The following is a 54,678-nucleotide window of genomic DNA, read 5'->3' as shown; positions in this document are numbered from 1 at the left end:
GGCGACAAGATAATTTATGGATGCCGAAATCTTCAGCATGTCGGCGAAGTCGTCAACGCAACATCCCGTCCCTGGAAACATATGACCAGCAAGCCCAAGAAGCCCAAGCTAGAGCATTCCGAACTTTCAGGTGAATTCACCGATGACGGTGTAACCGTCTTGGTGGATATCTTTCGTCCGGCCGGCACCAATGCCGATTGGCGGATGGAAGTCATTACGCCGGAAGAGGATCTGATCGAATGGGAAGAGCCCTTTGCGACCGATCGCGAGGCGTTCGACGAATTCCTGGCGACGATCGCGCGCGACGGCATCAGATCGTTCTTCGACGACGCGGATCCCGTGATTCACTGAGCCTGTCGACACGTCTTGGCGAGTTGCATCAAATAGCCCTTCAGTTCTGCATGCATGCATTTGCCTGCATGCCCGGAATCGTAGGCGCATTTACAATGTCCAAAATAGGCATAGACTTCATCCGTCAATGGCGGGGAGGATACGTTCATGCGCGAGATATCGCGGCATGTCGCCTTGGGATTGCCGCTTGTCGTGATCACGGCGATCATAGGCGCACCAGCATTAGCCGGTGAAAACTGCTACTGTAAAAATACGGATGGAAAGCAGCATGCGGTCGGCGAGGTCGCTTGCATGACCGTCGGTGACCGGAGCTATCTCGCGCAATGCGAGATGAACCTCAATGTCACCTCCTGGGCGAAGCTGCAGGACGGATGCCCGGTCACCGAGAGAGTGCTTTGGCGCCAATCGGCCTGGCACCCGGCGCCGATGATCGTGCGATGAGCATTGGGGACTTGATTTTGCGCTGGTGGTGAGCGTGCTTCGATATGCTTCAGCCGCCTTATTTGCGGACCAGCAGGAGCGGTTCGCCTTCCTCTTCTTCGGACTTCTGGAAACTGCCATCGGGCTTCATGTCGAAGGAGAGCGAGGAGCCATCGCTGCCCAGCATCACCAGCCCGAAACCTTCGGCCGCCCAGAGTGAAAGCTTGAGCTCGCCGATCTCGGCGATGCAGTTTCCGCTTGGTGACATTTTGGCGGTGCCGTCCTGATCCTTGTCGGTGGTCAGCGTGATATCGCAGACCGGCTTTCCATCCAGCTGCTGGATGCGCCATGCGCCGGCAAGACTTGCGACCGTCGGCACGTGATCGACATCGCCCAGCGCCGGCAACAGCCATTTAGGATCGCCTCCTTCGCTTTCCCACGGGGAGCCTTCCTCCTGCTGGAAGCGCATCAACGGCTTGCCCTCGGCATCGGCAATGGCGAGAGCACCGTCGTCCGTGAAGTTCCAGGCGCGGGCTTTGGCGAGAGCGGGCAGGGGTGTCGCGCAGCCATCGGCACCGGTGATTTCGTGACCGCCAGGGACTGCGTTCGTCCCGAAGGTGAGACGGCAGCCCTTGGCGCCGCTTTCAGGCGCGACCAGCCAGGTACCGGTTTGTGCCTGAACGACTTCGTCGTCGGCGGCTGGAGCGGGCTGGGCCACTGTCAAAGCAAGGGTGGCGGAAACCGCCGCTAGACCGAAAGCACGGATCAAGGCAAATTCTCCCAACATGCCGCGGCTGCCAGGGGCGCCGCTAGAGCCGGATGATTTTAGGTCGATTCGACCTAAAATCTGAATCCGCTCTAGGATCAAAGAAGTAGAGTATGATGTCGTCCGAAAACCGCTCACACTTTTCGGCATCATGCTCTATGATTTGAGATAGGATCGCGTCGCATATAGCGCGATCGCGGCTGCGTTCGAGACATTGAGCGATTTGATGGCGCCCGGCATGTCGAGCCGAGCCAGTGCAGTCACCGTTTCCCGGGTCTTCTGGCGTAGCCCCTTGCCCTCTGAACCGAGAACGAGCGCGATCTTGTCGCCGGTGAATGTGCCTTCCAGCGGCGTCGGCCCTTCCGAATCAAGGCCGATCGTCGTGAAGCCGAGCCGATGCAGTTCCTCGAGCGCGTCCGCGAGATTGGTGATCTGTATATAAGGTATGAGCTCGAGCGCGCCGGAGGCCGATTTGGCGAGCACGCCTGATTCGGTCGGGCTGTGGCGCTGCGTCGTGATCACGGCGCCAGCATCGAAGGCCACGGCCGAGCGCATGATGGCGCCGACATTGTGCGGATCCGTCACCTGATCGAGAACGAGCAGCAGCGGGCTGTTCTTCAGCGCCTCGAGGCGACGCACGGGCAGGGGCCGCGTTTCCAGCATGACCCCCTGATGGATGGCCTCTGGCCCCAGCACCTTGTCGATATCCTGTGGCGAGACGATCTCGACGGGAATGCCAAGTGCGTCAGCCGGGCCGATTTCCAGCCGCACAAGCGCATTCTGCGTCGTCGACAGCTTGATGTTCTTGCGCTCGGGATTGCCGAGAGCGGCGCGAACCGTGTGCAGTCCATAGAGAAAGACCTGATCGGGCGCGATCGCCGGCGGTTTCCAGTCGTCCGCACCGGCCCGCTTTCGCTTCTGCGGCGCCGGCGTCGGGATTTCGCCACGCTCACGCTTGGCGTCGCGATGCGCGCGCCGCAGGGTGGCGTAATGCGTGTCCTTGGCCGATTTGTCGTCGGCGGTGTTTTCAGGGCCGGAATGGCCGGATGTTTTGTCTTTGCTCATGCGGCTTTATAACCAGCGCCTTCCGGGGCGCATAGCCCTCTTTCGGCCGCGAGCTTTTCCCACAGGCTGAATTTTTCGTCATTTTTGCCAATTCCTTGTGTTGACAGACGGAAATCGTCCGGTCATATACGCGGCGCAGATGACGGCGGCGACGCCAACATCGAGCAACTTGGTCGCAAGATCCAGTCGGAATACTGGAGGGATGCCCGAGTGGTTAAAGGGGACGGACTGTAAATCCGTTGGCTCAGCCTACGTTGGTTCAAATCCAACTCCCTCCACCATTCCGGACCGGATCTTGACCACCCGCGCGGGTATAGCTCAATGGTAGAGCAGCAGCCTTCCAAGCTGAATACGCGGGTTCGATTCCCGCTACCCGCTCCATGTTTCCCGAGTTTTAAGTAATCTGAACAGGCGCTTCTCAGTCGGTGCTTCGCTGAAATCTGCAGAGGCTCTTTATAGATGACGAGGAGCTTGCTGCGCGTGAAGCGCGCCTCCTCCTTCGCATTCGAAGAAAAGCGGAAACGCTCTGGGTAGGCGGTGCCATCCCGCCGAGCTTAGCGGATTTCGCCGGCAAGCTGTCGCAGCAGGCCGGCGAGCTGTACCTCGTCCACCGGCTCGAAAAATTCCGCGTCGGCGGTCTCGATGACGACGATGGCGCGCTGTGCCGCCGCCGCCCCGGCTGCGGTAACGCGTATCACCTTGGCTCGGGAATCGTGCGGGTCGGTCTCCCGTGCGATCAATCCTTTTGCCTCGAGCCGGGTAACGACGTCAGACGTCATCTTTACCTCGGTGCCCGCCTGAGCGGCGAGTTGCACCTGGTTGGGTGGCTGACCATCGCGGCCGAGCCACATGGCCGAGGCCAATAGCACGAACTGGACATGTGTCAGGTCCAGCGGAGCCAGCGCCGCCGTCATGACACGCTGCCAGCGCATGGTGGTTCGCCACAGCAACAATCCCGGACTCTCCGAAGGGCCGCCCTTGAAGCGGGTGTTGAGTTTCTGCTCTTCAGCCAAGGTTCGCAAACTCCTGCGCCTGCTCGAATAACTTGGCCATCGATGTATCGAAATCCCCGCTGATCTGCGGCCCAAGTTCCGGTCCGACCTCGGCGGCGGAGGGGCCGGAAATCTCAAGCCGATGTGTCACTTGTGTGCCATCCGCGATTGGCACCAACGTATGCCGGAACAACAGTTTCGTATCGCCGAACGAGGTCTCGTCGGCATAGGTCACATTGTCGATAACGTCGACGATGGTTGCTTCAAATGTGTCCTGCCCGACGGGTGTGACAGAGACCCGAGAGCCTTTGGCGAATGGCCCATGCAGCACGAATGTATCGGCGCCCTCGTAAGTAAGGCGACCTTCGTGCAGCGCCTTGAGCGCGGCCCAGATTGCCTGCGCCGAAAGGGGGGAAACGGCGGTATACTCGTTGATCCACATGGCTTTCGCTCCATCCATCTCTTTCGATCAATCATTTGATCCGTGAACAGATTATCTGTGCGCAGATAATATTGCAAGAGGAATTTTTCGCCAAGCCCGTTTCAAGCCGCTTGACGGCATGCGGACAATGCTTTCGCAAGGCTTCGACCGGAACGTTCAGAACTTCACTGATCTCACGAAGCTGGCCGTTGGGTGCGGTTGCACTTGAATTGCCGCCTGTCGCTGGGCAAAGGTGGATACTCATCCGCCTTTGCATATTTGACATGAAGGGTTGCTTATATTCTCGCGAGCGATAGATATTGCTCTGGCAACCGAAACGGGAGAGCGGAAATGGGTATCTTCGATAAGATCAAGGGTGCAATCTGGGGGCAGGCAAAGGCTGCGGAGGCCGCTCCGGCCCCGACGCAGAGCACGGCGGCGACCGCCAATCCTGCGCCTGCGCCTGCGCCGACACCGGCTCCTTCAGCGACCACGGCAGCAACTTCGCCCGCGACCAGTGCGCCGTCCGCTCCTGTGGATATCGCCTCGATCCTCGACGCTGCCGTCAAGAAGAGCGGCCAGAAGCTGGATTGGAAACATTCGATCGTCGATCTCATGAAGGCGCTCGGCATGGATGCGAGCCTTTCGGAGCGCAAGGAATTGGCGCAGGAACTCGGTTATACCGGCGATGCCGGCGATTCCGCCAAGATGAACATGTTCCTGCACAAGGCGCTTCTGAAGAAACTCGCCGACAATGGCGGCAAGGTGCCAGCTGATCTTCTTGACTGACCACGCCAAGTCCCGGTCCGCTCGTATCTGCCGACGTGCCGGATCATGCATGGTGGCGGAGCGAATGTCGCCGCCTGATAGTCATGCGCCCTTTCCCGTCGGGAGAGGGCGCTTTCCGTTGATGGCCCTTCTCATGCGGATGGGCGGATCGCTCCCGCATCCGGCACTGGAATTCTCGTCTGTACTTCCCTATCTAAGCGTCTGAACCGGCAAATGCTTTTTTGTCTTTCCGGATCGGCCGTCGAACCTTGCGCGGCGAAGGAATGTTGGGGGCCGCAGATCATCCGTGGCCAACCAGGCTTCGCCCGGAATAGGCCCTGCAATTAAGTCTTGCGCAAATGCGATGAAAGCCTTAAACGGCGGCACTAAACCGGTTCGCCGGGGTCACTCATTACGTTCACAGGAAGCATTCAAATGGCAAAGAGTAAGTTTGAGCGCAATAAGCCGCACGTTAACATCGGGACGATCGGGCACGTTGACCACGGCAAGACGTCCTTGACGGCAGCGATCACGAAGTACTTCGGCGAGTTCAAGGCGTACGACCAGATCGACGCCGCACCGGAAGAAAAGGCACGCGGCATCACGATCTCGACGGCACACGTCGAGTACGAGACGCCTGCTCGCCACTATGCGCACGTCGACTGCCCCGGCCACGCCGACTATGTGAAGAACATGATCACCGGTGCCGCACAGATGGACGGCGCGATCCTGGTTTGCTCGGCTGCCGACGGCCCGATGCCGCAGACGCGCGAGCACATCCTGCTTGCCCGCCAGGTTGGCGTTCCGGCGATCGTGGTGTTCCTGAACAAGGTCGACCAGGTTGACGACGCTGAGCTTCTCGAGCTGGTCGAGCTTGAAGTTCGCGAGCTTCTGTCGTCCTACGACTTCCCGGGCGACGACATTCCGGTCGTCAAGGGTTCGGCGCTTGCCGCTCTTGAAGATTCGGACAAGAAGATCGGCGAAGACGCGATCCGCGAGCTGATGGCTCAGGTTGACGCCTACATCCCGACGCCAGAGCGTCCGATCGACCAGCCGTTCCTGATGCCGATCGAAGACGTGTTCTCGATCTCTGGCCGTGGTACGGTTGTGACGGGCCGCGTCGAGCGCGGTATCGTCAAGGTTGGCGAAGAAGTCGAGATCGTCGGCATCCGCCCGACGTCGAAGACGACGGTGACCGGCGTTGAAATGTTCCGCAAGCTGCTCGATCAGGGCCAGGCAGGCGACAACATCGGCGCGCTGGTTCGTGGTGTGAACCGTGACGGCGTCGAGCGTGGCCAGATCCTGTGCAAGCCTGGCTCTGTCAAGCCGCACAAGAAGTTCATGGCCGAAGCCTACATCCTGACGAAGGAAGAAGGTGGCCGTCATACGCCGTTCTTCACGAACTACCGTCCGCAGTTCTACTTCCGCACGACGGATGTGACCGGCATCGTGACGCTTCCGGAAGGCACGGAAATGGTTATGCCTGGCGACAACGTCACCGTTGCCGTTGAGCTGATCGTTCCGATCGCGATGGAAGAAAAGCTTCGCTTCGCCATCCGCGAAGGCGGCCGTACCGTCGGCGCAGGCATCGTCGCCTCCATCGTCGAGTAATCTTCGGATTATTCCTTTATAAAGAGGCCCTGCTGGAAACAGCGGGGCCTTTTCTTATTGGGAGGTGTTGCATGAGCCTGATCATTCTGACCGGTGCTTCGGGCTCGGGAAAGACCGCGATCGCGCAGGCGATCGCCAGGGACCATGCGTCTACCTTAGCCGTCTATCATTTCGACAGTATCGGCGTGCCGTCGCTTGCCGCCATGATCCGCGATCATGGTTCGCCCGAGGGCTGGCAGCGGGACAAGACCGTGGAATGGCTGGCACAGCTTGCGCCACAGGTGCGGAAGGCCAGGGCCGTTCTCTTCGAAGGGCAGATGCGGCCATCCTTCATCAAGGAGGCAGCGGCCGCCGCCGACATCGACGACTATCGCCTGTTGCTGATCGATTGCGACGACGCAACGCGCACCCATCGCCTAGCAGTCGAGCGAGACCAGCCGGAGCTTGCCGACGCGAATATGATGAACTGGGCGGCCTATCTGCGTCGCGAAGCCCAGGCAAATGGCTGCGAGATCCTCGACACGAGCCGTCTCTCGATCGAGCAGAGCGTGGATGCGGTGCTGAAACATCTGTTCCGGTAGTCTTAAAACATATTATCGCCGGATGGTGATATGGCTCGCCGGCGTGAGTTCTGCTTTTGCACGACGCACGACATCCGCAACGAAATCGCTCTTGCCGGCGGTATAGTGACCCCAGTCGCCGTTAGCTTCCTTGGCAAGCCGGCCGCATCGATCCGATTATTTCGCCGGAAGAGCCTTCGCTCACCAAGGCTTGTCTTGCGAAATGAGCTCAAGGGCCTATTTATCGCTCGATTTTCCAAGGAGGAGATTTTCATGAAGAAACGTATTTTGTTCACGGGCGGAAGCGGCAAGGCCGGACGTCACGCGGTTCCGTGGCTGGTGAATGCCGGCTACGAAGTCCACAATGTCGATCTCGTGCCGCTGAACAGCCCCGGCGTCACCAATCTGCAGGCTGATGTCACCGATGCGGGACAGGTATATGATGTCCTGACCATGCATCGCGATTTCCCGGATCTCGATCAGGGCAAGGGCGTGCAACCTTTCGATGCCGTCGTGCATTTCGCCGCCATACCGCGCATCCTGATTAAGCCCGACAACGAGACGTTCCGCATCAACACGATGAGCACCTACAATGTCATCGAGGCGGCCGCGAAGCTCGGCGTGAAGAAGATCATCATCGCCTCCAGCGAGACAACCTATGGCATCTGCTTTGCCGAAGGTCATCGCGATTTTCACCAGTTGCCGCTGGAGGAAGATTATGATGTCAATCCGATGGATTCCTATGGCCTGTCCAAGGTCGTGAACGAGAAGACGGCTCGGGCTTTCGCCGAGCGTTTCGGCATCGACATCTATGCGCTGCGCATCGGCAATGTCATCGAGCCTCATGAATATGAGCGGTTCCCCGAGTTTTTCGCCAACAGCGAAATCCGCAAGCGTATCGCCTGGAGCTATATCGACGCCCGCGACCTCGGCCAGATCGTCCATCTCTGCATCGGGAAGGATGGCCTCGGTTTCCAGGTGTTCAATGCCGCGAACGACACGATCTCGGCCAACACGCCATCGCGTGAGCTTGCCGCGAAGCACTTTCCGAACGTGCCTTTTACCCGCGACATCGGCGAGTATGAGGGCCTGTTGTCCAACCGCAAAATCCGCGAAGTGCTTGGCTTCAAGGAAGAGCATAACTGGCGTCGCTATGTGAACGTTTGAGGTGCTGCCTTTAAAGCGTTCCCGGCGCTCTCTCGCGGCGCTGGGCAGGGTGAGGGGCTGCTGCCGGCACTGCCTCTCCATTTGTTACGCAGCAAAACCAAAAATGCTTCCGCAAACACTCGACAAATATCCCCGTTTATTTAAGTAGGGTTGCGTTCGCGGCGCATCTCCTGGAGATTGTAGCCGAGGTGCGGTACGTCCGGCCCCTGTTTCGAACGAGCATCCTCGGCAAGAGCGCGCTAAGGGATGGGGTGGGCGCGGCCAGTGTCGCGACGAAAAATGGTTTGCCGGCTGACCTGCAAGCGTTCAGCCGCTTCGGAGGTATCATGAAGGATAATGTTGCACGTATTTTTGTCGGTTTCGATTCCAAGGAAGTCGTGGCCTATCACGTCCTGACCCAGAGCATCATCGAGCGCTCGTCGATCCCGGTGGTCTTCTCGCCGATCGTGCTCAACAATCTCGATGGCATCTTCACGCGTGAGCGCAATCCGCTGCAGTCGACCGAGTTTTCCTTCTCGCGCTTCCTCGTTCCCTATCTCAGCGACTATCAAGGCTGGAGCATCTTCATGGATTGCGACATGCTCGCCCGTGCCGATATCGCCGAACTCTGGGCATTGCGTGACGACCGCTATGCCGCCATGTGCGTGAAGCACGACTACCAGCCGAAGGTCGAAACCAAGTTCCTCGGCCAGACACAGACCAAATACGAGAAGAAGAACTGGTCGAGCATGATCCTGTTCAACAATGCCAAGTGCACGGCATTGACGAAGGACTTCGTCAACACGGCGACCGGCCTGCAGCTCCACCAGTTCAAGTGGCTGGATAGCGACGATCAGATCGGCGAAGTGCCGGTGACCTGGAACTATCTCGTCAACGAATACGACCGCCGCGAAGATGCCAAGCTGGTACACTTCACCGATGGCGGTCCCTATTTCGACGAATATCGCAACGACGACTATGCCGAGGAATGGTTCGCCATGCGCGACCGCATGCTGCACGTCCAGCAGAAGTGAACGATTTGGATCACAAGACGACGGGAAACATCGATGTCGGCATACCGGCTGCGGGTTCCGCGGCCGGCCTGAACAGCGCCGACGAGTGGCGGACCATTCTGGCCGGGTTTTCCCATATCGTCTTGGTCGCCAATAGCGACGCGGTAGATATCGCAAACCTGCAGGCGCAGTTTCCGGAGACTGCGCTCTTCGTCTTCTTCAACAAGGTCTACAAGGTTCTGGACCGCCCGTTTCATAGACATTCACTGCTGATCTCGCGCGGCCAGCCGCGCGGGGCAAACATCGTCTATCGCGGCGAGGTGGGCGAGGTCGTGAAATTCTTTCCGAAGGAATATTTCCTCGGCATCATGAATATCCGTCTGGGCTCGGAGGAGAGGCTCAATCCGGCCGCGGATTTCCAGGGTGCTCCGACCGGTCATCTCGATCTGGTCGGCTTCTGTTCCGATTTCTATACGGAAGGCAAGACGCCGACGAGCGGCTTTGCCCTGGCGCTCTGGCTCAGCGATCTGAAGCTGCCCGGCGCGATCGTGCTCGCCGGTTTCTCGGCCAGGCGCAGTCAGAAGTGGAGGGTGGTTTCCGTTCATGATTGGACCTTCGAGCAGACCTTCCTGCGCCTGTTTGCCCGGCTCGGAAAGATCACCATCCATGGCGGCGTTGCACTGAGCCCCTATATCCGGCTTGCCCAGCGCTTCACCGAACTGCCGCCGGCCGAAATTTCGCTGGCAGCCGCGGACGTGCTGTCGGAACGGCTCGGCAATACGGATGCCGAAGTGGACAAGCTGATCTCTCTGACGAATGTGATTCGCTCCACGGACAATTTCCTGCGCCGGCTCAGGCCGAAATTCCTCAAGCGCAAGCCGAAGGGCTCTTCCGGAGAATAGCGAAACCGGAAGCGCCGTTTCAGCGGCTTCCCCTTCGCGGTACGTCCGGCGGTGCGGACGTGCTCTGCGCGAAGCTGCGGGTTCGATTGGGAAAAAACAAAAAACGCTCTTGCCAATCGTTTCGTCCCGCCTTAAAGGGAGCGCCATGTCTTCGAACTGCTCGGGCGGTCCACCGCTTGAAGCGAATAGTCGAAGGAAGAAGGGGTATAGCTCAGTTGGTAGAGCGGCGGTCTCCAAAACCGCAGGTCGTAGGTTCGAGCCCTGCTGCCCCTGCCATTTTCCTTGATTTGACTGGCGCGTCTTTTCGCTGCTTCTCGGGTTGAGGATTATGCCGAACCGGCGGCAAATTTTAGAAAACACCGTATTGCCTCTTGTTAAATCGGGAATCGGTGTTTATGTAGGGTTCAACAGACACGCGGTGCGTGGGGCTGATATGTTCAGCTTTACGCGCCGTAATTGCGTGGGCAGTCAATGGCATCCAAAACGAATCCACTAGCGTTTCTGCAGCAGGTGCGCTCCGAGACGTCGAAAATTACTTGGCCTTCACGCCGCGAGACCATGATCTCGACGGTGATGGTGCTTGTCATGGTTGTTTTCGCCTCGCTGTTTTTCTTCGCTGCCGACCAGCTCATTGGCTGGATTCTCGGCTACGTGTTGAATACCGGCAATTGATATCGGGTGGAGATGAACATGGCGGCACGTTGGTACATCGTCCACGCTTATTCTAATTTCGAAAAGAAAGTGGCTGAATCCATTGAGGAGAAGGCCAGGCAGAAGGGTCTCGAGCATCTGTTCGAGAAGATTCTTGTGCCGACCGAGAAGGTCGTTGAGGTGCGCCGCGGCCGCAAGGTCGATAGCGAGCGCAAGTTCTTCCCGGGTTACGTGCTGGTGCGCGCCAATCTGACGGACGAAGCCTACCACCTGATCAAGAACACGCCGAAGGTGACTGGCTTCCTCGGCTCCGACAATAAGCCTGTTCCGATTCCGGATTATGAAGCTGAGCGCATTCTCGGTCAGGTTCAGGAAGGCGTCGAGCGGCCGAAGGCTTCCGTATCCTTCGAGATTGGCGAGCAGGTCCGCGTTTCCGATGGTCCGTTCGCTTCGTTCAACGGCACGGTTCAGGATGTGGACGAAGAGCGTTCGCGCCTGAAGGTGGAAGTGTCGATTTTCGGCCGCGCTACGCCGGTCGAGCTGGAATACAGTCAGGTCGAAAAAGTTTGATTGTATCCTTTGCGAGGGGCCGGCTTGGCTGCTGGCCTTTCGTTCGAGTTTGGATATGAGTAATTGCTTACTTATATCTCGCGGCGAAGCCGCAATCCGCGTGGAAGGGTAGGGTCTTAGCCGGGCCTGGTCATCCGCACCACGCAACCGCAGCCGCCGGAGCGATCCGGCATTAGTCGGCCGGGCAACCGGTCAAGTAGAAAGGCAGAGAGAAATGGCTAAGAAAGTTGCAGGCCAGCTCAAGCTGCAGGTTAAGGCCGGCTCGGCGAATCCGTCGCCGCCGATCGGTCCTGCGCTTGGTCAGCGTGGCATTAACATCATGGAATTCTGCAAGGCGTTCAATGCCGCCACGCAGGAAATGGAAAAGGGTATGCCGATCCCGGTCGTCATCACCTACTACCAGGACAAGTCCTTCACCTTCATCATGAAGCAGCCGCCGGTCAGCTACTTCCTGAAGAAGGAAGCGAAGATCCAGTCCGGCTCCAAGACCCCGGGCAAGGGCGCCAAGGCTGGCACCCTGAGCAGGGCTCAGGTCAAGGCAATCGCCGAAGCCAAGATGAAGGATCTGAACGCCGCCGATATCGAAGGCGCAATGGCCATGATCGAGGGCTCCGCCCGCGCCATGGGCCTGGAAGTGGTAGGTTAAGACCATGGTAGCTAAGCGTATTCAGAAGATTCGTGAAGGCGTCGATCCGACCAAGCTCTACGCTCTGGATCTGGCCATCGGCATGGTCAAGGAACGTGCCATCGCCAAGTTCGACGAAACCGTCGAAATCTCGATGAACCTCGGTGTTGACCCGCGTCACGCCGACCAGATGGTTCGCGGCGTCGTCAACCTGCCGAACGGCACCGGCCGTACGGTTCGTGTTGCCGTCTTCGCTCGCGGCGCCAAGGCTGACGAAGCCAAGGCTGCCGGCGCAGACATCGTCGGCGCCGAAGACCTGGTCGAAATCGTTCAGGGCGGCAAGATCGATTTCGATCGCTGCATCGCCACCCCGGACATGATGCCGCTCGTCGGCCGCCTCGGTAAGGTTCTCGGCCCGCGCGGCATGATGCCGAACCCGAAGGTCGGTACCGTTACGATGGACGTCAAGTCTGCCGTTGAGGCATCCAAGGGCGGCGCCGTCGAGTTCCGTGTCGAGAAGGCTGGTATCGTCCATGCCGGTATCGGCAAGGCTTCCTTCGACGCCAAGGCTCTGGAAGAAAACATCCGCGCCTTCGCCGACGCCGTCATCAAGGCGAAGCCGGCTGGCGCCAAGGGCAACTACGTCAAGCGCGTAGCGATCTCCTCGACCATGGGTCCGGGCGTCAAGATCGAGCTGTCCTCCGTCACGGCGCCGGTCGCCTGATTGGTTTTGCCGGGCGGTAAGTCCGGCTTTTAAGAATTCCCGGCCTTTCGGGGCCGGGATTTCCGGAGAAATCCGGAATTCCTGTCCGAGATTGCAGGTGGTTATCCCTTAATCACTTAAGCCTGCATGAGACGGGTAAGACCCGAATTTTGAAGAAGCATCGCTTCGATGAACTCGGTTCGAGCCTTGGATGCCTTGTGCCTTGGAGCCGTTCGGCTCGAGCGCGAGGGGACAGGATCCTCAAGCGTCGCTTGGGATCTACATTGATCCCAGGAGGCAAAAGGCAACCCGGCAGGCCCGTTAACCCGGTCCTGTCAACTGGAGAAAAGCAGTGGAAAGAGCGGAAAAACGCGAATTCGTCACGGAACTGAACGAAGTCTTCAAGGCTTCGGGTTCGGTTGTCGTGGCGCACTATGCTGGTGCTACAGTCGCTCAGATGAACGATTTTCGTTCCAAGATGCGCGCTGCTGGCGGCACCGTCAAAGTCGCGAAGAACCGCCTGGCCAAAATTGCTCTTCAGGGCACGGATGCGGAAGGGATTTCCAATCTCTTCACCGGTCAGACGCTGATCGCATACAGCACTGATCCGATTACCGCTCCGAAGGTCGTCGTGGATTTCGCCAAGGGCAACGATAAGATCGTTGTTCTGGGCGGCGCCATGGGAACAACAACGCTCAACGCCGAAGGTGTAAAGTCGCTCGCGACCCTGCCTTCGCTGGACGAGCTGCGCGCGAAGCTGCTGGGCATGATCCAGACTCCGGCTACCCGCATCGCAGGTGTTGTTGCAGCGCCGGCAAGTCAGCTTGCTCGCGTGTTCTCGGCTTACGCCAAGAAGGACGAAGCCGCGTAAGGCGGTTTTTCGCTGTTCATAACCAACCAGTTCGAACCGAACAAAAGGAACTACAAAAATGGCTGATCTCGCAAAGATCGTAGACGACCTCTCCTCGCTGACCGTTCTCGAAGCCGCAGAACTGTCCAAGCTTCTCGAAGAAAAGTGGGGCGTTTCCGCCGCTGCTCCGGTAGCTGTTGCTGCCGTTGCCGGTGGTGCTGGCGCTGCTGCTGCCGTTGAAGAAGAAAAGACCGAGTTCGACGTCATCCTCACGGATGCCGGCGCGAACAAGATCAACGTCATCAAGGAAGTCCGCGCCATCACCGGCCTGGGCCTCAAGGAAGCCAAGGACCTCGTTGAAGCCGCTCCGAAGGCTGTCAAGGAAGCCGTTTCCAAGGCTGAAGCCGCTGACATCAAGAAGAAGCTCGAAGACGCCGGCGCTAAGGTCGACGTTAAGTAAGCTTGAAACTGCTTTTGGGAGGTGGCTTTTTGCCGCCTCCCATTCGCCGTTTTTCTGAACGAATTACCCAAAAGCCGCGGGCAAAACGGCTTTTGGGTAATGGGTTCTTCAAGAGGATGGTCTCAAACCGAACCGCGACGCAATCCGGCTGAGCGGTTTTCGGTTAAATAGACGAGATTGAATTACTCATTGATTGATGGGGTCGCCTGGCCAGCGATTCCCATCCGTTGCAGGCCCGGGTGCAGGATTTTAAAGGAGCGACGATGGCTCAGACCCTTTCGTTCAACGGTCGCAGGCGCGTACGCAAGTTTTTTGGTAAGATTCCCGAAGTCGCAGAGATGCCGAACCTCATCGAGGTTCAAAAGGCGTCCTACGATCAGTTTCTCATGGTCGAAGAACCGAAGGGCGGCCGCCCGGACGAAGGTCTTCAGGCTGTCTTCAAGTCGGTTTTCCCGATTACCGATTTCTCCGGCGCTTCCATGCTGGAGTTCGTTTCCTATGAGTTCGAGCCGCCGAAGTTCGACGTCGATGAGTGCCGCCAGCGCGACCTGACCTATGCCGCGCCGCTGAAGGTGACCCTCCGTCTGATCGTGTTCGATATCGACGAGGATACGGGCGCGAAGTCCATCAAGGACATCAAGGAACAAAGCGTCTACATGGGCGATATGCCGCTCATGACGAACAACGGTACGTTCGTCGTGAACGGCACCGAACGCGTTATCGTGTCCCAGATGCACCGTTCGCCGGGCGTCTTCTTCGATCACGACAAGGGCAAGAGCCATTCGTCCGGCAAGCTGCTCTTCGCCGCGCGCGTCATCCCGTATCGCGGTTCCTGGCTCGACATCGAATTCGACGCCAAGGACATCGTCTATGCCCGTATCGACCGTCGCCGCAAGATTCCGGTGACGTCGCTCCTTATGGCCCTCGGCATGGACGGCGAAGAAATCCTGTCGACCTTCTACACAAAGTCGCTCTACGAGCGCTCCGGCGATGGCTGGCGCATTCCCTTCAAGGCGGAAACGCTGAAGGGCGCCAAGACCGTTACCGACATGATCGACGCCGACACCGGCGAAGTCGTGGTCGAAGGCGGCAAGAAGCTCACCCCGCGCCTGCTGCGTCAGCTGCAGGACAAGGGCCTCAAGGCCCTCAAGGCGACGGACGAAGAGCTTTACGGCCTCTTCCTGGCGGAAGACATCGTCAACGTCCAGACCGGTGAGATCTATCTTGAAGCCGGCGACGAAATCGACGAAAAGACCCTGCCGGTCATTCTGAAGGCTGGCTTCGACGAAATCCCGATTCTCGGCATCGACCACATCAACGTCGGCGCCTACATCCGCAACACGCTGTCTGCGGACAAGAACGAGAACCGTCAGGACGCTCTGTTCGACATCTACCGCGTAATGCGTCCGGGTGAGCCGCCGACTATGGAGTCGGGCGAAGCCATGTTCAATTCGCTGTTCTTCGATGCGGAGCGTTACGACCTCTCCGCCGTCGGCCGCGTGAAGATGAACATGCGCCTCGATCTCGACGTCGAAGATACCGTTCGCACCCTGCGCAAGGACGACATCCTGGCCGTGGTCAAGATGCTGGTTGAGCTGCGTGACGGCAAGGGCGAGATCGACGACATCGACAACCTCGGCAACCGCCGCGTCCGTTCGGTCGGCGAGCTGATGGAAAACCAGTATCGTCTGGGCCTGCTGCGCATGGAGCGTGCGATCAAGGAACGTATGTCCTCGATCGAAATCGACACGGTCATGCCGCAGGATTTGATCAACGCCAAGCCGGCCGCCGCCGCCGTGCGCGAATTCTTCGGCTCCTCGCAGCTGTCGCAGTTCATGGACCAGGTGAATCCGCTTTCGGAAATCACCCACAAGCGCCGTCTTTCGGCTCTTGGCCCGGGCGGTCTGACCCGCGAGCGCGCCGGCTTCGAAGTCCGCGACGTGCATCCGACGCACTACGGTCGTATTTGCCCGATCGAAACGCCGGAAGGCCCGAACATCGGTCTGATCAACTCGCTGGCGACCTTTGCCCGCGTCAACAAGTACGGCTTCATCGAAAGCCCTTATCGCCGCATCATCGACGGTAAGGTGACCAACGACGTGCTCTACCTCTCCGCGATGGAAGAGGCGAAGTACTACGTTGCTCAGGCCAACGCCGAGCTCGACACCGACGGCTCCTTCATCGAAGAATTCGTCGTTTGCCGTCATGCCGGCGAAGTCATGCTCGCTCCGCGCGACAACATCAACCTGATGGACGTCTCGCCGAAGCAGCTCGTTTCGGTCGCAGCCGCTCTGATCCCGTTCCTGGAAAACGACGACGCCAACCGCGCTCTCATGGGCTCGAACATGCAGCGTCAGGCCGTGCCGCTTCTGCGTGCCGAAGCCCCGTTCGTCGGCACAGGCATGGAGCCGGTCGTCGCGCGTGACTCTGGTGCTGCCATCGGCGCCCGCCGCGGCGGCGTGGTCGACCAGGTCGACGCAACGCGTATCGTTATCCGCGCCACCGAAGACCTCGATCCGTCGAAGTCCGGCGTCGATATCTATCGCCTGATGAAGTTCCAGCGTTCGAACCAGAACACCTGCGTCAACCAGCGTCCGCTGGTTACCGTCGGTGACGTAGTCAACCGGGGCGACATCCTGGCGGACGGCCCGTCGACGGACCTCGGCGATCTCGCGCTCGGCCGTAACGTGCTCGTCGCGTTCATGCCGTGGAACGGCTACAACTACGAAGACTCGATCCTGCTCTCCGAGCGTATCGTTGCCGACGATGTGTTCACCTCCATTCACATCGAAGAATTCGAAGTGATGGCGCGTGACACCAAGCTCGGTCCGGAAGAAATCACCCGCGATATTCCGAACGTTTCGGAAGAAGCGCTGAAGAACCTGGACGAAGCAGGCATCGTTTACATCGGCGCTGAAGTTCAGCCGGGCGACATCCTCGTTGGCAAGATCACGCCGAAGGGCGAAAGCCCGATGACGCCGGAAGAAAAGCTCCTGCGCGCCATCTTCGGTGAAAAGGCGTCCGACGTTCGCGACACCTCCATGCGCATGCCGCCCGGCACCTACGGTACGGTCGTCGAAGTTCGCGTTTTCAACCGCCACGGCGTCGAAAAAGACGAACGTGCTATGGCGATCGAGCGCGAGGAAATCGAGCGTCTCGCCAAGGACCGCGACGACGAGCAGGCGATCCTCGACCGTAACGTCTACGGCCGCCTGGTCGAGATGCTGCGTGGTCAGGTCGCTCTTGCTGGTCCGAAGGGCTTCAAGAAGGGCACCGAGCTGTCGAACGCCGTCGTTTCGGAGTATCCCCGTTCGCAGTGGTGGATGTTCGCCGTCGAAGACGAGAAGATCCAGGGCGAACTCGAAGCCCTGCGTGGCCAGTACGACGAATCCAAGTCGCGTCTTGAACAGCGCTTCATGGACAAGGTCGAGAAGGTCCAGCGCGGCGACGAAATGCCTCCGGGCGTCATGAAGATGGTCAAGGTCTTCGTTGCGGTGAAGCGCAAGATCCAGCCGGGCGACAAGATGGCCGGCCGTCACGGGAACAAGGGCGTGGTCTCGCGCATTGTTCCGGTTGAAGACATGCCGTTCCTGGAAGACGGCACGCATGTCGATATCGTGCTGAACCCGCTGGGCGTTCCCTCGCGCATGAACGTTGGTCAGATTCTCGAAACGCACCTTGGCTGGGCTTGCGCCGGCATGGGTCGCCAGATCGGTGAGCTGATCGAAGCCTACAAGGCAAGTGGCAACATCGAGCCTCTGCGCAAGACGATCGACATGGTCGTCGGTGACGGTCCGAAGAGCGACGACGTGCACGAGTATGACGATGCGTCGGTTCTGCGTCTGGCAGACCAGTGGAAGCGTGGCGTGTCCATCGCGACCCCGGTCTTCGATGGCGCCGGCGAAGCAGACGTCAACGAGATGCTGGAAATGGCAGGTCTCAAGCAGACGGGTCAGTCGACGCTGTATGACGGTCGTACCGGCGAGCAGTTCGACCGCCAGGTCACGGTTGGCTACATCTACATGCTGAAGCTGAACCACCTTGTCGACGACAAGATCCACGCCCGTTCGATCGGTCCGTACTCGCTCGTTACCCAGCAGCCGCTGGGCGGTAAGGCGCAGTTCGGCGGTCAGCGCTTCGGCGAAATGGAAGTCTGGGCGCTGGAAGCTTACGGTGCAGCCTACACGCTGCAGGAAATGCTCACGGTCAAGTCGGACGACGTGGCCGGCCGCACCAAGGTCTACGAAGCCATCGTTCGTGGCGACGACACCTTCGAGGCGGGCATTCCGGAAAGCTTCAACGTTCTCGTCAAGGAAATGCGCTCGCTGGGCCTCAGCGTCGAACTGGAAAATTCCAAGGTCGACGATCTGCAGACGGCAAGCCAGCTTCCGGACGCAGCCGAGTAATAACCTGTCGGGTGCGCGCTGTTGGTCAGCGCGCACCGTTGGAATATTGCAGCGCCGTCGACGTCCCTTCGGATGCATGGCGCCGCAAGGCGGTTTTAAAGCGTCAGGCCGGCTCCCGGGATTTGCCGGCACTGTTCGCAATTCGAGGGCGTTTCGCCCCTAAAGGAGATAGGCATGAACCAAGAGGTCATGAATCTTTTCAATCCGCAGATGCCTGCGCAGAATTTCGATTCCATCCGGATTTCGATTGCGTCGCCGGAGAAGATTCTTTCCTGGTCTTATGGCGAGATCAAGAAGCCGGAGACGATCAACTATCGTACGTTCAAGCCAGAACGCGATGGTCTCTTCTGCGCGCGCATCTTCGGGCCGATCAAGGACTACGAGTGCCTGTGCGGCAAGTACAAGCGCATGAAGTACAAGGGCATCATCTGCGAAAAGTGCGGCGTCGAAGTCACGCTGTCGCGCGTTCGCCGTGAGCGCATGGGCCATATCGAGCTCGCCGCTCCCGTTGCCCACATCTGGTTCCTGAAGTCGCTGCCTTCGCGTATTTCGACACTGCTCGACATGACGCTGAAGGATGTCGAGCGCGTTCTCTACTTCGAAAACTATATCGTCACCGAGCCGGGCCTGACCGCCCTCAAGGAGCACCAGCTTCTCTCGGAAGAAGAGTACATGCTCGCCGTCGACGAGTATGGCGAAGACCAGTTCACCGCCATGATCGGCGCTGAAGCGATCTACGAGATGCTGGCCAGCATGAACCTCGAAAAGATCGCCGGCGACCTGCGTTCCGAGCTTGCCGACACCACGTCGGATCTCAAGCAGAAGAAGCTGATGAAGCGCCTGAAGATCGTCGAGAACTTCATGGAATCGGGCAACCGTCCGGAATGGATGATCATGAAGGTCGTCCCGGTCATCCCGCCGGACCTGCGTCCGCTGGTTCCGCTCGATGGCGGCCGTTTCGCGACTTCGGATCTGAACGATCTGTATCGCCGCGTCATCAACCGTAACAATCGTCTGAAGCGCCTCATCGAACTGCGCGCTCCGGGCATCATCATCCGCAACGAAAAGCGCATGTTGCAGGAATCTGTCGATGCGCTGTTCGACAACGGCCGCCGTGGCCGCGTCATCACCGGCGCTAACAAGCGCCCGCTGAAGTCGCTGTCCGACATGCTCAAGGGCAAGCAGGGCCGCTTCCGTCAGAACCTGCTCGGTAAGCGCGTCGACTATTCCGGCCGTTCGGTCATCGTGACCGGTCCGGAGCTGAAGCTGCATCAGTGCGGCCTGCCGAAGAAGATGGCGCTCGAGCTGTTCAAGCCGTTCATCTACGCCCGTCTCGACGCCAAGGGTTATTCCTCGACCGTCAAGCAGGCCAAGAAGCTGGTCGAAAAGGAAAAGCCGGAAGTGTGGGATATCCTCGACGAGGTCATCCGCGAGCATCCGGTTCTCCTGAACCGCGCGCCGACGTTGCACCGCCTGGGCATCCAGGCCTTCGAACCCATGCTGGTCGAAGGCAAGGCGATCCAGCTGCATCCGCTCGTCTGCACGGCCTTCAACGCCGACTTCGACGGCGACCAGATGGCTGTTCACGTGCCGCTCTCGCTGGAAGCCCAGCTTGAAGCCCGCGTGCTGATGATGTCGACCAACAACATTCTGCATCCGGCAAACGGCGCGCCGATCATCGTTCCCTCGCAGGACATGGTTCTCGGCCTGTACTACCTGTCGATCCTGAACCAGAACGAACCGGGCGAAGGCATGGCCTTCTCCGATCTCGGCGAGCTGCATCACGCCCTCGAAAACAAGGTCGTGACGCTGCACTCCAAGATCCGCGGCCGCTTCAAGTCGGTCGACGAAGAGGGCAAGCCCTATTCGAAGATCTATGAGACGACGCCTGGCCGCCTGTTGATCGGCGAACTGCTGCCGAAGCACGGCAAGGTGACCTTCGACATCTGCAACCAGGAAATGACCAAGAAGAACATCTCCAAGATGATCGACACGGTCTACCGTCATTGCGGCCAGAAGGACACGGTCATTTTCTGCGACCGCATCATGCAGCTTGGCTTCTCTCATGCCTGCCGCGCCGGCATTTCGTTCGGCAAGGACGACATGGTCATCCCGGATACCAAGGTTAAGATCGTCGGCGATACCGAAGCACTCGTGAAGGAATACGAGCAGCAGTACAACGACGGCCTGATCACCCAGGGCGAGAAGTACAACAAGGTCGTGGACGCCTGGGGCAAGGCCACGGAAAAGGTCGCCGAAGAAATGATGGCCCGCATTAAGGCCGTTGAATTCGACGAAAAGACCGGTCGCCAGAAGCCGATGAACTCGATCTACATGATGAGCCACTCGGGTGCTCGTGGTTCACCGAACCAGATGCGTCAGCTGGGCGGCATGCGCGGCCTCATGGCCAAGCCGTCGGGCGAAATCATCGAGACGCCGATCATCTCGAACTTCAAGGAAGGCTTGACCGTTAACGAGTACTTCAACTCGACCCACGGTGCCCGTAAGGGTCTGGCCGACACCGCCTTGAAGACCGCGAACTCCGGTTACCTGACCCGCCGTCTCGTCGACGTCGCGCAGGATTGCATCGTCACGCACGTCGATTGCGGCACCGAGAACGGCCTCACCATGACCGCCATCGTCGATGCCGGTCAGGTCGTCGCCTCGCTCGGTGCCCGTATCCTCGGCCGCACGGCCCTGGACGACATCGATCATCCGGTCACGGGTGAGCGCATCGTCGACGCCGGCAAGATGATCCTGGAGCCAGATGTCATCGAGATCGAGAAGGCTGGTATCCAGTCGATCCGCATCCGTTCGGCGCTGACCTGCGAAATCCAGACGGGCGTCTGCTCGGTCTGCTACGGCCGTGACCTTGCTCGCGGTACGCCTGTCAACATCGGTGAAGCTGTCGGCGTCATCGCCGCACAGTCGATCGGTGAGCCGGGCACGCAGCTGACTATGCGTACCTTCCACTTGGGCGGCACGGCGACCGTGGTCGACCAGTCGTTCCTGGAAGCCTCTTACGAGGGCACGGTCCAGATCAAGAACCGCAACATGCTGCGCAACTCCGAAGGCAACCTCGTTGCCATGGGCCGCAACATGACGGTTCAGATCCTGGACGAACGTGGTGTCGAACGCTCTTCGCAGCGTGTCGCCTACGGCTCCAAGATTTATGTCGACGAAGGCGACAAGGTGAAGCGCGGTCAGCGTCTGGCGGAATGGGACCCCTATACCCGTCCGATGATGACGGAAGTGGCCGGTACGGTTCACTTCGAAGACGTTGTCGACGGTCTCTCGGTTCTCGAAGCGACCGACGAGTCCACCGGCATCACCAAGCGTCAGGTTATCGACTGGCGCTCGACGCCGCGCGGCTCGGATCTCAAGCCGGCGATCGTCATCAAGGACGCTAGCGGTAATGTTGCCAAGCTGTCGCGTGGCGGTGAAGCCCGCTTCCTGCTCTCTGTCGAAGCGATCCTGTCCGTCGAGCCGGGCACGAAGGTGTCGCAGGGTGACGTTCTCGCCCGTTCGCCGCTGGAAAGTGCCAAGACGAAGGACATCACCGGTGGTCTGCCGCGTGTTGCCGAATTGTTCGAGGCTCGTCGTCCGAAGGATCACGCCATCATCGCTGAAATCGATGGTACGATCCGCCTCGGCCGCGACTACAAGAACAAGCGTCGCGTCATCATCGAGCCGGCGGAAGACGGTGTCGAGCCGGTCGAATACCTGATCCCGAAGGGCAAGCCCTTCCACCTTCAGGAAGGCGACTATATCGAAAAGGGTGACTACATCCTCGACGGTAACCCGGCACCGCACGACATTCTGGCGATCAAGGGCGTGGAAGCTCTGGCTTCCTACCTGGTCAACGAAATCCAGGAAGTCTACCGCTTGCAGGGCGTTGTCATCAACGACAAGCATATCGAAGTGATTGTCCGTCAGATGCTGCAGAAGGTGGAGATCACCGATGCAGGCGACAGCCAGTACATCGTCGGCGACAACGTCGATCGTATCGAGCTGGACGATGCCAACGACCGTCTGATCGAAGAAGGCAAGAAGCCCGCTTATGGCGATCCGGTTCTGCTCGGCATCACCAAGGCATCGCTGCAGACGCCGTCCTTCATTTCGGCCGCATCCTTCCAGGAAACGACGAAGGTGCTGACCGAAGCTGCAATCGCCGGCAAGACCGACGGCCTGCAGGGTCTGAAGGAAAACGTCATCGTCGGCCGCCTCATCCCGGCCGGTACCGGCGGTACCATGACGCAGATCCGCCGTATCGCCACGGCGCGCGACGAGCTCATCCTGGAAGAGCGTCGCAAGGGCACGGGTGCCAACGTCGCAACGCCGATGCTGCAGGATCTCGCAAGCGAGAACACTCCGGCCGAGTAAGCGGCACGGCATTGAAAAAATCAAAACCGCCCGGAGCGATCCGGGCGGTTTCTTTTTGCATGGTGTAAAGTCGATAGGCGAGGGCGGGTCGCCTCCACAGAGGGCGGCGACAGCCGGCGCGTCAGCGGAAGCGGATGATCGCGACTTCGCCTTCGAGTGCGCCCTGATAGGCGGAGGCGTGCGGCTCCTCATCCGGTATGTCCGTCAGCAGACCGATCTGGTCGAGGTCGGCCTCGATGAAGCCTTCCTCGGCAAGCGCGTTCAGCGCCTCGCGCACGGCGGTATCGTCGTCGGGTGCCTTCAGCATGACATGCAGATCGATGCCTTCGCCGCCATCGGTTTCATAGCCCTTGCCGATGATGATGAAGACCATGGGGCCGTCGGAATTGTTGTCGTTATCTGGCGCAGTAATCATGTGTCTTCCTTCGGGAGTGTCGAATCGACCCGGCGATTCCCTGTGGTTGCACGGGCGTCGGATGGAATTGTCTTTCCGTGATTCCTTATAGGGATTTTAACGAAATACCAAAGTCGATCTTGCCGAACAGGCGGCATTTCCGTATCCAAAGCCTCAAATGGCTGGTTTTCCCGGCCTTTCAGGCCTTTGTGACAAAGATAATTTCTTAACCGGCCTTGACGAAACGGCGGGAAACCAGTAGTACCGCCGCCATCGGGACCCATGTGAGGCATGGCTGTTCGGAGCGACGCGCTCTGGAGTTCACCTCAAACAAGGTTCTAAACGCACGTTGAAGACACGAATGCTGCACGCAAGACGCTATTACAGCGTCCTCTGCTTTTCTGTGGTCCATCTGCGAAAGCGGATCGGGCCACGTTTTGCGCATTGAGACGAACGTGTGTCGTTGCCGGTGACGGCGAAAGTGAAGCCCGTAAGGGTGTCGAGATAGATTTACAAGGGATGGTTGAATGCCTACCGTAAACCAGCTGATCCGCAAGCCTCGTCAGGCACAGGTAAAGCGTAATAAGGTTCCCGCTCTCCAGGAGAACCCGCAGAAGCGCGGCGTTTGCACCCGCGTCTACACGACGACGCCGAAGAAGCCGAACTCGGCTCTGCGTAAGGTCGCAAAGATCCGTCTGACCAACGGCTTTGAAGTCATTGGTTACATTCCCGGTGAAGGTCACAACCTTCAGGAACACTCTGTCGTCATGATCCGTGGCGGCCGCGTCAAGGACCTTCCGGGTGTCCGTTATCACATCATCCGCGGCGTTCTCGATACCCAGGGTGTCAAGAACCGCAAGCAGCGCCGTTCCAAGTACGGTGCGAAGCGTCCGAAGTAATTCGGTTTCAGGTAATCCGGTGCTGCGCGAGGTTCTCCGCGTGGTGAAGCGCCGCCAATAGTTGAGAGACGAGAAGTACATGTCCAGACGTCACAGAGCAGAAAAGCGCGAGATCAACCCGGACCCGAAGTTCGGCGATCTGGTCGTCACCAAGTTCATGAATGCCATCATGCTCGACGGCAAAAAGTCCGTGGCTGAAAACATCGTATACGGCGCATTCGACGCCGTGCAGGGCAAGGCAAAGCAGGAGCCGCTCGGCGTGTTCCATCAGGCTTTGGATAACATCGCTCCGCACGTTGAAGTTCGTTCGCGTCGTGTTGGTGGTGCTACCTACCAGGTTCCGGTCGATGTTCGTCCGGAGCGCCGTCAGGCTCTGGCCATCCGCTGGCTGATCGCTGCTGCTCGCAAGCGCAACGAAACCACCATGGTCGATCGCCTCAGCGGCGAACTTCTCGATGCCTCCAACAACCGCGGCGCCGCCGTCAAGAAGCGCGAAGACACGCACAAGATGGCTGATGCCAACCGTGCGTTCTCGCATTATCGCTGGTAATCCCGAACGGTTTCGGAAAGGCAGTCCACAATGGCTCGCGAATATAAAATCGAAGACTACCGCAATTTCGGTATCATGGCGCATATCGACGCCGGCAAGACCACGACCACCGAGCGTATTCTTTACTACACCGGCAAGTCGCACAAGATCGGCGAAGTGCACGACGGTGCGGCCACGATGGACTGGATGGAGCAGGAGCAGGAGCGTGGCATTACGATCACCTCTGCTGCGACCACGACCTACTGGAAGGGCCGCGACGGCAAGACCCGCCGCTTCAACATCATCGACACTCCCGGCCACGTCGACTTCACCATCGAAGTCGAGCGTTCCCTGCGCGTTCTCGACGGTGCCATCGCGCTGCTCGACGCCAACGCCGGCGTTGAGCCGCAGACGGAAACCGTCTGGCGTCAGGCTGAGAAGTACAATGTCCCGCGGATGATCTTCTGCAACAAGATGGATAAGACCGGCGCCGATTTCTATCGCTCGGTCGAGATGATCAAGACCCGCCTTGGTGCTACCGCTGTTGTCATGCAGCTGCCGATCGGTGCAGAAACCGAGTTCAAGGGCGTCATCGACCTGATCGAGATGAATGCTCTCATCTGGCGCGACGAGTCGCTCGGCGCTCAGTGGGACGTCGTTGAAATCCCGGAAGACATGAAGGCCAAGGCTGCCGAATACCGCGAAAAGCTGATCGAGACCGTTGTCGAGATCGACGAAGCCGCGACTGAAGCCTACCTCGAAGGCAACCTGCCTGATAACGATCAGATCCGCGCACTCGTCCGTCGCGGCACGATCGACGTCAAGTTCCATCCGATGTTCTGCGGCACCGCCTTCAAGAACAAGGGTGTTCAGCCGCTTCTCGACGCCGTCGTCGATTACCTGCCGTCGCCGCTCGACATTCCGGCGATCAAGGGCATCGACTTCAAGACGGAAGCCGAAATCGAACGTCACGCCGACGACAGCGAGCCGTTGTCCATGCTGGCATTCAAGATCATGAACGACCCCTTCGTCGGTTCGCTGACCTTCGCCCGCATCTACTCCGGCAAGCTCGAGAAGGGCGCGTCGGTCATGAACACGGTCAAGGACAAGCGCGAGCGCGTCGGCCGCATGCTGCAGATGCACTCCAACTCGCGTGAAGACATCGAAGAAGCCTTCGCTGGCGACATCGTCGCTCTGGCCGGCCTCAAGGAAACGACCACTGGCGATACGCTCTGCGACCCGCTGAAGCCGGTTATCCTCGAGCGCATGGAATTCCCCGAGCCGGTCATCCAGATCGCGATCGAGCCGAAGACCAAGGGCGACCAGGAAAAGATGGGCCTCGCGCTCAACCGCCTGGCTGCAGAAGATCCGTCCTTCCGCGTCAAGACCGACCAGGAATCTGGCCAGACGATCATTGCCGGCATGGGTGAACTTCACCTCGACATCATCGTCGACCGCATGCGTCGTGAATTCAAGGTTGAAGCGACCGTCGGTGCGCCGCAGGTTGCTTACCGCGAAACCATTACGCGTCAGACGGAAAAGGACTACACCCACAAGAAGCAGTCGGGTGGTACCGGTCAGTTCGCTCGCGTCAAGATCGTGTTCGAACCGAACCCGGACGGCGACGACTTCAAGTTCGAGTCCAAGATCGTCGGCGGTTCTGTTCCGAAGGAATACATCCCGGGCGTTCAGAAGGGTATCGAAAGCGTTCTGTCTTCGGGCCCGCTGGCTGGCTTCCCGATGCTCGGCGTCAAGGCGACGCTCATCGACGGTGCCTTCCACGATGTTGACTCGTCGGTTCTGGCCTTCGAAATCGCTTCCCGCGCTTGCTTCCGTGAAGCAGCCCGCGAAGCCGGTGCTCAGCTCCTCGAGCCGATGATGAAGGTCGAAGTCGTAACGCCGGAAGATTACGTCGGCGACGTCATCGGTGACCTGAACTCGCGTCGTGGCCAGATCCAGGGCCAGGAAAGCCGCGGTATCGCCGTTGTCATCAACGCGAACGTCCCGCTGGCGAACATGTTCAAGTACGTCGATAACCTGCGCTCGATGTCTCAGGGCCGTGCACAGTACACGATGACCTTCGATCATTATGCGCCGGTTCCGTCGAACGTCGCACAGGAAATCCAGGCAAAGTATTCCGGTCAAAAGTGACCGGAATACCAATTGACCGATAACAAGAATTGATCCCCCAGGGGACAGGAAAAACGGAGAGCCGAAAATGGCAAAGAGTAAGTTTGAGCGCAATAAGCCGCACGTTAACATCGGGACGATCGGGCACGTTGACCACGGCAAGACGTCCTTGACGGCAGCGATCACGAAGTACTTCGGCGAGTTCAAGGCGTACGACCAGATCGACGCCGCACCGGAAGAAAAGGCACGCGGCATCACGATCTCGACGGCACACGTCGAGTACGAGACGCCTGCTCGCCACTATGCGCACGTCGACTGCCCCGGCCACGCCGACTATGTGAAGAACATGATCACCGGTGCCGCACAGATGGACGGCGCGATCCTGGTTTGCTCGGCTGCCGACGGCCCGATGCCGCAGACGCGCGAGCACATCCTGCTTGCCCGCCAGGTTGGCGTTCCGGCGATCGTGGTGTTCCTGAACAAGGTCGACCAGGTTGACGACGCTGAGCTTCTCGAGCTGGTCGAGCTTGAAGTTCGCGAGCTTCTGTCGTCCTACGACTTCCCGGGCGACGACATTCCGGTCGTCAAGGGTTCGGCGCTTGCCGCTCTTGAAGATTCGGACAAGAAGATCGGCGAAGACGCGATCCGCGAGCTGATGGCTCAGGTTGACGCCTACATCCCGACGCCAGAGCGTCCGATCGACCAGCCGTTCCTGATGCCGATCGAAGACGTGTTCTCGATCTCTGGCCGTGGTACGGTTGTGACGGGCCGCGTCGAGCGCGGTATCGTCAAGGTTGGCGAAGAAGTCGAGATCGTCGGCATCCGCCCGACGTCGAAGACGACGGTGACCGGCGTTGAAATGTTCCGCAAGCTGCTCGATCAGGGCCAGGCAGGCGACAACATCGGCGCGCTGGTTCGTGGTGTGAACCGTGACGGCGTCGAGCGTGGCCAGATCCTGTGCAAGCCTGGCTCTGTCAAGCCGCACAAGAAGTTCATGGCCGAAGCCTACATCCTGACGAAGGAAGAAGGTGGCCGTCATACGCCGTTCTTCACGAACTACCGTCCGCAGTTCTACTTCCGCACGACGGATGTGACCGGCATCGTGACGCTTCCGGAAGGCACGGAAATGGTTATGCCTGGCGACAACGTCACCGTTGCCGTTGAGCTGATCGTTCCGATCGCGATGGAAGAAAAGCTTCGCTTCGCCATCCGCGAAGGCGGCCGTACCGTCGGCGCAGGCATCGTCGCCTCCATCGTCGAGTAATTCGAAGGCGGCCACTCCACCCGAGTGGCCGATTCGAGGACGATGACAATAATATGAAGCAAGCGGCAGTAGTCGCTTGCTTATGACATGGAAATGTTGCAAATGGCGCGCGAGCGCGATTTGAGCTCTGCTTCGGATAACGAAGCGGCCAATGCGATTAACAATGAAGGTGGGCCGAAAGGTCTGAAGAGTGGATGGGGATGCCGCAGCCGGCGTTCCTCTCGATCTTTGAAACCGGTGATCCGCCTTAGGAAAAAGAACAATCCGTGCCCTTTTTTGAGCGGCACGCGAGATAACAAAACACAAGGATAACGTCGAATGAACGGCCAAAATATCCGCATTCGCCTGAAGGCGTTCGATCACCGGATTCTCGATGCTTCCACGCGCGAGATCGTGTCGACGGCGAAGCGCACCGGTGCTAGCGTCCGGGGCCCCGTTCCGCTTCCGACTCGTATCGAGAAGTTCACGGTTAACCGGTCCCCGCACATCGACAAGAAGAGCCGCGAGCAGTTCGAGATGCGCACGCATAAGCGCCTCCTCGACATCGTTGATCCGACCCCGCAGACGGTAGACGCGCTGATGAAGCTCGATCTCGCCGCCGGTGTCGATGTTGAGATCAAGCTCTGAGACCTGGTTCTCGAGCTGAGTGAGAAGGATTGAACCGATGCGTTCAGGTGTGATTGCACAGAAGGTGGGAATGACCCGCGTCTATAACGACGCTGGCGAGCATGTCCCGGTAACGGTATTGCGTTTGGATGGCTGCCAGGTCGTAGCCCAGCGCACAGTTGAAAAGAATGGCTACACCGCAGTTCAGCTGGGTGCCGGCCAGGCTAAGGTTAAGAACACGACGAAGGCCCTGCGCGGTCATTTCGCCGTCGCAAGCGTTGAGCCGAAGGCCAAGCTCGTTGAATTCCGTGTTACGGACGACAACCTGCTCGAAGTCGGCACCGAACTGAAGGCTGCTCACTTCACGGCGGGCCAGCTCGTCGACGTGACCGGCACGACGATCGGTAAGGGCTTTGCCGGCGCCATCAAGCGCCACGGTTTCGGCGGTCTGCGCGCCACGCACGGTGTGTCGGTTTCGCACCGCTCGCACGGTTCGACCGGCTCGCGCCAGGATCCGGGCAAGGTGTTCAAGAACAAGAAGATGGCTGGTCACATGGGCCAGACGCGCGTGACGACGCAGAACCTTGAAGTGGTTTCGACCGATGAAGATCGCGGTCTGATCCTCGTCAAGGGCGCGGTTCCCGGCTCCAAGGGTGCCTGGATCATCGTGCGCGACGCCGTCAAGTCGGCAGCGAAGTAAGGGAGCCAAACCAATGGAATTGAACGTCAAGACCCTCGAGGGCAAAGACGCTGGGAAGGTTTCCCTTTCTGACGCGATTTTCGGCCTTGAGCCGCGTGAAGACATTCTTGCCCGCGTCATTCGCTGGCAGCTTGCCAAGAAGCAGCAGGGCACGCACCAGGCAAAGGGCCGCGCGGATGTTTCGCGTACCGGCGCCAAGATGTACAAGCAGAAGGGTACGGGCCGCGCTCGTCACCATTCGGCTCGTGCTCCGCAGTTCCGCGGCGGTGGTAAGGCTCACGGCCCTGTCGCCCGCAGCCATGAACATGATCTGCCGAAGAAGGTTCGCGCCCTCGGCCTGCGTCATGCTCTCTCGGCTAAGTTCAAGGCTGAAGACGTGATCGTCATCGACAATCTCGTCGCAACCGAAGCCAAGACCAAGGCACTCGCTGGCGCTTTCGAGACGCTCGGCCTGACGAACGCTCTGTTCATCGGCGGCGCTGAGCTCGACAGCAACTTCAAGCTCGCAGCCCAGAACATTCCGAACATCGATGTTCTGCCGGTTCAGGGCATCAACGTTTACGACATCCTGCGCCGCGGCAAGCTCGTGCTGTCCAAGGCTGCAGTTGAAGCTCTAGAGGAGCGATTCAAGTGACGGATCTTCGCCATTACGATGTGATCGTTTCTCCTGCGATCACCGAAAAGTCCACGCTACTTTCGGACAACAACCAGGTTGTTTTCAACGTTGCCAAGACCGCGACGAAGCCTGAAATCAAGGCTGCCGTCGAAGCGCTCTTCGGCGTCAAGGTTACGGCCGTTAACACTCTGCTGCGCCTCGGCAAGACCAAGCGGTTCAAGGGTCTCGTCGGCAAGCAGAAGGACGTGAAGAAGGCTGTTGTGACGCTTGCCGAAGGCCAGTCGATCGACGTCTCCACCGGTCTCTGAGGAATAAGAAAATGGCATTGAAAACATTCAATCCGACGACCCCGAGCCAGCGTCAGCTGGTCATCGTCGATCGCTCCTCCCTCTACAAGGGCAAGCCGGTCAAGACGCTGACGGAAGGCCTGACCTCTAAGGGCGGCCGCAACAACACCGGCCGCATCACCGTGCGTTTCCAGGGTGGCGGTCACAAGCGCACCTATCGCCTGGTGGACTTCAAGCGTCGCAAGTTCGACGTGGACGCGACCGTCGAGCGCATCGAATACGATCCGAACCGTACCGCTTACATCGCTCTGGTGAAGTACACGGACGGCGAACTGGCCTATATCCTCGCTCCGCAGCGCCTCGCTGCCGGCGACAAGGTCATCGCTTCGGAAAAGGCAGTTGACGTGAAGCCTGGCAACGCCATGCCGCTTCAGTTCATCCCGGTCGGCTCCATCATCCACAATGTGGAAATGAAGCCGGGCAAGGGTGGTCAGATCGCTCGCTCCGCCGGTTCCTACGCTCAGCTCGTCGGCCGCGACCAGGGTATGGCGATCCTTCGTCTGAACTCAGGCGAACAGCGCCTCGTGCACGGCACCTGCCTTGCCTCGATCGGTGCGGTTTCGAACCCGGATCACGGCAACATCAACGACGGTAAGGCCGGTCGTTCGCGTTGGCGTGGCAAGAAGCCGCATAACCGCGGCGTTGTCATGAACCCGGTCGACCATCCGCACGGCGGTGGTGAAGGCCGCACCTCCGGTGGTCGCCATCCGGTGACCCCATGGGGCAAGCCGACCAAGGGTAAGCGTACGCGGTCGAACAAGTCGACCGACAAGATGATCATGCGCTCGCGCCATCAGCGCAAGAAGTAAGAGAGGAAGTCTCAAGTGGCTCGTTCAGTATGGAAAGGTCCGTTTGTTGACGGCTATCTTCTCAAGAAGGCTGAGAAGGTGCGCGAAGGCGGACGCAATGAAATAATCAAGATGTGGAGCCGCCGCTCCACGATCATGCCGCAGTTCGTTGGTCTCACCTTCGGCGTCTACAACGGCAGCAAGCACATTCCGGTCAGCGTCAATGAAGACATGGTCGGCCACAAGTTCGGCGAGTTCGCCCCGACCCGTACCTATTATGGTCACGGTGCGGACAAGAAGGCGAAGAGGAAGTAACAATGGGCAAGGCAAAAACCGAACGCCGGCTGAAGGACAATGAGGCGCAGGCAGTTGCGCGCACGCTCCGTGTCAGCCCGCAGAAGCTCAACCTGGTCGCGGCTTCGATCCGTGGCAAGAAGGTTGATCGTGCTCTCGCAGAGCTGGAATTCTCGCGCAAGCGCATCGCTGGCGCCGTGAAGAAGACTCTTGAATCTGCGATCGCCAATGCAGAAAACAACCACGATCTCGACGTTGACTCGCTGGTCGTAGCGGAAGCTTACGTCGGCAAGTCGATCGTCATGAAGCGTTTTCACGCTCGTGGCCGCGGTCGCGCGTCTCGTATCGAGCGTCCGTTCGCGCACCTGACGATCGTCGTCCGTGAAGTTGAAGCTCAAGGGGAGGCCGCATAATGGGTCAGAAAATCAATCCGATCGGTTTTCGTCTCGGCATCAACCGCACTTGGGATAGCCGCTGGTTTGCGGACAATGCCGAGTATGGCCAGCTCCTCCACGAAGATCTGAAGATGCGCAAGTTCGTCATGAACGAACTGAAGCAGGCCGGTATCTCCAAGGTGGTCATCGAGCGTCCGCACAAGAAGTGCCGCGTTACGATCCACTCGGCTCGTCCGGGCCTGATCATCGGCAAGAAGGGCGCTGACATCGACAAGCTCCGCAAGAAGCTGTCGGACATGACGAATTCCGAAACGCACCTCAACATCGTTGAAGTGCGCAAGCCGGAAATCGACGCGACGCTGGTCGCCCAGTCGATCGCTCAGCAGCTGGAACGCCGTGTTGCTTTCCGTCGCGCCATGAAGCGCGCCGTTCAGTCCGCGATGCGTCTTGGCGCCGAAGGCATCAAGATCACCTGCGCCGGCCGTCTCGGCGGCGCGGAAATCGCTCGTACGGAATGGTACCGCGAAGGCCGCGTGCCGCTGCATACGCTGCGCGCCGACATCGACTACGGTACGGCTGAAGCAGAAACCGCTTTCGGCATCTGCGGCATCAAGGTCTGGATCTTCAAGGGCGAAATCCTTGAACACGATCCGATGGCCTCCGAACGCCGCGCAATGGAAGGCGACGCCCAGGGTCCGGCTAGCCGCGATCGCGATAGAGACCGTCGCCGCGACAACGCTTGATAGCGTGCGTGGCAGATAAGTTCGGAGAATAGAGAAATGTTGCAGCCAAAGCGTACGAAGTACCGTAAGCAATTCAAGGGTCGCATCAAGGGCGTCGCCAAGGGTGGGTCTGACCTTGCGTTCGGTGAATTCGGTCTGAAGTCGCAGGAGCCTAACCGCGTCAACGCTCGCGAAATCGAAGCGGCTCGCCGCGCGATCACGCGCTACATGAAGCGTGCCGGCCGTGTATGGATCCGCGTGTTCCCGGATGTTCCGGTAACCAAAAAGCCTACCGAAGTCCGCATGGGTAAAGGTAAGGGCTCCGTCGAATACTGGGCATGCAAGGTCAAGCCCGGCCGTATGATGTTCGAGATCGATGGTGTGAGCGAGGAAATCGCTCGTGAGGCATTGCGCCTCGGCTCTGCCAAGCTCTCGGTCAAGACGCGCTTCGTGCAGCGCATTGCAGAGTAAGGAAGAAGCTCATGAAAGCCGCAGATGTTCGCGCCCTGAGCGCCGACCAACTCAAGGACGAGCTTGCCAAGCTGAAGAAGGAACAGTTCAACCTGCGCTTTCAGAAGGCAACCGGCCAGCTTGAAAAGTCCTCGCGCATCAACGAAGTCCGCAAGGACATCGCCCGCGTGAAAACCATTGCCCGCCAGAAGGCGGCAGAAGCAAAGGCCTAAAGGAAAAATAACATGCCGAAGCGCATTCTGCAGGGCGTCGTGGTCAGCGACAAGAACGAGAAGACGGTAGTTGTCCGCGTTGAGCGTCGTTTCGCTCACCCGCTGCTTCAGAAGACCGTTCGTCGTTCCAAGAAGTACAAGGCCCACGACGAAAACAATCAGTACAAGGTCGGCGACGCCGTTTCCATCGAGGAATGCGCACCGATCTCCAAGGACAAGACCTGGACGGTCGTTTCCGCCCAGTCCAAGTAACAGAATTTCGCTCAGGCCCTTGCGCTTGGGCGAAATATCTGTATGAAGCACGAGCTTGGAAGCAGGACGCTCGAGTACGAGCGTTCTTTTGCTTTGTTGATGGCCGGCGAAGATGACCCTGGTGGTTCCGAGCGCTGGAGAAATCAGACAAGAGACTAGTCCATAAGCCGGGGTAGGGGGTCGGTTGGCCCAACCATTCCGGTAACAACAAGAAGGCGACCTGACATGATTCAGATGCAAACAAACCTCGACGTGGCGGATAATTCCGGCGCACGTCGTGTCATGTGCATCAAGGTGCTGGGCGGCTCGAAGCGCAAGTATGCCTCGATCGGCGACATCATCGTCGTTTCGATCAAGGAAGCTATCCCGCGCGGCCGTGTGAAGAAAGGTGACGTGATGAAGGCGGTTGTCGTTCGTACCGCCAAGGACATCCGTCGTCCGGATGGCAGCGTCATCCGCTTCGATACCAACGCAGCAGTCCTCATCGACAACAAGAAAGAGCCGATCGGCACCCGTATCTTCGGACCGGTTCCGCGCGAACTTCGCGCCAAGAACCACATGAAGATCATCTCGCTGGCTCCAGAAGTACTGTAAGGAGCGGAGCGATGCAAAAGATCCGTAAAGGCGACAAGGTTGTCGTATTGGCCGGCAAGGACAAGGGCCGTACCGGCGAAGTCATTCAAGTGCTGCCGAAGGAAGACCGCGCGGTCGTCCGTGGCGTCAACGTCATCAAGCGCCATCAGCGCCAGACGCAGACCCAGGAAGCTGGCATTATCAGCAAGGAAGCCTCGCTTCACCTGTCCAACATTGCGATCGTCGACAGGCACGGTAAGCCGACCCGCGTCGGTTTCAAGGTTGTAGAAGGCAAGAAGGTCCGTGTGGCCAAGACCTCGGGAGAAGTGATCGATGGCTGAGGCAAAGTACGAGCCGCGGCTCAAGAAGGAATACGTTGCTCGCATCCGTGCAGCCATGCAGGAGAAGTTCCCCTACGCTAACGAGATGCAGATCCCGAAGCTGGACAAGATCGTGATCAACATGGGCGTTGGCGAAGCGACGGCTGATTCGAAGAAGCCGACCGTTGCTGCTGCCGACCTGGCGGCCATCGCTGGCCAGAAGCCGGTCATCACCCACGCGCGCAACTCCATCGCTGGCTTCAAGGTCCGCGAAAACATGCCGATCGGCGCCAAGGTGACGCTGCGCGGCGCCCGCATGTATGAGTTCCTGGATCGTCTGGTCAACATCGCGCTTCCGCGCGTTCGCGACTTCCGCGGCCTGAACCCGAAGAGCTTTGACGGTCGTGGCAATTTCGCCATGGGCATCAAGGAACACATTGTGTTCCCTGAGATCAACTACGACAAGGTTGATCAGATGTGGGGCATGGACATCATCGTTTGCACGACGGCGACGACCGACGACGAAGCACGGGCTCTTCTGACAGAGTTCAACTTCCCGTTCCGTCAATAACCGTAACGACGAGCGTAGAAAAGGAACCTAAATATGGCGAAGACAAGCGCAGTTGAAAAGAACAAGCGCCGCCGCAATACGGTTGCCACTCAATCCGCAAAGCGGGCTGCTCTGAAGGCAATCATCATGAACCAGTCTCTCTCGATCGAAGACCGGTTCAAGGCCACTCTGAAGCTGGCATCGCTCCCGCGCGATGGATCGAAGACCCGTATTCGCAACCGTTGCGAAGTGTCTGGCCGTCCGCGCGCCTACTACCGCAAACTGCGCATGTCGCGTATCGCGCTGCGTGAACTCGGCAATCTCGGCAAGGTGCCGGGCATCGTCAAGTCCAGCTGGTAAGGAGCAGAATAGATGACCATGACTGATCCTTTGGGCGATATGCTCACCCGCATCCGTAACGGTGCTTCGCGCCGCAAGTCGTCGGTTTCGACGCCTGCGTCCAAGCTCCGTGCACGCGTCCTCGATGTTCTGCAGGCTGAAGGCTACATCCGTGGCTACTCCGTCGTCGATTTCGGCAACGGCAAGTCCGAGCTCAACATTGAGCTGAAGTACTACGAAGGCTCGTCGGTGATCCGTGAGATCGGCCGCGTGTCCAAGCCGGGCCGCCGAGTTTATGTCTCGGTCAAGTCCATTCCGCAGGTCGCGAACGGTCTCGGCATCACCATCCTTTCGACTCCGAAGGGTGTGATGGCCGATCACCAGGCTCGTGAACAGAATGTTGGTGGTGAGGTTCTCTGCTCGGTCTTCTAAGATCGAACAGGGATCTCCTTCGAAACAGACAGGTTTGAAAAATGTCTCGTATCGGTAAGAAGCCCGTTCAGGTACCTGCAGGGATCACGGCCACGGTTGATGGCCAAAAAGTGACCGCCAAGGGCCCCAAGGGCGAGCTGTTTTTCGTCGCTAACGACGAAATCGGTCTCAAGCTGGAAAACAATGCAATCGTCGTGACGCCGCTCAACGACACCAAGGATGCTCGCGCAAAGTGGGGCATGTCCCGCACGATGATCGAGAACATCCTCAAGGGTGTTAAGGACGGCTACGAGCGCAAGCTCGAAATCAACGGCGTCGGCTACCGTGCCTCCATGCAGGGCAAGAACCTGCAGCTCGCGCTCGGCTTCAGCCACGACGTGGTTTATGAGCCGCCGCAGGGTATCTCGATCGCTGTGCCGAAGCCGACGGAAATCGTCGTCACCGGCATCAACAAGCAGCAGGTCGGCCAGGTTGCCGCTGAAATCCGCGAATACCGCGGTCCGGAGCCCTACAAGGGCAAGGGTGTTAAGTATGCCGAAGAGCGGATCGTCCGCAAAGAAGGCAAGAAGAAGTAAGGATCACGCGAAATGGCTAGCAGGAAAGAAACACTTGCACGTCGTGCCAACCGCGTGCGTCGTCAAATCAAGTCGGTGGCCAATGGTCGTCCGCGCCTGTCGGTTCATCGCTCGTCGAAGAACATCTACGTTCAGGTCATCGATGATGTGGCCGGCAAGACCCTCGCGGCTGCCTCCACCCTCGACAAGGATCTGCGCGGTTCTCTGAAGACCGGTGCCGATACCGCCGCCGCCGCCCTCGTTGGCAAGCTCGTCGCCGAGCGTGCCTCCAAGGCAGGCGTCAAGGAAGTCGTGTTCGATCGCGGCGCCTTCATCTACCACGGCCGTATCAAGGCCCTGGCTGAAGCAGCCCGCGAAGGCGGTCTGTCCTTCTGATCAAGTTTCTGGTCGGCAGCTCTCGGGCGCCGGCCGGATGTTCACCGGGCCGCAAGCTTCCCTTTAGGGGGAGGGCATGCGGTCTTTGTTGTTTGCCGATTGCACCCGGAAAAGAAAAAGGAAGAGGACAATGGCACAGGAAAAGAGGGGCTCGCGGGATGACCGGCAGAGCCGTGAAGAGCGCGATAGCGAATTCGTCGACAAGCTGGTCGCGATCAACCGCGTCGCCAAGGTTGTAAAGGGCGGCCGCCGTTTCGGTTTCGCCGCTCTCGTCGTTGTCGGTGACCAGAAGGGCCGCGTAGGCTTTGGTCATGGCAAGGCACGCGAAGTGCCGGAAGCCATCCGCAAGGCTACCGAAAGCGCCAAGCGCGACCTGATCTTCGTACCGCTGCGCGACGGCCGTACGCTGCATCACGACGTTCATGGCCGTCATGGTGCAGGTAAGGTTCTGCTGCGTTCGGCCAAGGTCGGTACCGGTATCATCGCCGGCGGCCCGATGCGCGCCGTCTTCGAAACGCTCGGCGTTCATGACGTCGTTGCCAAGTCGACCGGTTCCTCGAACCCGTACAACATGGTTCGCGCCACGTTCGACGCCCTGAAGCACCAGGTTCACCCGAAGGACATCGCAGCTCAGCGCGGCATCAAGTATGCCACCCTGCAGGCTCGCCGCGCCGCTTCGGGCAACGCCTCCGAAGAATAAGGGAGTTTGACCTATGGCCAAGACGACCAAGAAGGCTGAAGCTAAGGCGACCGTTACGGTCGAACAGATTGGCAGCCCGATCCGCCGTCCGGACGTTCAGCAGAAGACGCTGATCGGTCTCGGACTGAACAAGATGCACCGTCGCCGCACGCTGGAAGATACTCCGGCTGTTCGTGGCATGATCCGTGCTGTCCAGCATCTCGTTCGCGTTGTCGGCGAGAAGTGAGCCGGAGGTAAATCGTTATGAAACTGAATGAGATCAAGGATAACGAAGGCTCGACCCATAGCCGCAAGCGCCTCGGCCGCGGCATCGGCTCCGGCTCCGGCAAGACCGGTGGCCGTGGTGTGAAGGGTCAGAAGTCCCGTTCGGGCGTTGCGATCAACGGCTTCGAAGGTGGTCAGATGCCCATCTATCGTCGCCTGCCGAAGCGCGGCTTCAATAATATCTTCGCCTCCGACTACGTTGTCGTATCGCTGGCTCGCATCCAGGCTGCCGTCGATGCTGGCAAGCTCGATGCCAAGAAGACTGTCGATGCTGCTGCCCTCAAGGCTGCCGGCGTGATTCGCCGCGTCAAGGATGGTGTTCGCGTTCTTTCGGACGGCGAACTGAAGGCGAAGCTTGCCCTCGAAGTTGCGGGCGCTTCCAAGCCGGCGGTTGAAAAGATCGAGAAGGCCGGCGGCTCCATCAAGCTGCTTGCTTCTGCCGCAGAAGCTCCTGCCGCAGAATAATATTATCAAAGATCGCCCGAGGTGCTTCACTTCGGGCGATTTTTCTCCCATATGTGAGCCTCACGAACCTGAACGACGCGGCGGTGTCTTTCCGGTTGACAACGGGAACCAAGGGTGAGGCGCCCGATTGCATGGCAATCCGTCCGAAGCCCGAATTTTGAACAATTTACTTACTGATTCCGGACCCGGCCGATTATGCCGGAATTGGTAGTGCGGAGATTTGCATGGCTTCTGCAGCGGAACAATTGGCGTCCAATCTCAATTTCTCGACCTTTGCCAAGGCTGAGGATCTCAAGAAGCGCTTGTGGTTTACGCTCGGCGCTCTCCTCGTCTATCGACTCGGCACCCACATTCCGCTTCCTGGCCTCAATCCTGCCGCTTACGCCCAGGCTTTCCAGAATCAGTCGGGCGGCATTCTTGGCCTCTTCAACATGTTCTCGGGCGGCGCCGTACAGCGCATGGCGATCTTCGCGCTCGGCATCATGCCTTATATTTCGGCCTCGATCATCGTTCAGCTGATGACCTCGGTCGTTCCCTCGCTCGAAAACCTGAAGAAGGAAGGCGAGCAGGGCCGCAAGATCATCAACCAGTACACCCGCTACGGCACGGTGCTGCTCGGCGCATTGCAGGCCTATGGCATTGCGATCGGCCTGGAGCACGGCAACGGCGTCGTGGTGGACCCGGGCTGGTTCTTCCGTATTTCCACCGTCATTACGCTGCTCGGCGGCACGATGTTCCTGATGTGGCTTGGTGAGCAGGTGACGTCGCGCGGTATCGGCAACGGTATCTCGCTGATCATCTTCGCCGGTATCGCTGCAGGTCTTCCGACCGCGCTCGCCGGCACTCTTGAACTCGGCCGCACCGGCGCGCTTTCCACGCCCCTTATTCTCGCGGTGCTGGTCGTTGCCATTCTGGTCATTGCGCTCATCGTTTTCGTCGAGCGTGCGCAGCGTCGCCTGCTGATTCAGTATCCGAAACGCCAGGTCGGTACACGCATGTTCCAGGGCGATACGTCGCACCTGCCGCTGAAGCTCAACACCTCGGGTGTTATCCCGGCGATCTTCGCGTCGTCGCTGCTCTTGCTGCCGGCAACCGTCGCCGGTCTCGGCAACAATACGGCGCTTCCGACCTGGGTGACGTCGATCGTCGCCGCGCTTGGCCATGGCCAGCCGGTCTACATGGTGTTCTACGGCGCCCTGATCGCCTTCTTCGCCTTCTTCTACACCGCGCTCGTCTTCAATCCGAAGGACACGGCCGACAATCTGAAGAAGCATGGCGGCTTCATTCCGGGCATTCGTCCCGGTGAGCGCACTGCCGAATATATCGATTACGTGCTGACCCGCATCACGGTCATCGGCGCGATCTATCTTGTCTTCGTCTGCATCCTGCCCGAAATTCTCGTATCCCAGACAGGTATTCCGTTGTCTCTGGGTGGCACTTCGCTTCTGATCGTGGTTAGCGTAACGCTGGATACGGTGGCGCAGATTCAGGGTCACCTGATCGCACAGCAATATGAAGGCCTGATCAAGAAATCGAAGTTGCGTGGAGGAAAGAGGGGGCGATGAGACTCATACTTTTAGGGCCGCCGGGAGCAGGTAAGGGGACCCAGGCCCAGCGTATCGTGGAAAAGTACGGCATCCCGCAGCTTTCCACAGGCGATATGCTGAGGGCTGCGGTGGCTGCCGGGACTGAAGTTGGCAAGCGCGCCAAGGCCGTCATGGACGCCGGCAAGCTTGTTTCCGATGAGATCGTCAACGCTATCGTCTCCGAACGTATCGACCAGCCGGATTGCGCCAGAGGCTTCATCCTCGATGGTTTCCCGCGCACGCTGGTGCAGGCGGATGCTACGGAGCGGATGCTGAAGTCGAAGGGGTTGGATCTCTCGGTCGTCATTGAACTCAAGGTCGATGATGCCGAATTGATTCGCCGCGTTTCCGGCCGTTATTCCTGCTCGAATTGCGGCAGCGTCTATCACGACACTGATAAGGTTCCGGCAACGGCCGGCGTCTGCGACAAATGCGGCTCGACCCACTTCAAGCGCCGCCCTGACGACAATGCCGAAACCATGGCGACTCGCCTCCAGGTCTATTACAAGGAGACGTCGCCGCTGATCGGTTACTACTATGCGAAGGGCAAGTTGCAGAGCATCGACGGCATGGCCGATATCGAGCATGTGACCGAAAGCATAGAGGCTATCCTGGCTAAGCTTTAGATAGCCTAAAATAAACTTGCCGGAGCGGTTGCTTTTTTGCGCCGATTCCGCTAAACACCGCGCCAACTCGCGACATGCTATGCGATCGGCGCGGATTTCCAACGGGAAGTCCGGGTACGGTCGTTTTGACATGTGGCGGATGCACATTGAACAAGCAGCTCCCGGGCTGCATAACAAAACCCTTTGCTAAGGCAAAAGGAATGCAAGGAGAACAGGCGTGGCTCGTATCGCTGGCGTCAACATCCCGACTGCAAAGCGCGTAGTTATTGCGCTTCGCTATATTCACGGGATCGGACCGAAGTTTGCTCAGGAAATCTGCGACAAGGTTGGTATTCCGGCCGAGCGTCGCGTCCATCAACTGACGGATGCTGAAGTTCTGCAGATCCGTGAAGCCATCGACCGTGACTACCAGGTCGAAGGTGATCTGCGTCGCGACACCGCGATGAACATCAAGCGTCTGATGGACCTGGGTTCTTACCGCGGCCTGCGTCATCGTCGCGGCCTGCCGGTTCGCGGCCAGCGCACCCACACCAATGCCCGCACCCGCAAGGGTCCGGCAAAGGCGATCGCTGGTAAGAAGAAGTAATTTCCGGGAAACCGGGATGGGGAGGCTGGCGGTCCGCCGGCCTCTTTTGAGTTTGGAGCGGCGCCCCGTGGGCGTTGCTTCGGTGGAGCCGCTGGCATTACGGCGGTGCAGAGATCCAAGAAAGGACTACCATGGCCAAGGAAGCCGTACGCGTTCGCCGTCGCGAGCGTAAAAATATTTCGTCTGGCGTCGCACACGTCAACTCGACCTTCAACAACACGATGATCACCATCACCGACGCGCAGGGCAACGCTATTGCCTGGTCGTCCGCTGGTGCCAAGGGCTTCAAGGGTTCGCGCAAGTCGACCCCGTTCGCTGCCCAGATCGCTGCCGAAGACTGCGCCAAGAAGGCTCAGGAACATGGCATGAAGTCGCTGGAAGTCGAAGTTTGCGGTCCGGGTTCCGGTCGCGAATCCGCTCTGCGCGCGCTCCAGGCTGCCGGTTTCATGATCACGTCCATCCGCGACGTGACGCCGATCCCGCACAATGGTTGCCGCCCGCGCAAGAAGCGTCGCGTCTGATCATCGCCACTCTCGACACTGGCCGGGGCAGATGCGTCCGGCCCGGTGTTTCTCAAGCTCGGTTGTCACGATTGGATGGTGACAACGAACGGAAGGCAAAAACATGATTCAGAAAAACTGGCAGGAACTGATCAAGCCCAACAAGGTCGAGTTCACCTCGAGCGGCCGTACCAAGGCAACGCTCGTGGCCGAACCGCTGGAGCGTGGCTTCGGTCTTACCCTCGGCAACGCGCTGCGTCGCGTTCTGCTGTCTTCTCTGCGCGGCGCCGCTGTGACGGCCGTGCAGATCGACGGCGTGCTGCACGAGTTCTCCTCTATCCCGGGCGTCCGGGAAGATGTGACGGACATCGTGCTGAACATCAAGGAAATCGCCATCAAGATGGATGGCGATGATGCCAAGCGCATGGTTGTCCGCAAGCAGGGCCCAGGCGTTGTAACGGCTGGCGATATTCAGACGGTCGGCGATATCGAAATCCTCAACCCCGAGCATGTCATCTGCACGCTCGACGAGGGCGCCGAAATCCGCATGGAATTCACCGTCAACAACGGCAAGGGCTATGTCCCGGCCGAGCGCAATCGTGCGGAAGATGCTCCGATCGGTCTCATTCCGGTCGACAGCCTTTATTCGCCGGTCAAGAAGGTGTCCTACAAGGTTGAAAATACCCGTGAAGGACAGGTTCTCGACTACGACAAGCTGAGCATGTCGCTCGAAACCGATGGTTCGATCAGCGGTGAAGATGCCGTCGCTTTCGCGGCTCGCATCCTGCAGGATCAGCTTGGCGTGTTCGTCAACTTCGACGAGCCGCAGAAGGAAACCGAAGAGGAAGCAGTTACCGAACTCGCTTTCAATCCGGCTCTCCTCAAGAAGGTGGACGAACTGGAACTGTCCGTTCGCTCGGCAAATTGCCTGAAGAACGACAACATCGTCTACATCGGCGACCTCATTCAGAAGACCGAAGCAGAAATGCTCCGCACGCCGAATTTTGGTCGCAAGTCGCTGAACGAAATCAAGGAAGTTCTCGCTTCCATGGGCCTGCACCTCGGCATGGAAGTGCCGGCATGGCCGCCCGAGAACATCGAAGATCTCGCCAAGCGTTACGAAGACCAATACTAACGTTTCAAACGGCAGGCGATCGATGCCTGCAAGTGAAGGAGAATAGCCATGCGCCACGGTAAAGCCGGCCGCAAGCTGAATAGAACCGCCAGCCACCGTAAGGCGATGTTCGCCAACATGGCGGCTTCGCTCATCACCCATGAGCAGATCGTCACCACGCTCCCGAAGGCGAAGGAAATTCGTCCGATCGTCGAGAAGCTGGTAACCCTCGGCAAGCGCGGTGATCTGCACGCTCGTCGTCAGGCCATCTCGCAGATCCGCGATGCAGCCGTCGTTTCGAAGCTCTTCGACGCGATCGCAACGCGCTACGCCACCCGCAACGGCGGCTACCTGCGTATCATGAAGGCTGGCTTCCGCCAGGGCGACAATGCCGCTCTCGCAGTTGTCGAATTCGTCGATCGCGACGTCAATGCCAAGGGCGCAGCCGACAAGGCTCGCGTTGCCGCTGAAGAAGAAGCCGCAGCCGCTTAAGGCCAGCTTTGGACTAGAGATTGAAGGCCGGATGAGAAATCATCCGGCCTTTTCTCGTTTGTGGATCTCGGAAGCGGCCTTTCATTCCTCACCAGCACCAGGGAATATCGACATTCTCAAGCCGGGTCGTTTATCGATTTGCGCATCCATCTGTGAAGGGCTTAGCCAGGCATGCAGCGGAAATTGACGCGCAGGAGAACAGGTTTGCCTCTGGCGCTGCTGCTAACCATAGCCTGCGGCCTTGCGCTCAGGCGGTTCGGATATGCCGTGCATCTGCCCTTCGAGGTCGTGAAATATGGTGGCTCGATCTTGTGGGGAGCCATGGTCTACTGGTTGCTTGCGACGGTCTTTGCCGGGACGCCTCGGTTCCGGATCAGCTTGGCGGCAGTCGTCGTCGCCGTGCTTGTCGAGCTTTTCAGGCTTTGGCATACGCCGGCGCTGGATGCGTTTCGATTGACCACGGCGGGGGCTCTGCTGCTGGGGCGAGTGTTTTCGCCCTGGAACATTCTGACCTATGTTACCGGTATCGCGGCGGCTTTGGCACTGGATTGGGTGCTATCGAGGTGGAAGCGCTTGGTCTGACGCCTGACCTTCATTCCGCGGCCACTACCAGCCGCCGTTGCGGCTCGTCGCCAATTGTTTGCGGTCTCGATCATTCTGCCGTTTGGCCATCAATATTCTCATAGCTGCATTTCCCATTTCAGATGGCGCTTTGGATCATAATAATTTGAATCCTAATTAGTTTAGTGCTAATGGATTCCTATGAAATCGTCAAACGCGCTGCAGCGCCTCTTCACCGCCAATCTGCTGACCACCGGACGCCAATGGCGCCGGGTCGTCGATCTCGCGCTGAGCTCCTATGGCATATCCGAGGCCGCGGCCGCCCCGCTGCTTTGGATCGGTCGTCTGGGAGGAGGCGTGCGGCAGGTGGTTCTCGCCACCTATGTCGGCATCGAAGGACCGTCTCTGGTCCGCCTGCTCGATCAGCTCGAAAGCATGGACCTCGTCATCCGCAAGGATGATCCGACGGATCGGCGCGCGAAAGGCCTGTGGCTGACGGCTGAAGGCGAGATGCTTGCCTCCCGCATGGAGGACGCCCTCGACGAGCTGCGTGGCAAGATCCTCGCCAATGTCGACCCGGCGGATATCGAGGCTGCTGTTCGCGTTCTCAAGGCTTTCGAGGAATTCGAATCGCCGAAGACTGGCGATGCCGAGCCGGAGCGGGAGAAGGTTCTATGAGCGTTCCGTCCTGGCGCGACTGGCTGTTTTCGGTCAAAGCCTTCATTGCAGCGATCATGGCGCTGTTCATCGCGCTGTCGCTGGATCTGCCGCGTCCCTATTGGGCGATGGCCGCCGTCTATGTGGTCGCTAATCCTCTTGCTGGCGCAACCAGCTCCAAGGGGCTCTATCGTGCTCTCGGTACGCTCATCGGTGCCACTGCGTCGGTGATCCTCGTTCCGCTCTTCGTCAATGCGCCGGAGCTGCTCTCCGTCGTCGTCGCGCTGTGGACCGGCACCTTGCTGTTCATCTCGATGCTTGACCGTACCTCGCGCAGCTATGTCTTCATGCTGGCCGGCTATTCGCTGCCGCTCATCGCGCTGCCGACCGTCGGCGCGCCGGCAACCGTATTCGATGTGGCGCTTGCCCGTTCCGAGGAGATCATCATCGGCATCGTCTGCGCGAGCGTCGTCAGCGCCATCGTCTTTCCGAGCAGCGTCGGCACGGTACTCGGCAAGCGCATAAGCTCCTGGCTGGATGACGCCGGCACGTGGGCGGATGAGATCCTGCGCGGCGAGGGCGCTTCTCCCGCAACTCCCTTGAAACGCCAGAAGCTTGCCGCCGACGTTTCCGGGCTCGATCTCGTCATCAGCCAGCTGCGTTATGATGCGGGCAGCCGCGATATCGTCAGGCATTCGCGCGAGCTGCGCGGCCGTCTGCTGATGTTGCTGCCGCTCTTCTCGTCTCTCGCCGATCGCCTGCATGCGCTGAAAGCCGGCGGAAAGCTGCTGCCGCCGCCGCTTGTCGCCGTTTTGAACGAGGTGGCCGATTGGCTCGAGCAGGGCGGTCGCGGCAAGGCCGACGATACCGCCGATGCGCTGTCGAGAAAAATCGAGGAATTGCAGCAGAACGACATCGATCTCGGCTGGGACGATCTCGTCCGGTCGAGCGCTCTCGATCGCCTCAAGGAAATCGTCGATCTCTGGCAGGACTGCCTGACGCTGCGCGACCAGATCATCTCCGGCCAGCAGGTCGGCACATGGCGCCCCGCCGTTCGTCACCGCAATGTCGTTGGTCACATCAGGCACTATGACTATGGCCTGCTTGCCTTCTCGGCCGGCGCGGTTGTCGTTGGCATCGCCGTCGCCTGCTTCTTCTGGATCTATTCCGGATGGGAGGATGGCGCGGGCTTCGTCACCATGGCCGCGGTAGCCTGTTCGTTTTTCGCCTCGCTCGATCGTCCCGCACCCTTCATCACTTCGATGTTCGTCTGGTGCGCCATGAGCCTGGTCATCGCCTGCGTCTACATCTTCGGCATATTGCCGTCGATCTCCGGCTTCGAAATGCTGGTGCTGGTCTTTGCGCCGCCCTTCCTGGTGATGGGCCTGTTGATCCCGCGCCCGCAGACCAACATGCTCGCCATGCTGCTGGCGGTGAACGGAGCAACCTTCATCGCGCTGCAGGACCGCTATACGGCCGATTTCGCCAGCTTCGCCAACAGCGCGGTCGGGGCTCTCGCGGGTGTCGGCTTCGCTCTGGTCTGGACCTTGCTCACCCGTCCGTTCGGGGCCGAACTTGCCGCCTGGCGGCTGGTGAGGGCCGGCTGGACCGATCTTGCCGAAACTGCGGCCGGCATCCGCCGCGCCGATCACGAGCGCCTGTCCGGCCGCATTCTGGATCGTCTCGGCCAGCTCGTACCCCGCCTTGCTGGCATCGAGGATCGCGAGCTGAAGAAGGTCGACGGCTATGCCGACGTTCGTCTCGGCTTCAACGTGCTGATGCTGCAGAAGGAGCGTGGCCAGCTAAAGCCCGCCGCGGCGGCATCCGTCAGCGAAGTGCTGATCGGCGTTTCGGATTTCTATCGCTCGCGGCTGAAGGCCAAGCGCGCCATCGATCCCTCCGACGATCTGCGCATGTCGATCGACCGTGGCCTCGAGGCGGTCGCACAGGAAAAGCGGCATTCCGGCCGGGCGAGCCTTGATGCGCTTGTCGGCCTTCGCCGGGCGCTCTTCCCGCATGCCGAGCCGCCGGCGAGCTGGCGACCGCCCGTATCGGACATAACCCAACCACATTCCATTGCCGCCGAGTAATATCATGCCCGCAGAATTCGATCTTTATGGCGTCTACATCCCCCGCCTTCTCGTTCTCATGCTCGTGACGCTGTTTGCCGTCATCGTCCTTCGACGCCTGCTCGCATGGATCGGAGCCTATACTCTGGTCTGGCATCGCGGTCTCTTCGATCTCGCGCTTTACGTCCTGCTGCTCGGCGCCGTCTCCTCCGTTTCTCGTTGGTACTTCACATGAACGCGTTAAAACTCATCGGCCGCGTGGCCGTCACTCTCATCTTCGTCGTTGCCGCCGTCTATGTCGGCCGCCAGCTCTGGGGTCACTATATGGATGAGCCGTGGACGCGCGATGCGCGTCTCAGGGCCGATGTCGTCGGCATCGCGCCTGACGTCTCCGGTCTCGTGAGCGAGGTCCTCGTCAAGGATAACCAGATCGTCAAGAAAGGCGATGTTCTTTTCCGCGTCGATCGGGATCGCTTTGCCATCGCTCTCGAGCAGGCGGATGCAGCCCTTGCAAGCAGCAAAGCCGCTCTCGATCAGGCCCGCCGCGAAAGCCAGCGGCAGGCTCGCCTCGGCGATGCCGCCTCCCTGCAGCAGAAGGAGCAGGCGCTGACCACCGTGCAGCAGGATGAAGCCGCTCTTCGTCAGGCGACCGCCAATCGCGAGCTCGCTCAGCTGAACCTCGACCGTTCCGAGGTCCGCGCCACCGTCAACGGCACGATCTCGAACCTCAGCCTGCGCCCGGGCGATTATGTTTCGGCCGGCACTGCCAAGGTGGCGCTGATCGATACCGATTCCCTGCGTGTGGAGGGCTATTTCGAAGAAACCAAGCTGCCGCGCATCCATGTCGGCGATGAGGTCTTCATCCACCTGATGGGGCAGGCCGAGAAGCTGACCGGCCATGTCGAAAGCATCGCCTACGGCATCGAGGATCGCGAACGCACCTCCGGCAGCCTGCTTGCCAACATCACGCCGACCTTCAGCTGGGTGCGCCTGGCGCAGCGCGTGCCGGTGCGCATCGCGCTCGACAAGGTGCCCGACGGCACGAAGCTGATTGCCGGCCTGACAGCGACCGTCGAGGTGCAGGAGCAGGACCAGGCGAACATCGCCAGCGCCGCGGAATGACTGTCTTCTAGAGCGGTTCAGCTTTTCACGGAATCGCAGAACCGCTCTATCTCTTTGTTTCTCCGCAATTCCGGACGGAAAATCGCTGCGCACTTTTCCTGGAATTGCTTTAAAAAAGAGCAGGGCGGCCGAATTCAGGCCGCTCTGGAGCTGGAAGCAACGGCCGGCCTGCGTGCGGCCCGGCGCTTCTCCATCATGATCGGCCTGTAGGATCTGTAGAGGATCATGGCGATCAGTAGGCCGATATAGATATATTGCTCCAGTGACAGCACCTTTGTCGACAGGGCGAAGTGCAGGGCACCGCAGGCGGCGATGATATAGACCAGGCGATGCAGCCAGATCCATTTCTTGCCGAGACGTTTGATCGAGAAATTGTTCGAGGTCACGGCAAGTGCCAGCAGCATGACGAGCCCCGCCATGCCGAACATGATGAAGGGCCGCTTCAGCACGTCGTCGATGACGGCCTGCACATCCAGCGCCTGATCGAGGACCATATAGACGGTCAGGTGCATCAGCACATAATAGAAACAGAGTAGGCCGAGCGCGCGGCGATAGCGCAGATAATTCCAGCCGAAGAGATCGCGAAGCGGCGTGACCGCAAGCGTCAGCAGCAGGAAACGGATCGCCCATAGTCCCAGGAAAAGCTCGAAGGTCTTGACGGCATCGGCGCCGAGCTGGTCCGTCGCGCCGAGATAGAATTCCCATGCGGCCGGCAAAAGTCCGACAAAATAGAGCGCCCAGACTGAGGCGGATTGCCAGCGCTTGGGGAGGGCGAAGGACATGGCCATCAGAAATTCACCCTGAGATCCATGCCGCTATAAAGGTTGGCGACCTGATCGGCATAGCCGTTGAAGGGCAGGGTGGGATGACGATTGGAGCCGAAGAAGCCGCCTTCGCCGATGCGCCGTTCGGTCGCCTGGCTCCATCGCGGATGATCGACGGCCGGATTGACGTTGGCGTAGAAGCCATATTCCTGGCTGTTGGTCGCCTGCCAGGTATTCAGCGGCTGTTTGTCGGTGAGCGTGATGCGGACGATCGACTTGATGCCCTTGAAGCCATATTTCCAGGGTACGACGAGCCGGATCGGCGCGCCGTTCTGGTTCGGCAGGGTCTCGCCGTAGAGGCCGACGGCAAGCAGCGTCAGCGGGTTGCGCGCCTCGTCCAGGCGCAGTCCCTCGACATAGGGCCAGTTCAGGGATTGCAAGAGGCCCGATTGCCCCGGCATCTCGGCCGGCCGGACGATTGTTTCGAAAGCGACGAATTTGGCGCTGCCCTGCGGTTCCACCTTATCGAGCAAGGCGGAGAGCTGGAAGCCGTCCCAGGGGATCACCATCGACCAGGCTTCGACGCAGCGCATGCGATAGACGCGCTCTTCCGGGGGGAATTCCTTGATCAGAGCGTCGATGTCGAAGGTGCCGGGCTTGTTGACCATGCCGTCTACCTTGACGGTCCAGGGCCGCGGCTTGAACTTGCCGGAGAGATTGGCGGGGTCGGATTTGTCGAGGCCGAATTCGTAGAAATTGTTGTAGGTGGTGACGTCCTTGATCGGCGTCAGCTTCTCGTTGACCGTATAATTGCTCTTGGTCGCCGCCAGCGCTTCGGCCATCGCAGCCTTGCCGCCGATGGCCGCCATGCCCATGCCGGCGGCCGCCGCCGTCAGGACGCCGCGGCGCTTGAGATAGATCGAGCGGGGTGTGATTTCGGAAGATGCGATTTTGGGCGGACGATAGGCGGCCATGGAACAGTTCCTCTATGCGCTAGCAGCTTCGATATAAGCGATACGCAGCGGATGCAGATTTTATTACACTCTTAGGCCGGCATTTCTTTGGAAGTGAAAGCAACTTTTTGTGTGCGCTTGCGATCGGGCCGTTTCATTCCCAACTCTGGTCGTACGACTTGTTCGCCCGGACGTGGCCTTGCTTGGCAGCGTACCGGATTCGCTTGAGTTGATAGTGACAGTATCGCACGATTGGATTAGGACAATTCCAAAAAGCGGAGTTGCCGGCGTCCTTTTCGGCTCGAAACCGTGGGCTATGCCGACGCCGCGCAAATTCCAGGATGACGAGGAAGAAACACCATGCCAGCTTATCGTTCCAGAACCACCACCCACGGCCGCAACATGGCCGGCGCGCGCGGCCTTTGGCGTGCGACGGGTATGAAGGACAGCGATTTCGGCAAGCCCATTATTGCGGTGGTCAACTCCTTCACCCAGTTCGTGCCCGGCCACGTTCACCTCAAGGATCTTGGTCAGCTCGTCGCGCGCGAGATCGAGGCGGCTGGCGGCGTTGCAAAGGAATTCAATACCATCGCCGTCGACGACGGCATCGCCATGGGTCATGACGGTATGCTCTATTCGCTGCCGTCGCGCGAGCTGATCGCCGACAGCGTCGAATACATGGTCAACGCCCATTGCGCCGACGCCATGGTCTGCATCTCCAACTGCGACAAGATCACCCCCGGTATGCTGATGGCCTCGCTGCGCCTGAACATCCCGACCGTCTTCGTCTCCGGCGGCCCGATGGAAGCCGGCAAGGTCGTCCTGCATGGCAAGAAGGTTGCCCTCGATCTCGTCGACGCCATGGTCGCCGCGGCCGACGACAAGATCAGTGACGAGGACGTTCAGGTCATCGAGCGTTCGGCCTGTCCGACCTGCGGTTCGTGCTCGGGCATGTTCACGGCCAATTCGATGAACTGCCTGACCGAGGCACTCGGCCTGTCGCTGCCGGGCAACGGCTCGACGCTTGCCACCCATGCCGACCGCAAGGAACTTTTCCTCGAGGCTGGGCGCCGTGTCGTCGCTCTCGCGAAGCGTTATTACGAGCAGGACGATGTAACGGCGCTGCCGCGGACAATCGCCAGCAAGGGTGCATTCGAGAATGCCATGGCGCTCGACATCGCCATGGGCGGCTCGACCAACACCGTGCTGCATATCCTCGCGGCAGCCCACGAGGGCGAGATCGATTTCACCATGGATGACATCGACCGCCTGTCGCGACGTGTTCCCTGCCTTTCCAAGGTGGCGCCTGCCAAGGCCGACGTTCACATGGAAGATGTGCATCGCGCCGGCGGCATCATGGCGATCCTCGGCGAGTTGAACCGCGCCGGACTGTTGAACGTCGATCTGCCGACCGTCCATGCCCCGACGTTGGGCGAGGCGCTAGCGCAATGGGATATTGCCGTCACCGACAACAAGGCGGCTCTGGAGCTGTTCAGCGCTGCCCCCGGCGGTATCCCGACGCAGGTTGCCTTCAGCCAGAGCGCGCGCTGGGAAGAGCTTGATCTCGATCGCGAAAAGGGTGTCATCCGCGATGCCCAGCATCCCTTCTCCAAGGATGGCGGTCTCGCCGTCTTGAAGGGCAATCTGGCGCTCGATGGCTGCATCGTGAAGACGGCCGGCGTCGATGAATCGATCCTGAAGTTCTCCGGCCCGGCCAAGGTCTTCGAAAGCCAGGACGCTGCCGTCAAGGGCATCCTCAGCAACGAGGTCAAGGCCGGCGACGTCGTCGTCATCCGCTACGAAGGCCCGAAGGGCGGCCCCGGTATGCAGGAAATGCTCTATCCGACGAGCTATCTGAAGTCGAAGGGTCTGGGCAAAGCTTGCGCTTTGATCACCGATGGACGCTTCTCCGGCGGCACCTCGGGCCTCTCTATCGGCCACGCCTCGCCGGAAGCGGCAAACGGGGGCACGATCGGCCTGGTACGCGAAGGCGACATGATCGACATCGACATCCCCAACCGCACGATCAGCCTGCGCGTCGACGACAAGGAACTTGCCGCTCGCCGCGAAGCTCAGAATGTTAAGGGTTGGCACCCGGCTGAAGCACGCAAGCGTAACGTCACCACGGCGTTGAAGGCCTATGCCGCGTTTGCCACGAGTGCGGACCGCGGCGCCGTTCGCGATTTGGGCGGGAAATAATAAAGCACCTTCGCCCCGCGCAGCGGGGAGAAGGTGGACTCGAACGGTCGAGCGGAGCTCGGCCGCGAGAGGACGGATGAGGGGCTTTTGGAGATTTGCCGCGGCGGAGGAGTGTGCCTGTCCCCGCGCTTGCCCCTCACCCTAACCCTTTCCCCGCAGGCGGGGAGAGGGGACTTGTGCGGCAAAGCCCTCAACGTCATCGCAAAGCAGCTTCTACAGCGGCCGATTGATCTGCTTGTACGCGTCGTTCAGCTCCTTCAGGCGATCTTGATAGGACGAAGTCAGGCAAGCGACATCGGCGCCGCAGGCCTGCCGTTTCTTCAGCCATTCGGTCTGCTGGTCCTGCATCGTTCCGCGCGCGCCCATGGCGAGAAGGCCGGAGAGCAGGTCGAAGGTCGTCACCATCTTAACGTCGGCATCGTTGAGCGCCCGTACCTCGCATATGGTCTTTTCGTCCGGCTTCAGGTTCTGCGCCTCGCAATCAAAGCTGGCGGCGTGGGAGGTGCCGGCCATGCCCAGCGAGATGAGGAAGGTAGCGGCGGCAAGATGGTTCGATCGCATGTTTGGTTCCCTTTGACGATTCCCAACTCCAAATGCATGACAACATGTTTTTGTTCGGCGAGCCTGTTTTTTATCGTTGCCAGCGTCCATTTATGCTTCATGCTTCCGCCCTCTTTTCTTTCTAGCGTCGGGCGCTACAACGTTGTTTAAAGAGAATTAAAAAGGGAAATTTCCATGCATGTCCTCCTGAAGCGCACTGCCGTTTCGATGATTGCCCTCGTCATGGCGATGCCGCTTTCCGCTGAGGCTCAGACGGCAAAGACACTGCCGGAAAGCCAGACGCAGATGCAGCTTTCCTTCGCCCCGCTGGTCAAGCAGACGGCGGGTGCTGTCGTGAATGTCTATGCCGAGCGCGTCGTTCAGCGTCAGTCCCCCTTTGCTGGCGATCCCTTCTTCGAGCAGTTTTTCGGCCAGCGCATGCCGAATCGCACCGAGAAGCAGTCTTCGCTGGGCTCGGGCGTCATCGTGGAGGCGAACGGCACTGTTATCACCAACAACCACGTCGTCGATGGCGCCGACGACATCAAGATCGCGCTTTCGGACGGCCGCGAATTTCCCTGCAAGGTCGTGCTGAAGGACGATCGTGTCGATCTCGCCGTGTTGAAGATCCAGTCGAAGAACGAGAGCTTCCCGGTTCTGCCGCTTGGCAATTCCGATGGCATTGAAGTCGGCGATCTCGTGCTCGCGATCGGCAATCCCTTCGGTGTCGGACAGACGGTGACGAGCGGCATCGTCTCTGCGCTCGCCCGCAACCAGGTGAAGAACGAGGTCGGCTTCTTCATCCAGACCGATGCCTCGATCAACCCCGGCAATTCCGGCGGCGCGCTTGTCAACATGACCGGCGAATTGATCGGGCTCAATACGGCGATCTTCTCCCAGGGCGGCGGCTCCAACGGTATCGGCTTTGCCATCCCCGCCAATCTGGTCAAGGTCTTCCTTGCCGCGGCCGACCGTGGCGACAAGTCCTTCGAGCGGCCCTATATCGGCGCCACTTTCGAGCCGGTGACATCCGATGTCGCCGAAGCTCTGGGCCTGGACAAGGTGCGCGGCGCGCTGGTGACCAAGGTGGTCGATGGCGGACCGGCGGCCAAGGCCGGCCTCAAGCCAGGCGAGGTGATTACGGCGTTGAACAATATCTCCATCGAGCATCCCGATGCGCTCGGCTATCGCCTGACGACGGCGGGCCTCGGCGCGACCGTGTCGCTGACCGTGCTCGATAACGGCAAGGAACATCAGACCACGATGACGCTTGCCGCGGCGCCTGAATCCATCCCGCGCGACGAGCGGGTGATCGAGGGCAACAATCCCTTCTCTGGCGCGACCGTTGCCAATCTCTCGCCGCGCGTCGCCGATGATCTGCATCTGCCGCCGGATTCCACGGGCGTCGTCATCGAAAGCCTGAAGCAGAACTCGCCGGCCGATCGGCTGGGATTTGCCGCGCGCGATATCGTTATCTCCATCAATGGGGTGGCGATCAATACGACTGAGGTCCTCCAGCGGACCGTGACCTCCAATCCAAGCTTCTGGCGCGTCGAGATCGAGCGCGACGGCCAGCGCATCCGGCAGTTCTTCCGATGAGCAATGACCTGTTTGCACCGCGGATTCCGGAAGAGGTCGCCAACAAGCGGCCTCTCGCCGATCGTCTGCGGCCGCAAACATTGGCCGAAGTCACCGGCCAGGCACATCTGACCGGCGAGGACGGCGTTCTGCGCCGAATGATCGAGGCGGGGTCGCTGGGATCGATGATCTTCTGGGGACCTCCAGGCACCGGCAAGACGACGGTTGCACGGCTGCTTTCGGGCGAGGCGGGTCTCGCCTTCGAGCAGATTTCGGCGATCTTCTCCGGCGTTGCTGATCTGAAAAAGGTGTTCGAGGCGGCACGTCTGCGCCGCATGGATGGCCGCCAGACCCTGCTGTTCGTCGATGAGATCCATCGCTTCAATCGCGCTCAGCAGGATAGCTTCCTGCCCGTGATGGAAGACGGCACGGTTATTCTTGTGGGAGCGACGACGGAAAATCCGTCTTTCGAACTCAACGCCGCTCTTCTCTCCCGCGCCCGTGTGCTGACATTCCGCTCACATGACGAGGAGAGCCTGGAGGAACTGCTGCGCCGAGCCGAAACGGTGGAAGGAAAGCCGCTGCCGCTGACGGACGACGCTCGTGCCAGCTTGATCCGCATGGCCGATGGCGATGGCCGCTCGGTTCTGACGCTGGCCGAAGAGGTCTGGCGCGCTGCGCGCAAGGATGAGCTTTTCGATCCCGATATGCTGGTCAAGATCGTCCAGCGCCGCGCCCCGGTCTATGACAAGGCGCAGGATGGACACTACAATCTGATATCGGCGCTGCATAAGTCGGTTCGTGGCTCCGACCCGGACGCAGCGCTCTACTATCTCGCCCGCATGTTCGACGCCGGCGAGGATCCGCTCTATCTTGGTCGCCGGCTGGTGCGCATGGCGGTCGAGGATATCGGCCTTGCAGACCCGCAGGCTCTGGTCATCTGCAATGCCGCGAAGGACGCCTATGATTACCTCGGGTCGCCGGAAGGTGAACTGGCGCTGGCACAGGCCTGCGTCTATCTCGCGACCGCGCCGAAATCGAACGCCGTCTACACCGCCTTCAAGGCAGCGACGCAGGCCGCGAAGCAGAATGGCTCGCTGCTGCCGCCAAAGCAAATCCTGAACGCGCCCACGAAGCTGATGCGCACCGAAGGCTACGGCGACGGCTATCGCTACGATCACGACGAACCGGACGCCTTTTCAGGCCAGAATTATTTTCCGGAAAAGATGGGCCGCCAGACCTTCTACGATCCGCCGGAACGCGGCTTTGAGCGCGAGATCCGCAAGCGGCTGGACTGGTGGTCGAAACTGCGCAAGGAGCGCGGCGAGCGCTAGGAAGTGTGGACAGTTATCTGATCCATAGGACGATTGCTGCGATAGTGACGACTGCGAGGTAGTTTTCGGCGGTTTTTTCGAAGCGCGTAGCGACCCTGCGGAACTGCTTGCGTCTCGAGAAG

63 protein-coding genes, 3 tRNA genes and 1 pseudogene are annotated in these 54,678 nt (G+C 59.5%); 58 read left to right on the top strand and 9 right to left on the bottom strand.

Annotated features, from left to right (window positions below; all coding sequences use genetic code 11):
• The first annotated feature begins 81 nt into the window (after positions 1–81).
• Positions 82–351 carry a hypothetical protein gene (locus HGP12_RS28810; protein WP_112511217.1) on the top strand — a complete coding sequence of 90 codons (270 nt, stop codon included), beginning with the start codon at positions 82–84 and terminating at the stop codon, positions 349–351.
• Between the two features lie 147 nt (positions 352–498).
• Complete coding sequence (locus HGP12_RS28805; protein WP_168842727.1) at positions 499–792, top strand: hypothetical protein; 294 nt, start codon at positions 499–501, stop codon at positions 790–792.
• 58 nt (positions 793–850) lie between these two features.
• On the opposite strand, the gene HGP12_RS28800 is transcribed toward HGP12_RS28805, so the two are convergent.
• Both HGP12_RS28800 and rlmB read right to left on the bottom strand, forming a co-directional pair.
• Entirely contained in the window at positions 851–1,540 is a 690-nt protein-coding gene (locus HGP12_RS28800) for an AprI/Inh family metalloprotease inhibitor (protein ID WP_168842728.1), read from the bottom strand.
• Between the two features lie 153 nt (positions 1,541–1,693).
• The gene (gene rlmB / locus HGP12_RS28795; RefSeq protein WP_168842729.1) at positions 1,694–2,602 is read right to left on the bottom strand and encodes a 23S rRNA (guanosine(2251)-2'-O)-methyltransferase RlmB; all 909 of its coding nucleotides are present in this window, start codon (positions 2,600–2,602) and stop codon (positions 1,694–1,696) included.
• 196 nt (positions 2,603–2,798) lie between these two features.
• On the opposite strand from rlmB, the gene HGP12_RS28790 reads away from it, so the two are divergent.
• Positions 2,799–2,883 (top strand) — tRNA-Tyr (locus tag HGP12_RS28790).
• Between the two features lie 26 nt (positions 2,884–2,909).
• Positions 2,910–2,983: transfer RNA gene (locus tag HGP12_RS28785), tRNA-Gly, on the top strand.
• A gap of 173 nt (positions 2,984–3,156) precedes the next feature.
• Here the strand turns inward: HGP12_RS28785 and HGP12_RS28780 are convergent.
• Positions 3,157–3,615, bottom strand: a complete 459-nt coding sequence (locus HGP12_RS28780; RefSeq protein WP_168842801.1) for a MarR family winged helix-turn-helix transcriptional regulator — start codon at positions 3,613–3,615, stop codon at positions 3,157–3,159.
• The gene (locus HGP12_RS28775) at positions 3,608–4,036 is read right to left on the bottom strand and encodes a polyketide cyclase (RefSeq protein ID WP_168842802.1); all 429 of its coding nucleotides are present in this window, start codon (positions 4,034–4,036) and stop codon (positions 3,608–3,610) included. Before HGP12_RS28775 ends, HGP12_RS28780 begins: the two co-directional genes overlap by 8 nt.
• A gap of 330 nt (positions 4,037–4,366) precedes the next feature.
• On the opposite strand from HGP12_RS28775, the gene HGP12_RS28770 reads away from it, so the two are divergent.
• The 15 genes from HGP12_RS28770 (at position 4,367) to rpoC (ending at position 22,663) form a co-directional block, all read left to right on the top strand.
• Positions 4,367–4,804: a DUF3597 domain-containing protein gene (locus tag HGP12_RS28770; RefSeq protein ID WP_168842803.1), complete on the top strand. Its 438-nt coding sequence runs from the start codon at positions 4,367–4,369 to the stop codon at positions 4,802–4,804.
• Between the two features lie 414 nt (positions 4,805–5,218).
• Positions 5,219–6,394: an elongation factor Tu gene (gene tuf / locus HGP12_RS28765; RefSeq protein WP_168842804.1), complete on the top strand. Its 1,176-nt coding sequence runs from the start codon at positions 5,219–5,221 to the stop codon at positions 6,392–6,394.
• Positions 6,395–6,465: 71 nt separating this feature from the next.
• Positions 6,466–6,975 carry an AAA family ATPase gene (locus HGP12_RS28760; protein ID WP_168842805.1) on the top strand — a complete coding sequence of 170 codons (510 nt, stop codon included), beginning with the start codon at positions 6,466–6,468 and terminating at the stop codon, positions 6,973–6,975.
• Between the two features lie 252 nt (positions 6,976–7,227).
• Complete coding sequence (locus HGP12_RS28750) at positions 7,228–8,121, top strand: NAD-dependent epimerase/dehydratase family protein (protein ID WP_168842806.1); 894 nt, start codon at positions 7,228–7,230, stop codon at positions 8,119–8,121.
• A gap of 326 nt (positions 8,122–8,447) precedes the next feature.
• Entirely contained in the window at positions 8,448–9,134 is a 687-nt protein-coding gene (locus tag HGP12_RS28745; protein ID WP_168842807.1) for a glycosyltransferase, read from the top strand.
• Positions 9,135–9,139: 5 nt separating this feature from the next.
• Positions 9,140–10,015: a 3-deoxy-manno-octulosonate cytidylyltransferase gene (locus HGP12_RS28740; RefSeq protein WP_205926693.1), complete on the top strand. Its 876-nt coding sequence runs from the start codon at positions 9,140–9,142 to the stop codon at positions 10,013–10,015.
• 200 nt (positions 10,016–10,215) lie between these two features.
• Positions 10,216–10,291: transfer RNA gene (locus HGP12_RS28735), tRNA-Trp, on the top strand.
• Positions 10,292–10,486: 195 nt separating this feature from the next.
• On the top strand, positions 10,487–10,687 hold the full coding sequence (secE, locus tag HGP12_RS28730) for a preprotein translocase subunit SecE (protein ID WP_112341906.1): 201 nt from the start codon (positions 10,487–10,489) through the stop codon (positions 10,685–10,687).
• Positions 10,688–10,705: 18 nt separating this feature from the next.
• Entirely contained in the window at positions 10,706–11,236 is a 531-nt protein-coding gene (nusG, locus tag HGP12_RS28725; RefSeq protein ID WP_004123460.1) for a transcription termination/antitermination protein NusG, read from the top strand.
• Positions 11,237–11,450: 214 nt separating this feature from the next.
• Positions 11,451–11,882, top strand: a complete 432-nt coding sequence (gene rplK, locus HGP12_RS28720) for a 50S ribosomal protein L11 (RefSeq protein ID WP_168842808.1) — start codon at positions 11,451–11,453, stop codon at positions 11,880–11,882.
• A 4-nt stretch (positions 11,883–11,886) separates the two neighbouring features.
• On the top strand, positions 11,887–12,585 hold the full coding sequence (gene rplA, locus HGP12_RS28715; RefSeq protein WP_168842809.1) for a 50S ribosomal protein L1: 699 nt from the start codon (positions 11,887–11,889) through the stop codon (positions 12,583–12,585).
• A 331-nt stretch (positions 12,586–12,916) separates the two neighbouring features.
• Entirely contained in the window at positions 12,917–13,435 is a 519-nt protein-coding gene (gene rplJ, locus HGP12_RS28710) for a 50S ribosomal protein L10 (RefSeq protein WP_004123444.1), read from the top strand.
• 58 nt (positions 13,436–13,493) lie between these two features.
• Positions 13,494–13,874 carry a 50S ribosomal protein L7/L12 gene (gene rplL / locus HGP12_RS28705; RefSeq protein WP_112803993.1) on the top strand — a complete coding sequence of 127 codons (381 nt, stop codon included), beginning with the start codon at positions 13,494–13,496 and terminating at the stop codon, positions 13,872–13,874.
• Between the two features lie 263 nt (positions 13,875–14,137).
• Positions 14,138–18,280, top strand: a complete 4,143-nt coding sequence (gene rpoB, locus HGP12_RS28700) for a DNA-directed RNA polymerase subunit beta (protein ID WP_168842810.1) — start codon at positions 14,138–14,140, stop codon at positions 18,278–18,280.
• Between the two features lie 174 nt (positions 18,281–18,454).
• On the top strand, positions 18,455–22,663 hold the full coding sequence (gene rpoC / locus HGP12_RS28695) for a DNA-directed RNA polymerase subunit beta' (RefSeq protein ID WP_168842811.1): 4,209 nt from the start codon (positions 18,455–18,457) through the stop codon (positions 22,661–22,663).
• Positions 22,664–22,784: 121 nt separating this feature from the next.
• Here the strand turns inward: rpoC and HGP12_RS28690 are convergent, their stop codons facing one another.
• A complete protein-coding gene (locus tag HGP12_RS28690) occupies positions 22,785–23,078 on the bottom strand; it encodes a hypothetical protein (RefSeq protein ID WP_004123433.1) in 294 nt (97 codons plus the stop codon).
• Positions 23,079–23,584: 506 nt separating this feature from the next.
• On the opposite strand from HGP12_RS28690, the gene rpsL reads away from it, so the two are divergent.
• The 36 genes from rpsL (at position 23,585) to HGP12_RS28510 (ending at position 47,188) form a co-directional block, all read left to right on the top strand.
• The gene (rpsL, locus tag HGP12_RS28685) at positions 23,585–23,956 is read left to right on the top strand and encodes a 30S ribosomal protein S12 (protein WP_003507760.1); all 372 of its coding nucleotides are present in this window, start codon (positions 23,585–23,587) and stop codon (positions 23,954–23,956) included.
• A 79-nt stretch (positions 23,957–24,035) separates the two neighbouring features.
• Positions 24,036–24,506, top strand: a complete 471-nt coding sequence (rpsG, locus tag HGP12_RS28680; RefSeq protein ID WP_034513449.1) for a 30S ribosomal protein S7 — start codon at positions 24,036–24,038, stop codon at positions 24,504–24,506.
• Positions 24,507–24,536: 30 nt separating this feature from the next.
• A complete protein-coding gene (fusA, locus tag HGP12_RS28675; protein WP_168842812.1) occupies positions 24,537–26,636 on the top strand; it encodes an elongation factor G in 2,100 nt (699 codons plus the stop codon).
• 67 nt (positions 26,637–26,703) lie between these two features.
• Positions 26,704–27,879 carry an elongation factor Tu gene (gene tuf / locus HGP12_RS28670; RefSeq protein WP_168842804.1) on the top strand — a complete coding sequence of 392 codons (1,176 nt, stop codon included), beginning with the start codon at positions 26,704–26,706 and terminating at the stop codon, positions 27,877–27,879.
• Positions 27,880–28,197: 318 nt separating this feature from the next.
• Positions 28,198–28,506 (top strand): 30S ribosomal protein S10, encoded by a 309-nt coding sequence (rpsJ, locus tag HGP12_RS28665; protein ID WP_003547547.1) that lies wholly within the window; start codon positions 28,198–28,200, stop codon positions 28,504–28,506.
• A gap of 37 nt (positions 28,507–28,543) precedes the next feature.
• Complete coding sequence (gene rplC, locus HGP12_RS28660; protein ID WP_028753974.1) at positions 28,544–29,185, top strand: 50S ribosomal protein L3; 642 nt, start codon at positions 28,544–28,546, stop codon at positions 29,183–29,185.
• Between the two features lie 13 nt (positions 29,186–29,198).
• Complete coding sequence (gene rplD, locus HGP12_RS28655) at positions 29,199–29,819, top strand: 50S ribosomal protein L4 (RefSeq protein WP_168842813.1); 621 nt, start codon at positions 29,199–29,201, stop codon at positions 29,817–29,819.
• Entirely contained in the window at positions 29,816–30,109 is a 294-nt protein-coding gene (locus HGP12_RS28650; protein WP_015339600.1) for a 50S ribosomal protein L23, read from the top strand. Before rplD ends, HGP12_RS28650 begins: the two co-directional genes overlap by 4 nt.
• Before the next feature lie 11 nt (positions 30,110–30,120).
• Complete coding sequence (rplB, locus tag HGP12_RS28645) at positions 30,121–30,957, top strand: 50S ribosomal protein L2 (protein ID WP_168842814.1); 837 nt, start codon at positions 30,121–30,123, stop codon at positions 30,955–30,957.
• Between the two features lie 15 nt (positions 30,958–30,972).
• Positions 30,973–31,251: a 30S ribosomal protein S19 gene (rpsS, locus tag HGP12_RS28640; RefSeq protein ID WP_015339602.1), complete on the top strand. Its 279-nt coding sequence runs from the start codon at positions 30,973–30,975 to the stop codon at positions 31,249–31,251.
• Between the two features lie 2 nt (positions 31,252–31,253).
• The gene (rplV, locus tag HGP12_RS28635; protein ID WP_004118391.1) at positions 31,254–31,643 is read left to right on the top strand and encodes a 50S ribosomal protein L22; all 390 of its coding nucleotides are present in this window, start codon (positions 31,254–31,256) and stop codon (positions 31,641–31,643) included.
• Positions 31,643–32,368, top strand: a complete 726-nt coding sequence (gene rpsC / locus HGP12_RS28630) for a 30S ribosomal protein S3 (protein ID WP_034507390.1) — start codon at positions 31,643–31,645, stop codon at positions 32,366–32,368. Before rplV ends, rpsC begins: the two co-directional genes overlap by 1 nt.
• Positions 32,369–32,404: 36 nt before the next feature.
• Complete coding sequence (rplP, locus tag HGP12_RS28625) at positions 32,405–32,818, top strand: 50S ribosomal protein L16 (protein ID WP_034480417.1); 414 nt, start codon at positions 32,405–32,407, stop codon at positions 32,816–32,818.
• Between the two features lie 11 nt (positions 32,819–32,829).
• A complete protein-coding gene (rpmC, locus tag HGP12_RS28620; protein WP_007690763.1) occupies positions 32,830–33,030 on the top strand; it encodes a 50S ribosomal protein L29 in 201 nt (66 codons plus the stop codon).
• A 12-nt stretch (positions 33,031–33,042) separates the two neighbouring features.
• Positions 33,043–33,282: a 30S ribosomal protein S17 gene (gene rpsQ / locus HGP12_RS28615; protein ID WP_168842815.1), complete on the top strand. Its 240-nt coding sequence runs from the start codon at positions 33,043–33,045 to the stop codon at positions 33,280–33,282.
• A 225-nt stretch (positions 33,283–33,507) separates the two neighbouring features.
• Positions 33,508–33,876 carry a 50S ribosomal protein L14 gene (gene rplN, locus HGP12_RS28610; protein WP_012707761.1) on the top strand — a complete coding sequence of 123 codons (369 nt, stop codon included), beginning with the start codon at positions 33,508–33,510 and terminating at the stop codon, positions 33,874–33,876.
• 11 nt (positions 33,877–33,887) lie between these two features.
• Complete coding sequence (rplX, locus tag HGP12_RS28605) at positions 33,888–34,196, top strand: 50S ribosomal protein L24 (RefSeq protein WP_168842816.1); 309 nt, start codon at positions 33,888–33,890, stop codon at positions 34,194–34,196.
• Complete coding sequence (gene rplE / locus HGP12_RS28600) at positions 34,189–34,746, top strand: 50S ribosomal protein L5 (RefSeq protein ID WP_168842817.1); 558 nt, start codon at positions 34,189–34,191, stop codon at positions 34,744–34,746. The genes rplX and rplE overlap by 8 nt, the downstream gene beginning before the upstream one ends.
• Before the next feature lie 33 nt (positions 34,747–34,779).
• Positions 34,780–35,085 carry a 30S ribosomal protein S14 gene (gene rpsN / locus HGP12_RS28595; protein WP_068386075.1) on the top strand — a complete coding sequence of 102 codons (306 nt, stop codon included), beginning with the start codon at positions 34,780–34,782 and terminating at the stop codon, positions 35,083–35,085.
• A 12-nt stretch (positions 35,086–35,097) separates the two neighbouring features.
• Positions 35,098–35,496 carry a 30S ribosomal protein S8 gene (rpsH, locus tag HGP12_RS28590; RefSeq protein WP_104822788.1) on the top strand — a complete coding sequence of 133 codons (399 nt, stop codon included), beginning with the start codon at positions 35,098–35,100 and terminating at the stop codon, positions 35,494–35,496.
• A 41-nt stretch (positions 35,497–35,537) separates the two neighbouring features.
• The gene (rplF, locus tag HGP12_RS28585) at positions 35,538–36,071 is read left to right on the top strand and encodes a 50S ribosomal protein L6 (protein WP_149638064.1); all 534 of its coding nucleotides are present in this window, start codon (positions 35,538–35,540) and stop codon (positions 36,069–36,071) included.
• Between the two features lie 12 nt (positions 36,072–36,083).
• Positions 36,084–36,446 carry a 50S ribosomal protein L18 gene (rplR, locus tag HGP12_RS28580; RefSeq protein ID WP_168842818.1) on the top strand — a complete coding sequence of 121 codons (363 nt, stop codon included), beginning with the start codon at positions 36,084–36,086 and terminating at the stop codon, positions 36,444–36,446.
• A 130-nt stretch (positions 36,447–36,576) separates the two neighbouring features.
• Entirely contained in the window at positions 36,577–37,146 is a 570-nt protein-coding gene (rpsE, locus tag HGP12_RS28575; RefSeq protein ID WP_168842819.1) for a 30S ribosomal protein S5, read from the top strand.
• 13 nt (positions 37,147–37,159) lie between these two features.
• The gene (rpmD, locus tag HGP12_RS28570; protein WP_168842820.1) at positions 37,160–37,372 is read left to right on the top strand and encodes a 50S ribosomal protein L30; all 213 of its coding nucleotides are present in this window, start codon (positions 37,160–37,162) and stop codon (positions 37,370–37,372) included.
• Between the two features lie 17 nt (positions 37,373–37,389).
• The gene (rplO, locus tag HGP12_RS28565) at positions 37,390–37,875 is read left to right on the top strand and encodes a 50S ribosomal protein L15 (RefSeq protein WP_149638067.1); all 486 of its coding nucleotides are present in this window, start codon (positions 37,390–37,392) and stop codon (positions 37,873–37,875) included.
• 224 nt (positions 37,876–38,099) lie between these two features.
• A complete protein-coding gene (secY, locus tag HGP12_RS28560) occupies positions 38,100–39,440 on the top strand; it encodes a preprotein translocase subunit SecY (protein ID WP_168842821.1) in 1,341 nt (446 codons plus the stop codon).
• Positions 39,437–40,087 carry an adenylate kinase gene (locus tag HGP12_RS28555; RefSeq protein ID WP_168842822.1) on the top strand — a complete coding sequence of 217 codons (651 nt, stop codon included), beginning with the start codon at positions 39,437–39,439 and terminating at the stop codon, positions 40,085–40,087. Before secY ends, HGP12_RS28555 begins: the two co-directional genes overlap by 4 nt.
• A gap of 217 nt (positions 40,088–40,304) precedes the next feature.
• Positions 40,305–40,673, top strand: coding sequence for a 30S ribosomal protein S13 (rpsM, locus tag HGP12_RS28550; protein ID WP_149638070.1), 369 nt, complete (start codon positions 40,305–40,307; stop codon positions 40,671–40,673).
• Between the two features lie 131 nt (positions 40,674–40,804).
• The gene (rpsK, locus tag HGP12_RS28545) at positions 40,805–41,194 is read left to right on the top strand and encodes a 30S ribosomal protein S11 (protein ID WP_003547577.1); all 390 of its coding nucleotides are present in this window, start codon (positions 40,805–40,807) and stop codon (positions 41,192–41,194) included.
• 103 nt (positions 41,195–41,297) lie between these two features.
• The gene (locus HGP12_RS28540) at positions 41,298–42,308 is read left to right on the top strand and encodes a DNA-directed RNA polymerase subunit alpha (RefSeq protein ID WP_034507362.1); all 1,011 of its coding nucleotides are present in this window, start codon (positions 41,298–41,300) and stop codon (positions 42,306–42,308) included.
• A gap of 48 nt (positions 42,309–42,356) precedes the next feature.
• The gene (gene rplQ / locus HGP12_RS28535) at positions 42,357–42,779 is read left to right on the top strand and encodes a 50S ribosomal protein L17 (RefSeq protein ID WP_015339614.1); all 423 of its coding nucleotides are present in this window, start codon (positions 42,357–42,359) and stop codon (positions 42,777–42,779) included.
• Between the two features lie 171 nt (positions 42,780–42,950).
• Entirely contained in the window at positions 42,951–43,361 is a 411-nt protein-coding gene (locus HGP12_RS28530; RefSeq protein ID WP_168842823.1) for a DUF2809 domain-containing protein, read from the top strand.
• 180 nt (positions 43,362–43,541) lie between these two features.
• Positions 43,542–44,018 carry a MarR family winged helix-turn-helix transcriptional regulator gene (locus HGP12_RS28525; protein ID WP_168842824.1) on the top strand — a complete coding sequence of 159 codons (477 nt, stop codon included), beginning with the start codon at positions 43,542–43,544 and terminating at the stop codon, positions 44,016–44,018.
• Entirely contained in the window at positions 44,015–46,087 is a 2,073-nt protein-coding gene (locus HGP12_RS28520; RefSeq protein WP_168842825.1) for an FUSC family protein, read from the top strand. Before HGP12_RS28525 ends, HGP12_RS28520 begins: the two co-directional genes overlap by 4 nt.
• 4 nt (positions 46,088–46,091) lie before the next feature.
• Positions 46,092–46,301, top strand: a complete 210-nt coding sequence (locus tag HGP12_RS28515) for a DUF1656 domain-containing protein (RefSeq protein ID WP_112803543.1) — start codon at positions 46,092–46,094, stop codon at positions 46,299–46,301.
• On the top strand, positions 46,298–47,188 hold the full coding sequence (locus HGP12_RS28510) for an HlyD family secretion protein (protein ID WP_168842826.1): 891 nt from the start codon (positions 46,298–46,300) through the stop codon (positions 47,186–47,188). The genes HGP12_RS28515 and HGP12_RS28510 overlap by 4 nt, the downstream gene beginning before the upstream one ends.
• 134 nt (positions 47,189–47,322) lie before the next feature.
• Here HGP12_RS28510 and msrQ read toward each other — a convergent pair whose 3' ends face one another.
• Positions 47,323–47,976 carry a protein-methionine-sulfoxide reductase heme-binding subunit MsrQ gene (gene msrQ, locus HGP12_RS28505; RefSeq protein WP_409526863.1) on the bottom strand — a complete coding sequence of 218 codons (654 nt, stop codon included), beginning with the start codon at positions 47,974–47,976 and terminating at the stop codon, positions 47,323–47,325.
• Positions 47,976–48,926 (bottom strand): protein-methionine-sulfoxide reductase catalytic subunit MsrP, encoded by a 951-nt coding sequence (gene msrP / locus HGP12_RS28500; protein ID WP_168842827.1) that lies wholly within the window; start codon positions 48,924–48,926, stop codon positions 47,976–47,978. The genes msrQ and msrP overlap by 1 nt, the downstream gene beginning before the upstream one ends.
• A 339-nt stretch (positions 48,927–49,265) precedes the next feature.
• On the opposite strand from msrP, the gene ilvD reads away from it, so the two are divergent.
• Positions 49,266–51,104: a dihydroxy-acid dehydratase gene (ilvD, locus tag HGP12_RS28495; RefSeq protein ID WP_168842828.1), complete on the top strand. Its 1,839-nt coding sequence runs from the start codon at positions 49,266–49,268 to the stop codon at positions 51,102–51,104.
• A 213-nt stretch (positions 51,105–51,317) separates the two neighbouring features.
• Here ilvD and HGP12_RS28490 read toward each other — a convergent pair whose 3' ends face one another.
• A complete protein-coding gene (locus tag HGP12_RS28490) occupies positions 51,318–51,665 on the bottom strand; it encodes a hypothetical protein (RefSeq protein ID WP_168842829.1) in 348 nt (115 codons plus the stop codon).
• Between the two features lie 174 nt (positions 51,666–51,839).
• On the opposite strand from HGP12_RS28490, the gene HGP12_RS28485 reads away from it, so the two are divergent.
• Positions 51,840–53,243 carry a DegQ family serine endoprotease gene (locus HGP12_RS28485; RefSeq protein ID WP_168842830.1) on the top strand — a complete coding sequence of 468 codons (1,404 nt, stop codon included), beginning with the start codon at positions 51,840–51,842 and terminating at the stop codon, positions 53,241–53,243.
• Complete coding sequence (locus HGP12_RS28480) at positions 53,240–54,556, top strand: replication-associated recombination protein A (RefSeq protein ID WP_168842831.1); 1,317 nt, start codon at positions 53,240–53,242, stop codon at positions 54,554–54,556. Before HGP12_RS28485 ends, HGP12_RS28480 begins: the two co-directional genes overlap by 4 nt.
• Positions 54,557–54,569: 13 nt before the next feature.
• On the opposite strand, the pseudogene HGP12_RS28475 reads toward HGP12_RS28480, so the two are convergent.
• Positions 54,570–54,678: pseudogene (locus HGP12_RS28475) on the bottom strand (IS5/IS1182 family transposase); the annotation flags it as partial.

Source organism: Rhizobium sp. P28RR-XV (genome assembly GCF_012641385.1).
In the GTDB taxonomy this organism is placed as follows: domain Bacteria; phylum Pseudomonadota; class Alphaproteobacteria; order Rhizobiales; family Rhizobiaceae; genus Rhizobium.
Note: the sequence above shows the minus strand (reverse complement) of the source record. Positions and strands in the feature narration are given on the sequence as shown.

Coding starts and splice junctions, on each gene's coding strand:
- HGP12_RS28810 (WP_112511217.1), top strand. CDS start 82: ATGACCAGCAAGCCCAAGAAGCCCAAGCTAGAGCATTCCGAACTTTCA.
- HGP12_RS28805 (WP_168842727.1), top strand. CDS start 499: ATGCGCGAGATATCGCGGCATGTCGCCTTGGGATTGCCGCTTGTCGTG.
- rlmB (WP_168842729.1), bottom strand. CDS start 2,602: ATGAGCAAAGACAAAACATCCGGCCATTCCGGCCCTGAAAACACCGCC.
- HGP12_RS28775 (WP_168842802.1), bottom strand. CDS start 4,036: ATGTGGATCAACGAGTATACCGCCGTTTCCCCCCTTTCGGCGCAGGCA.
- HGP12_RS28770 (WP_168842803.1), top strand. CDS start 4,367: ATGGGTATCTTCGATAAGATCAAGGGTGCAATCTGGGGGCAGGCAAAG.
- tuf (WP_168842804.1), top strand. CDS start 5,219: ATGGCAAAGAGTAAGTTTGAGCGCAATAAGCCGCACGTTAACATCGGG.
- HGP12_RS28760 (WP_168842805.1), top strand. CDS start 6,466: ATGAGCCTGATCATTCTGACCGGTGCTTCGGGCTCGGGAAAGACCGCG.
- HGP12_RS28750 (WP_168842806.1), top strand. CDS start 7,228: ATGAAGAAACGTATTTTGTTCACGGGCGGAAGCGGCAAGGCCGGACGT.
- HGP12_RS28745 (WP_168842807.1), top strand. CDS start 8,448: ATGAAGGATAATGTTGCACGTATTTTTGTCGGTTTCGATTCCAAGGAA.
- secE (WP_112341906.1), top strand. CDS start 10,487: ATGGCATCCAAAACGAATCCACTAGCGTTTCTGCAGCAGGTGCGCTCC.
- nusG (WP_004123460.1), top strand. CDS start 10,706: ATGGCGGCACGTTGGTACATCGTCCACGCTTATTCTAATTTCGAAAAG.
- rplK (WP_168842808.1), top strand. CDS start 11,451: ATGGCTAAGAAAGTTGCAGGCCAGCTCAAGCTGCAGGTTAAGGCCGGC.
- rplA (WP_168842809.1), top strand. CDS start 11,887: ATGGTAGCTAAGCGTATTCAGAAGATTCGTGAAGGCGTCGATCCGACC.
- rplL (WP_112803993.1), top strand. CDS start 13,494: ATGGCTGATCTCGCAAAGATCGTAGACGACCTCTCCTCGCTGACCGTT.
- rpoB (WP_168842810.1), top strand. CDS start 14,138: ATGGCTCAGACCCTTTCGTTCAACGGTCGCAGGCGCGTACGCAAGTTT.
- rpoC (WP_168842811.1), top strand. CDS start 18,455: ATGAACCAAGAGGTCATGAATCTTTTCAATCCGCAGATGCCTGCGCAG.
- HGP12_RS28690 (WP_004123433.1), bottom strand. CDS start 23,078: ATGATTACTGCGCCAGATAACGACAACAATTCCGACGGCCCCATGGTC.
- rpsL (WP_003507760.1), top strand. CDS start 23,585: ATGCCTACCGTAAACCAGCTGATCCGCAAGCCTCGTCAGGCACAGGTA.
- rpsG (WP_034513449.1), top strand. CDS start 24,036: ATGTCCAGACGTCACAGAGCAGAAAAGCGCGAGATCAACCCGGACCCG.
- fusA (WP_168842812.1), top strand. CDS start 24,537: ATGGCTCGCGAATATAAAATCGAAGACTACCGCAATTTCGGTATCATG.
- tuf (WP_168842804.1), top strand. CDS start 26,704: ATGGCAAAGAGTAAGTTTGAGCGCAATAAGCCGCACGTTAACATCGGG.
- rpsJ (WP_003547547.1), top strand. CDS start 28,198: ATGAACGGCCAAAATATCCGCATTCGCCTGAAGGCGTTCGATCACCGG.
- rplC (WP_028753974.1), top strand. CDS start 28,544: ATGCGTTCAGGTGTGATTGCACAGAAGGTGGGAATGACCCGCGTCTAT.
- rplD (WP_168842813.1), top strand. CDS start 29,199: ATGGAATTGAACGTCAAGACCCTCGAGGGCAAAGACGCTGGGAAGGTT.
- rplB (WP_168842814.1), top strand. CDS start 30,121: ATGGCATTGAAAACATTCAATCCGACGACCCCGAGCCAGCGTCAGCTG.
- rplV (WP_004118391.1), top strand. CDS start 31,254: ATGGGCAAGGCAAAAACCGAACGCCGGCTGAAGGACAATGAGGCGCAG.
- rpsC (WP_034507390.1), top strand. CDS start 31,643: ATGGGTCAGAAAATCAATCCGATCGGTTTTCGTCTCGGCATCAACCGC.
- rplP (WP_034480417.1), top strand. CDS start 32,405: ATGTTGCAGCCAAAGCGTACGAAGTACCGTAAGCAATTCAAGGGTCGC.
- rpmC (WP_007690763.1), top strand. CDS start 32,830: ATGAAAGCCGCAGATGTTCGCGCCCTGAGCGCCGACCAACTCAAGGAC.
- rpsQ (WP_168842815.1), top strand. CDS start 33,043: ATGCCGAAGCGCATTCTGCAGGGCGTCGTGGTCAGCGACAAGAACGAG.
- rplN (WP_012707761.1), top strand. CDS start 33,508: ATGATTCAGATGCAAACAAACCTCGACGTGGCGGATAATTCCGGCGCA.
- rplX (WP_168842816.1), top strand. CDS start 33,888: ATGCAAAAGATCCGTAAAGGCGACAAGGTTGTCGTATTGGCCGGCAAG.
- rplE (WP_168842817.1), top strand. CDS start 34,189: ATGGCTGAGGCAAAGTACGAGCCGCGGCTCAAGAAGGAATACGTTGCT.
- rpsN (WP_068386075.1), top strand. CDS start 34,780: ATGGCGAAGACAAGCGCAGTTGAAAAGAACAAGCGCCGCCGCAATACG.
- rpsH (WP_104822788.1), top strand. CDS start 35,098: ATGACCATGACTGATCCTTTGGGCGATATGCTCACCCGCATCCGTAAC.
- rplF (WP_149638064.1), top strand. CDS start 35,538: ATGTCTCGTATCGGTAAGAAGCCCGTTCAGGTACCTGCAGGGATCACG.
- rplR (WP_168842818.1), top strand. CDS start 36,084: ATGGCTAGCAGGAAAGAAACACTTGCACGTCGTGCCAACCGCGTGCGT.
- rpsE (WP_168842819.1), top strand. CDS start 36,577: ATGGCACAGGAAAAGAGGGGCTCGCGGGATGACCGGCAGAGCCGTGAA.
- rpmD (WP_168842820.1), top strand. CDS start 37,160: ATGGCCAAGACGACCAAGAAGGCTGAAGCTAAGGCGACCGTTACGGTC.
- rplO (WP_149638067.1), top strand. CDS start 37,390: ATGAAACTGAATGAGATCAAGGATAACGAAGGCTCGACCCATAGCCGC.
- secY (WP_168842821.1), top strand. CDS start 38,100: ATGGCTTCTGCAGCGGAACAATTGGCGTCCAATCTCAATTTCTCGACC.
- HGP12_RS28555 (WP_168842822.1), top strand. CDS start 39,437: ATGAGACTCATACTTTTAGGGCCGCCGGGAGCAGGTAAGGGGACCCAG.
- rpsK (WP_003547577.1), top strand. CDS start 40,805: ATGGCCAAGGAAGCCGTACGCGTTCGCCGTCGCGAGCGTAAAAATATT.
- HGP12_RS28540 (WP_034507362.1), top strand. CDS start 41,298: ATGATTCAGAAAAACTGGCAGGAACTGATCAAGCCCAACAAGGTCGAG.
- rplQ (WP_015339614.1), top strand. CDS start 42,357: ATGCGCCACGGTAAAGCCGGCCGCAAGCTGAATAGAACCGCCAGCCAC.
- HGP12_RS28530 (WP_168842823.1), top strand. CDS start 42,951: ATGCAGCGGAAATTGACGCGCAGGAGAACAGGTTTGCCTCTGGCGCTG.
- HGP12_RS28525 (WP_168842824.1), top strand. CDS start 43,542: ATGAAATCGTCAAACGCGCTGCAGCGCCTCTTCACCGCCAATCTGCTG.
- HGP12_RS28520 (WP_168842825.1), top strand. CDS start 44,015: ATGAGCGTTCCGTCCTGGCGCGACTGGCTGTTTTCGGTCAAAGCCTTC.
- HGP12_RS28515 (WP_112803543.1), top strand. CDS start 46,092: ATGCCCGCAGAATTCGATCTTTATGGCGTCTACATCCCCCGCCTTCTC.
- HGP12_RS28510 (WP_168842826.1), top strand. CDS start 46,298: ATGAACGCGTTAAAACTCATCGGCCGCGTGGCCGTCACTCTCATCTTC.
- msrQ (WP_409526863.1), bottom strand. CDS start 47,976: ATGGCCATGTCCTTCGCCCTCCCCAAGCGCTGGCAATCCGCCTCAGTC.
- msrP (WP_168842827.1), bottom strand. CDS start 48,926: ATGGCCGCCTATCGTCCGCCCAAAATCGCATCTTCCGAAATCACACCC.
- ilvD (WP_168842828.1), top strand. CDS start 49,266: ATGCCAGCTTATCGTTCCAGAACCACCACCCACGGCCGCAACATGGCC.
- HGP12_RS28490 (WP_168842829.1), bottom strand. CDS start 51,665: ATGCGATCGAACCATCTTGCCGCCGCTACCTTCCTCATCTCGCTGGGC.
- HGP12_RS28485 (WP_168842830.1), top strand. CDS start 51,840: ATGCATGTCCTCCTGAAGCGCACTGCCGTTTCGATGATTGCCCTCGTC.
- HGP12_RS28480 (WP_168842831.1), top strand. CDS start 53,240: ATGAGCAATGACCTGTTTGCACCGCGGATTCCGGAAGAGGTCGCCAAC.